Origin of the sequence: Nostoc commune NIES-4072 (genome assembly GCF_003113895.1) — a bacterium.
In the GTDB taxonomy this organism is placed as follows: Bacteria; Cyanobacteriota; Cyanobacteriia; order Cyanobacteriales; family Nostocaceae; genus Nostoc; species Nostoc commune.
Genome location: NZ_BDUD01000001.1, coordinates 2,696,217 through 2,753,161, shown reverse-complemented (window position 1 = coordinate 2,753,161; position 56,945 = coordinate 2,696,217). Strand labels below are relative to the sequence as shown.

Annotated in this window: 58 protein-coding genes and 5 pseudogenes (1 of these 63 only partly in view); 38 read left to right on the top strand and 25 right to left on the bottom strand. The window is 40.5% G+C overall.

Annotated features, from left to right (window positions below; translation table 11 throughout):
• Window positions 1-965 carry the 5' portion of a glutamate-cysteine ligase family protein gene (locus CDC33_RS12160; RefSeq protein WP_181373982.1) on the bottom strand. The gene continues 136 nt to the left of window position 1, outside the view, so the window shows 965 of its 1,101 coding nt (coding positions 1-965); the start codon lies at window positions 963-965; the stop codon falls past the left edge of the window.
• Window positions 966-1,146: 181 nt separating this feature from the next.
• Between CDC33_RS12160 and CDC33_RS12155 the strand changes: the two genes are divergently transcribed.
• The 6 genes from CDC33_RS12155 to CDC33_RS12130 all read left to right on the top strand — a co-directional run bounded on the left by CDC33_RS12155 (window position 1,147) and on the right by CDC33_RS12130 (window position 5,767).
• Window positions 1,147-1,527, top strand: a complete 381-nt coding sequence (locus CDC33_RS12155) for a hypothetical protein (RefSeq protein WP_244919206.1) — start codon at window positions 1,147-1,149, stop codon at window positions 1,525-1,527.
• 380 nt (window positions 1,528-1,907) lie between these two features.
• A complete protein-coding gene (locus CDC33_RS12150) occupies window positions 1,908-2,585 on the top strand; it encodes a Mo-dependent nitrogenase C-terminal domain-containing protein (protein ID WP_109008697.1) in 678 nt (225 codons plus the stop codon).
• A 67-nt stretch (window positions 2,586-2,652) separates the two neighbouring features.
• Entirely contained in the window at window positions 2,653-3,681 is a 1,029-nt protein-coding gene (gene obgE, locus CDC33_RS12145) for a GTPase ObgE (RefSeq protein ID WP_109008696.1), read from the top strand.
• A 268-nt stretch (window positions 3,682-3,949) separates the two neighbouring features.
• Entirely contained in the window at window positions 3,950-4,555 is a 606-nt protein-coding gene (locus CDC33_RS12140) for a vWA domain-containing protein (protein ID WP_109008695.1), read from the top strand.
• Between the two features lie 186 nt (window positions 4,556-4,741).
• A complete protein-coding gene (locus tag CDC33_RS12135) occupies window positions 4,742-5,347 on the top strand; it encodes a vWA domain-containing protein (protein WP_109008694.1) in 606 nt (201 codons plus the stop codon).
• A gap of 27 nt (window positions 5,348-5,374) precedes the next feature.
• Window positions 5,375-5,767, top strand: coding sequence for a salt stress protein, Slr1339 family (locus CDC33_RS12130; RefSeq protein WP_109008693.1), 393 nt, complete (start codon window positions 5,375-5,377; stop codon window positions 5,765-5,767).
• 219 nt (window positions 5,768-5,986) lie between these two features.
• On the opposite strand, the gene CDC33_RS12125 is transcribed toward CDC33_RS12130, so the two are convergent.
• From CDC33_RS12125 to CDC33_RS12110, 4 genes and pseudogenes are all read right to left on the bottom strand, one after another.
• Window positions 5,987-6,334, bottom strand: a complete 348-nt coding sequence (locus CDC33_RS12125) for a winged helix-turn-helix transcriptional regulator (protein WP_109008692.1) — start codon at window positions 6,332-6,334, stop codon at window positions 5,987-5,989.
• A gap of 108 nt (window positions 6,335-6,442) precedes the next feature.
• Window positions 6,443-6,891, bottom strand: a pseudogene (locus tag CDC33_RS12120) (class I SAM-dependent methyltransferase).
• 388 nt (window positions 6,892-7,279) lie between these two features.
• Entirely contained in the window at window positions 7,280-8,023 is a 744-nt protein-coding gene (locus CDC33_RS12115; RefSeq protein WP_109008691.1) for a rubrerythrin family protein, read from the bottom strand.
• A 258-nt stretch (window positions 8,024-8,281) separates the two neighbouring features.
• Window positions 8,282-9,127, bottom strand: a complete 846-nt coding sequence (locus CDC33_RS12110) for a hypothetical protein (RefSeq protein ID WP_109008690.1) — start codon at window positions 9,125-9,127, stop codon at window positions 8,282-8,284.
• A 179-nt stretch (window positions 9,128-9,306) separates the two neighbouring features.
• On the opposite strand from CDC33_RS12110, the gene CDC33_RS12105 reads away from it, so the two are divergent.
• Complete coding sequence (locus tag CDC33_RS12105; protein WP_109008689.1) at window positions 9,307-9,876, top strand: thermonuclease family protein; 570 nt, start codon at window positions 9,307-9,309, stop codon at window positions 9,874-9,876.
• A 108-nt stretch (window positions 9,877-9,984) separates the two neighbouring features.
• Here the strand turns inward: CDC33_RS12105 and CDC33_RS12100 are convergent, their stop codons facing one another.
• Window positions 9,985-10,866 (bottom strand): carbohydrate ABC transporter permease, encoded by an 882-nt coding sequence (locus CDC33_RS12100; RefSeq protein WP_109008688.1) that lies wholly within the window; start codon window positions 10,864-10,866, stop codon window positions 9,985-9,987.
• 25 nt (window positions 10,867-10,891) lie between these two features.
• Between CDC33_RS12100 and purN the strand changes: the two genes are divergently transcribed.
• Entirely contained in the window at window positions 10,892-11,563 is a 672-nt protein-coding gene (gene purN / locus CDC33_RS12095) for a phosphoribosylglycinamide formyltransferase (RefSeq protein ID WP_109008687.1), read from the top strand.
• Window positions 11,564-11,681: 118 nt separating this feature from the next.
• Here purN and CDC33_RS12090 read toward each other — a convergent pair whose 3' ends face one another.
• From CDC33_RS12090 to CDC33_RS12065, 6 genes are all read right to left on the bottom strand, one after another.
• Entirely contained in the window at window positions 11,682-14,264 is a 2,583-nt protein-coding gene (locus CDC33_RS12090; protein WP_109008686.1) for a GAF domain-containing protein, read from the bottom strand.
• Window positions 14,265-15,112: 848 nt separating this feature from the next.
• Entirely contained in the window at window positions 15,113-15,697 is a 585-nt protein-coding gene (locus tag CDC33_RS12085) for a CPBP family intramembrane glutamic endopeptidase (protein ID WP_109008685.1), read from the bottom strand.
• Between the two features lie 113 nt (window positions 15,698-15,810).
• Window positions 15,811-16,878 (bottom strand): DUF3326 domain-containing protein, encoded by a 1,068-nt coding sequence (locus tag CDC33_RS12080; protein ID WP_109008684.1) that lies wholly within the window; start codon window positions 16,876-16,878, stop codon window positions 15,811-15,813.
• Window positions 16,879-17,070: 192 nt separating this feature from the next.
• The gene (locus CDC33_RS12075) at window positions 17,071-18,681 is read right to left on the bottom strand and encodes a glycosyltransferase family 39 protein (protein ID WP_181373981.1); all 1,611 of its coding nucleotides are present in this window, start codon (window positions 18,679-18,681) and stop codon (window positions 17,071-17,073) included.
• Between the two features lie 152 nt (window positions 18,682-18,833).
• Complete coding sequence (locus CDC33_RS12070) at window positions 18,834-19,013, bottom strand: DUF8621 family protein (RefSeq protein WP_109012552.1); 180 nt, start codon at window positions 19,011-19,013, stop codon at window positions 18,834-18,836.
• A gap of 147 nt (window positions 19,014-19,160) precedes the next feature.
• Window positions 19,161-19,481: a 2Fe-2S iron-sulfur cluster-binding protein gene (locus CDC33_RS12065; protein ID WP_109008682.1), complete on the bottom strand. Its 321-nt coding sequence runs from the start codon at window positions 19,479-19,481 to the stop codon at window positions 19,161-19,163.
• Between the two features lie 193 nt (window positions 19,482-19,674).
• On the opposite strand from CDC33_RS12065, the gene CDC33_RS41215 reads away from it, so the two are divergent.
• Entirely contained in the window at window positions 19,675-19,809 is a 135-nt protein-coding gene (locus CDC33_RS41215) for a hypothetical protein (RefSeq protein ID WP_280524465.1), read from the top strand.
• Between the two features lie 9 nt (window positions 19,810-19,818).
• On the opposite strand, the gene CDC33_RS12060 is transcribed toward CDC33_RS41215, so the two are convergent.
• The 3 genes from CDC33_RS12060 to CDC33_RS12050 form a co-directional block, all read right to left on the bottom strand.
• Window positions 19,819-20,508, bottom strand: a complete 690-nt coding sequence (locus CDC33_RS12060; protein ID WP_109008681.1) for a Uma2 family endonuclease — start codon at window positions 20,506-20,508, stop codon at window positions 19,819-19,821.
• 113 nt (window positions 20,509-20,621) lie between these two features.
• Window positions 20,622-20,915, bottom strand: coding sequence for a helix-turn-helix domain-containing transcriptional regulator (locus tag CDC33_RS12055; protein WP_109012551.1), 294 nt, complete (start codon window positions 20,913-20,915; stop codon window positions 20,622-20,624).
• Window positions 20,908-21,246 (bottom strand): type II toxin-antitoxin system RelE/ParE family toxin, encoded by a 339-nt coding sequence (locus CDC33_RS12050; RefSeq protein ID WP_109008680.1) that lies wholly within the window; start codon window positions 21,244-21,246, stop codon window positions 20,908-20,910. Before CDC33_RS12050 ends, CDC33_RS12055 begins: the two co-directional genes overlap by 8 nt.
• Window positions 21,247-21,407: 161 nt before the next feature.
• On the opposite strand from CDC33_RS12050, the gene CDC33_RS12045 reads away from it, so the two are divergent.
• From CDC33_RS12045 to CDC33_RS11990, 12 genes and pseudogenes are all read left to right on the top strand, one after another.
• Complete coding sequence (locus CDC33_RS12045; RefSeq protein ID WP_109008679.1) at window positions 21,408-21,899, top strand: hypothetical protein; 492 nt, start codon at window positions 21,408-21,410, stop codon at window positions 21,897-21,899.
• Window positions 21,900-21,918: 19 nt separating this feature from the next.
• Window positions 21,919-22,938 (top strand): GUN4 domain-containing protein, encoded by a 1,020-nt coding sequence (locus CDC33_RS12040; RefSeq protein ID WP_219930017.1) that lies wholly within the window; start codon window positions 21,919-21,921, stop codon window positions 22,936-22,938.
• A 586-nt stretch (window positions 22,939-23,524) separates the two neighbouring features.
• Window positions 23,525-23,926, top strand: a complete 402-nt coding sequence (locus CDC33_RS12030; protein WP_109008678.1) for a hypothetical protein — start codon at window positions 23,525-23,527, stop codon at window positions 23,924-23,926.
• 179 nt (window positions 23,927-24,105) lie between these two features.
• A complete protein-coding gene (locus tag CDC33_RS12025; protein ID WP_109008677.1) occupies window positions 24,106-24,990 on the top strand; it encodes a DUF4351 domain-containing protein in 885 nt (294 codons plus the stop codon).
• A gap of 12 nt (window positions 24,991-25,002) precedes the next feature.
• A pseudogene (locus CDC33_RS40340) lies at window positions 25,003-25,257 on the top strand (DUF4351 domain-containing protein); the annotation flags it as partial.
• A gap of 288 nt (window positions 25,258-25,545) precedes the next feature.
• Window positions 25,546-28,176, top strand: coding sequence for a bifunctional aconitate hydratase 2/2-methylisocitrate dehydratase (gene acnB, locus CDC33_RS12015; protein ID WP_109008676.1), 2,631 nt, complete (start codon window positions 25,546-25,548; stop codon window positions 28,174-28,176).
• Between the two features lie 57 nt (window positions 28,177-28,233).
• Window positions 28,234-28,680 carry a DUF29 domain-containing protein gene (locus tag CDC33_RS12010; protein WP_109008675.1) on the top strand — a complete coding sequence of 149 codons (447 nt, stop codon included), beginning with the start codon at window positions 28,234-28,236 and terminating at the stop codon, window positions 28,678-28,680.
• A 326-nt stretch (window positions 28,681-29,006) separates the two neighbouring features.
• Window positions 29,007-29,426 carry an endonuclease domain-containing protein gene (locus CDC33_RS12005; protein WP_109008674.1) on the top strand — a complete coding sequence of 140 codons (420 nt, stop codon included), beginning with the start codon at window positions 29,007-29,009 and terminating at the stop codon, window positions 29,424-29,426.
• A 163-nt stretch (window positions 29,427-29,589) separates the two neighbouring features.
• Entirely contained in the window at window positions 29,590-29,871 is a 282-nt protein-coding gene (locus tag CDC33_RS12000; RefSeq protein ID WP_219930016.1) for a DUF4258 domain-containing protein, read from the top strand.
• Between the two features lie 17 nt (window positions 29,872-29,888).
• Window positions 29,889-30,116, top strand: a complete 228-nt coding sequence (locus tag CDC33_RS11995) for a type II toxin-antitoxin system MqsA family antitoxin (RefSeq protein ID WP_109008672.1) — start codon at window positions 29,889-29,891, stop codon at window positions 30,114-30,116.
• Between the two features lie 52 nt (window positions 30,117-30,168).
• Window positions 30,169-30,333 (top strand): hypothetical protein, encoded by a 165-nt coding sequence (locus CDC33_RS37765; RefSeq protein ID WP_219930015.1) that lies wholly within the window; start codon window positions 30,169-30,171, stop codon window positions 30,331-30,333.
• Between the two features lie 271 nt (window positions 30,334-30,604).
• Complete coding sequence (locus CDC33_RS11990; protein WP_109008671.1) at window positions 30,605-32,101, top strand: peroxidase family protein; 1,497 nt, start codon at window positions 30,605-30,607, stop codon at window positions 32,099-32,101.
• 263 nt (window positions 32,102-32,364) lie between these two features.
• Here the strand turns inward: CDC33_RS11990 and CDC33_RS11985 are convergent.
• Together CDC33_RS11985 and CDC33_RS11980 are read right to left on the bottom strand one after the other, a co-directional pair.
• Window positions 32,365-33,027, bottom strand: a pseudogene (locus tag CDC33_RS11985) (tetratricopeptide repeat protein); the annotation flags it as partial.
• A 14-nt stretch (window positions 33,028-33,041) separates the two neighbouring features.
• Entirely contained in the window at window positions 33,042-33,314 is a 273-nt protein-coding gene (locus CDC33_RS11980; RefSeq protein ID WP_109008669.1) for a zinc metalloprotease, read from the bottom strand.
• A 941-nt stretch (window positions 33,315-34,255) separates the two neighbouring features.
• Between CDC33_RS11980 and CDC33_RS11975 the strand changes: the two genes are divergently transcribed.
• Genes CDC33_RS11975 through CDC33_RS11965 form a run of 4 tightly spaced genes read left to right on the top strand, consistent with a single transcriptional unit; the run spans window position 34,256 to window position 36,000 of the window.
• Window positions 34,256-34,651, top strand: coding sequence for a four helix bundle protein (locus CDC33_RS11975; RefSeq protein ID WP_109007605.1), 396 nt, complete (start codon window positions 34,256-34,258; stop codon window positions 34,649-34,651).
• A 3-nt stretch (window positions 34,652-34,654) separates the two neighbouring features.
• Window positions 34,655-35,536 (top strand): transposase, encoded by an 882-nt coding sequence (locus CDC33_RS40335; protein ID WP_244919205.1) that lies wholly within the window; start codon window positions 34,655-34,657, stop codon window positions 35,534-35,536.
• Entirely contained in the window at window positions 35,520-35,672 is a 153-nt protein-coding gene (locus tag CDC33_RS38635) for a hypothetical protein (protein WP_181373980.1), read from the top strand. The genes CDC33_RS40335 and CDC33_RS38635 overlap by 17 nt, the downstream gene beginning before the upstream one ends.
• Window positions 35,644-36,000 (top strand): hypothetical protein, encoded by a 357-nt coding sequence (locus CDC33_RS11965; protein ID WP_109008668.1) that lies wholly within the window; start codon window positions 35,644-35,646, stop codon window positions 35,998-36,000. Before CDC33_RS38635 ends, CDC33_RS11965 begins: the two co-directional genes overlap by 29 nt.
• 492 nt (window positions 36,001-36,492) lie before the next feature.
• On the opposite strand, the gene CDC33_RS11955 is transcribed toward CDC33_RS11965, so the two are convergent.
• On the bottom strand, window positions 36,493-37,320 hold the full coding sequence (locus tag CDC33_RS11955) for an IS982 family transposase (RefSeq protein ID WP_109006873.1): 828 nt from the start codon (window positions 37,318-37,320) through the stop codon (window positions 36,493-36,495).
• Window positions 37,321-37,564: 244 nt separating this feature from the next.
• Between CDC33_RS11955 and CDC33_RS11950 the strand changes: the two genes are divergently transcribed.
• The 5 genes and pseudogenes from CDC33_RS11950 to CDC33_RS11930 all read left to right on the top strand — a co-directional run bounded on the left by CDC33_RS11950 (window position 37,565) and on the right by CDC33_RS11930 (window position 40,552).
• A complete protein-coding gene (locus tag CDC33_RS11950) occupies window positions 37,565-38,221 on the top strand; it encodes a class I SAM-dependent methyltransferase family protein (protein WP_109008666.1) in 657 nt (218 codons plus the stop codon).
• Between the two features lie 3 nt (window positions 38,222-38,224).
• Window positions 38,225-39,106 (top strand): annotated as a pseudogene (locus CDC33_RS11945) (glutathione S-transferase family protein); the annotation flags it as partial.
• A gap of 23 nt (window positions 39,107-39,129) precedes the next feature.
• Entirely contained in the window at window positions 39,130-39,603 is a 474-nt protein-coding gene (locus tag CDC33_RS11940; RefSeq protein ID WP_244919204.1) for a globin family protein, read from the top strand.
• Window positions 39,604-39,757: 154 nt separating this feature from the next.
• On the top strand, window positions 39,758-40,198 hold the full coding sequence (locus CDC33_RS11935) for an FAD-binding protein (protein WP_244919203.1): 441 nt from the start codon (window positions 39,758-39,760) through the stop codon (window positions 40,196-40,198).
• 12 nt (window positions 40,199-40,210) lie between these two features.
• Window positions 40,211-40,552 (top strand): 4Fe-4S dicluster domain-containing protein, encoded by a 342-nt coding sequence (locus tag CDC33_RS11930; RefSeq protein ID WP_109008665.1) that lies wholly within the window; start codon window positions 40,211-40,213, stop codon window positions 40,550-40,552.
• A 10-nt stretch (window positions 40,553-40,562) separates the two neighbouring features.
• On the opposite strand, the gene CDC33_RS11925 is transcribed toward CDC33_RS11930, so the two are convergent.
• Window positions 40,563-41,582: an isopenicillin N synthase family dioxygenase gene (locus tag CDC33_RS11925; protein WP_109008664.1), complete on the bottom strand. Its 1,020-nt coding sequence runs from the start codon at window positions 41,580-41,582 to the stop codon at window positions 40,563-40,565.
• Between the two features lie 274 nt (window positions 41,583-41,856).
• Here CDC33_RS11925 and CDC33_RS11920 point away from each other — a divergent pair, with 274 nt between their 5' ends.
• The 3 genes from CDC33_RS11920 to CDC33_RS11905 all read left to right on the top strand — a co-directional run bounded on the left by CDC33_RS11920 (window position 41,857) and on the right by CDC33_RS11905 (window position 44,617).
• Complete coding sequence (locus tag CDC33_RS11920; protein ID WP_109008663.1) at window positions 41,857-42,894, top strand: NADP(H)-dependent aldo-keto reductase; 1,038 nt, start codon at window positions 41,857-41,859, stop codon at window positions 42,892-42,894.
• Window positions 42,895-43,150: 256 nt separating this feature from the next.
• The gene (locus CDC33_RS11915) at window positions 43,151-43,468 is read left to right on the top strand and encodes a hypothetical protein (protein ID WP_219930014.1); all 318 of its coding nucleotides are present in this window, start codon (window positions 43,151-43,153) and stop codon (window positions 43,466-43,468) included.
• A gap of 318 nt (window positions 43,469-43,786) precedes the next feature.
• Entirely contained in the window at window positions 43,787-44,617 is an 831-nt protein-coding gene (locus tag CDC33_RS11905; protein ID WP_109008662.1) for a phosphate/phosphite/phosphonate ABC transporter substrate-binding protein, read from the top strand.
• A gap of 131 nt (window positions 44,618-44,748) precedes the next feature.
• Here CDC33_RS11905 and CDC33_RS11900 read toward each other — a convergent pair whose 3' ends face one another.
• Window positions 44,749-45,996, bottom strand: coding sequence for a tetratricopeptide repeat protein (locus tag CDC33_RS11900; RefSeq protein ID WP_109008661.1), 1,248 nt, complete (start codon window positions 45,994-45,996; stop codon window positions 44,749-44,751).
• 469 nt (window positions 45,997-46,465) lie between these two features.
• Here CDC33_RS11900 and CDC33_RS11895 point away from each other — a divergent pair, with 469 nt between their 5' ends.
• Window positions 46,466-48,805, top strand: coding sequence for a monovalent cation:proton antiporter family protein (locus tag CDC33_RS11895; RefSeq protein WP_109008660.1), 2,340 nt, complete (start codon window positions 46,466-46,468; stop codon window positions 48,803-48,805).
• Window positions 48,806-48,961: 156 nt separating this feature from the next.
• Window positions 48,962-50,746 carry a diguanylate cyclase domain-containing protein gene (locus CDC33_RS11890; protein WP_109008659.1) on the top strand — a complete coding sequence of 595 codons (1,785 nt, stop codon included), beginning with the start codon at window positions 48,962-48,964 and terminating at the stop codon, window positions 50,744-50,746.
• A 150-nt stretch (window positions 50,747-50,896) separates the two neighbouring features.
• Here the strand turns inward: CDC33_RS11890 and CDC33_RS11885 are convergent, their stop codons facing one another.
• The gene (locus CDC33_RS11885) at window positions 50,897-51,112 is read right to left on the bottom strand and encodes an Hfq-related RNA-binding protein (protein WP_109012548.1); all 216 of its coding nucleotides are present in this window, start codon (window positions 51,110-51,112) and stop codon (window positions 50,897-50,899) included.
• 69 nt (window positions 51,113-51,181) lie between these two features.
• Between CDC33_RS11885 and dapF the strand changes: the two genes are divergently transcribed.
• Both dapF and CDC33_RS11875 read left to right on the top strand, forming a co-directional pair.
• Window positions 51,182-52,021 (top strand): diaminopimelate epimerase, encoded by an 840-nt coding sequence (dapF, locus tag CDC33_RS11880; protein WP_109008658.1) that lies wholly within the window; start codon window positions 51,182-51,184, stop codon window positions 52,019-52,021.
• A gap of 208 nt (window positions 52,022-52,229) precedes the next feature.
• Window positions 52,230-52,613 carry a helix-turn-helix domain-containing protein gene (locus tag CDC33_RS11875; protein ID WP_219930013.1) on the top strand — a complete coding sequence of 128 codons (384 nt, stop codon included), beginning with the start codon at window positions 52,230-52,232 and terminating at the stop codon, window positions 52,611-52,613.
• Between the two features lie 205 nt (window positions 52,614-52,818).
• Here the strand turns inward: CDC33_RS11875 and CDC33_RS11870 are convergent, their stop codons facing one another.
• The 3 genes from CDC33_RS11870 to ada all read right to left on the bottom strand — a co-directional run bounded on the left by CDC33_RS11870 (window position 52,819) and on the right by ada (window position 55,790).
• Complete coding sequence (locus CDC33_RS11870; protein WP_109008656.1) at window positions 52,819-53,835, bottom strand: DMT family transporter; 1,017 nt, start codon at window positions 53,833-53,835, stop codon at window positions 52,819-52,821.
• Between the two features lie 97 nt (window positions 53,836-53,932).
• A complete protein-coding gene (locus tag CDC33_RS11865) occupies window positions 53,933-54,562 on the bottom strand; it encodes a DNA-3-methyladenine glycosylase family protein (RefSeq protein WP_109008655.1) in 630 nt (209 codons plus the stop codon).
• A gap of 142 nt (window positions 54,563-54,704) precedes the next feature.
• On the bottom strand, window positions 54,705-55,790 hold the full coding sequence (gene ada, locus CDC33_RS11860; protein ID WP_109008654.1) for a bifunctional DNA-binding transcriptional regulator/O6-methylguanine-DNA methyltransferase Ada: 1,086 nt from the start codon (window positions 55,788-55,790) through the stop codon (window positions 54,705-54,707).
• 175 nt (window positions 55,791-55,965) lie between these two features.
• Between ada and CDC33_RS11855 the strand changes: the two genes are divergently transcribed.
• The gene (locus tag CDC33_RS11855) at window positions 55,966-56,199 is read left to right on the top strand and encodes a hypothetical protein (RefSeq protein WP_109008653.1); all 234 of its coding nucleotides are present in this window, start codon (window positions 55,966-55,968) and stop codon (window positions 56,197-56,199) included.
• Window positions 56,200-56,365: 166 nt separating this feature from the next.
• On the opposite strand, the pseudogene CDC33_RS11850 reads toward CDC33_RS11855, so the two are convergent.
• Window positions 56,366-56,710: pseudogene (locus CDC33_RS11850) on the bottom strand (Uma2 family endonuclease); the annotation flags it as partial.
• Between the last annotated feature and the right edge of the window lie 235 nt (window positions 56,711-56,945).

Below are 56,945 nucleotides of genomic sequence, written 5' to 3'. Positions count from 1 at the left end.
TCTCCTAAAGCAACTTGGGCTGCTTGCAATACTTTTGCCGCATTCCCAAAAATATCCTCATTGTCAAACCCTTCTTTTGCAGAAACTTGGTGTAACATTGCATCGGGTACAGTTGCTCTACCCAGCAAAGTTTCATCTAACACCAAACCTTTCAATAATGTTAGCAAAGCTGCATAGAGCGAAAAGTCATCACAGCTATCACAAGCCTTAAATTCAATGCGTCCCACTTCCGCCGGAATGCGGGCAATTTTTGTTAAGGAAGGTATGCTATTAATCAGTTGTTCTTGTTTCTCAATAAAAACTAGGGCTGCTGCTCTTTTTCCGGTTCTGATAAATGTTCGTACCGATAAACCATCCCATAAACCTCCCTTATAAAAAGGGGAACTATAACTAAAAGGAACGATATAAGGACTGTAATAATTTAACTTTCTGCCAATATCAATCACATCTTCAGTAGGCAGATTTGTCACTGAAATATTTAAATCTGGCCCATAAGATACCATGTGAATATTAGCAGTTTGTTCCTCAGGATAAGCCTGTAGCTCTTTAATTTCGTAATCGTTTAATGGGGGATGAGGCTCAAAAACCGGATTGTATGGATTAAAGCTGACTAAAACTGGTGAGAAACCAAAGTTCGCAGCAACCTCGCGTAGTAAGTGAAAACTTTCTGATAATTCAGTAATAGCACCTTGAATATTAGAATGTATAGTCGTTCTAATTTCAATACCTTTAGCATGACAGTCTATCACCTTGTCGGAATCTGCAAATCTTTCAAATCCCTCAATATACCATCTCTTCATCTTAATACCCGCATCCCCGACGCGTAGTTGAGGATAGTCGCTGGGGTATATAGGTAGCTTTTCAATAATCTGATTGAAATCAGCAAATTTGGTGTGGGAAAAATCAGCAAACTTTCCTTCTTTATTTAGAAAAGCGACTTCATGCTCAATGCCAAATAAAAACATTATGTATACCTTAATTAGAATGATTGTTTTAGTTTTTAGTAATAGTCAATTGACTCCTATCAGCATCAAAACAAGTGATTCGTCGCTACCCTTGTGCGTGTATATTTATCTGCATAAATCTTAACATTTAGTCGAAAGAGAGAAAGGTATATTTCATTTAACCTCATCTTATAAATAGGTATTGGTCTTACTCCCACCTTCCCAAGGTGAGCATGATTTTCCAGCCGCAGAATCTTTTAAAGTAGAGAGCCTCTCTTGTTTGTGCTTACCGTCGTGGCCTCATTTTCCCCACTCCCCTTCGCTCCCTTGTCAGACACCACCATCTTCCTTGGAGTGTCGTTCGTCGATGCCCAGACAGGTTGGGTGGTCGGAACCGAGGACACCATCCTGGCAACCACCAACGGCGGCCTCACCTGGGCGGCCCAACCGCATCCAGGAGGTAGTCCAGCCACTACCAACCTCACCGGAGTGGCCTTTCCCGACCACTGCTACGGTTACGCCGTCAGCGCCAATCTTATCCTCAAATTCTCCTACCCCTAAGCCTAAATCCACTGAAGGTTAGGCGTTTTGGGGATTAGTCTATCCTGATTTGTCGTCAAAATAAAAAACTCCATTACCCCAAGAAACTGTATTTAGTTGTACATCAGTAGGACTTACGCAAAAATTGCTAAAAAGCTTAATTTCTCGAACCGCCAAGACGCCAAGAGCGCCGAGAATTCGTAGAGTGTGCGTAAGTCCTAATCAGGTTGGAAATATTCCATCTTTGGAAACTATTATTCTCGAAAAATCTTCTTTTCTCTCCTTGGGCTTGTCCTGGCAGCTAGAATAACTGCTCCCCCTACTTATTGAGCCGATACGATTTTTCTATATTGTCTTACTATCTTCCGAGTCGCTGGGTAGGGTAGCTTAGTAGTGACTGAGGAAAGCTTGAGACGTGAGTTTATGACAAGTACCGTTCAATCCCCCTACAGCAACAAACAGATTGCCGCTTGGTTGCGTGGGCTGCTCACTATTGCTTGGGCAGATGGTAATTTTGATGCCCAAGAACAGGAATTAATTGCCAGCATCACCAAAAATGAATTAGCTCCTAAGATTAAATTCGACTCACTAGAGGTAATTACGCCAGAAGAATTAGCCGCAGTGTTGGGTAAAGGTACAACACCAGCTGCGGAAAATTTTTTAAGGACAGCGATAATGGTAGCGATCGCAGATGGTACTTATTCTCCCAGTGAAGATCAAATTCTGCATCAGTTTTGCCAAGCCTTAGAACAGCCAGAGAATTTACTAGAAGCGCTGCGCCACACCCTAGAACATCCACAGCTTACCCCCACTATTGCCAGCACTGAGCTTACAAAGCATCAAATTGATGCACTACACCCCTTGCGCGACTGGCTTGATAAGCTAGATATCCAAGACCCAAGAGTAGCCCGCTTTTTGTGTAAAATGATTCCCTCCCAGTGTCCATTTGAGCGGGATGTCACTTTATTTGGACGAAAGATTGTCCACATACCGCCGATGTGTAAAATCAACCCTTTGTATGAGCAACTGGTGGGTTTACGTTTCCGCGCCCTTTCTTATTTGGCAGATAAATGTGGTGAAGATGTTTCACCATATATTTAGTTAAAGTGGAGAGTGAGGAGTTATAATTTTTAACTCCTAATTCCTAACTCCTCACTATTACTTAAATATGCAATTTATCGACCAAGCAAAAATTGAAGTTGAAGCTGGTAAGGGCGGCGATGGTATTGTCGCCTTCCGGCGAGAAAAATACGTGCCAACTGGTGGCCCCTCTGGTGGTAATGGGGGAAAAGGCGGTTCGGTATTTTTCGTTGCCGATGAAAACCTGCAAACCTTGCTGGACTTCAGATATAACCATCGCTTTCAGGCAGAAAAAGGTGTTCGTGGTGGGCCAAATAACTGCACTGGAGCAGGAGGAAAGGATTTAATCATCGAAGTTCCCTGTGGTACAAGCATTTATGATGCTGAAACTGGCGAATTGCTAGGCGATTTAACTGAGCCTAAGCAGACTTTGCTGATTGCCCAAGGTGGTAAAGGCGGACTGGGAAATCAGCATTTCTTGAGTAACCGTAACCGCGCCCCAGAATACGCTCTCCCAGGATTACCAGGGGAAATAAAGCAGCTGCGCCTAGAGTTGAAGCTTTTGGCAGAAGTGGGGATTATTGGCTTACCAAATGCTGGTAAATCCACTCTAATTTCATCTTTATCAGCAGCACGTCCAAAAATCGCAGACTACCCTTTTACTACCCTCATCCCAAATTTGGGTGTAGTGCAAAAACCTACTGGCGATGGTACTGTTTTCGCCGACATTCCCGGATTAATTGAGGGAGCGGCTCACGGTGCAGGGCTGGGACACGATTTCTTACGACATATTGAGCGTACACGAGTACTACTTCACTTGATTGATGCCACTAGTGATGATGTAGTTAGAGACTACAACACAATTAAAGAAGAATTAAAAGCTTATGGACGGGGTTTAGCAGAACGCCCGCAAATTTTGGCGCTGAACAAAATTGATGCAGTTGATCGGGAAACTGTGGATTTGCAGGCGTTAGCCACCCAGCTTAATCATCTCTCCTACGCGCCGGTATTTGTGATTTCAGCAGTTACCCGCACCGGCTTAGAGCCGATGTTACAAGAAATTTGGGGAATTCTCGACCAAATGAAGGTTCCTCAAGAAGTGGAGGTATTTAGCTGACAAAATAATTACAAAACTAGGAAGATTTTGTTCAAAGATGCGGCGGTCACTGAGCGCAACCGTACCACTTCCCTACGGGATGCTACGCGAACGTGGAAGCAAGCTACGCGCAGCGTCTCGTAGAGAAGTGTGGGCTACGCCAACGCATTTATCAACTGTGACACGGCTTTATTGAGTAGCAAAATTGATACGAAACCTTAAAATGCTTACGGTATCGTCAAATTCGTACACTAGACTAGAACTACAGGGTAACAATTAGAGGAATATTATGATGAGCGATCGCGATTACACATTAATTATTGACAAAAGCGGTAGTATGTCCACACCCGATCAAGTGGGTGGTAGAAGTAGATGGGATATAGCCCAAGAGTCTACTCTAGCTTTGGCAAGAAAGGCCGAACAGTTTGACCCCGATGGCATTACGGTATACTTGTTTTCCGGTAGATTTAAACGCTACGATGATGTCACTTCAGCCAAAGTCGCACAAATATTTCTTGAAAATGACCCTTCTGGAACAACAAACTTAGCAGCTGTACTCCAGGATGCCCTCAATAACTACTTTCAACGCAAAGCTGCCGGTAAAAGCAAGGCAAACGGAGAGACAATTTTAGTCATTACCGATGGTGAACCAGACGATCGCAAAGCTGTATTTGAAACGATCATTCATGCAACTCGCCAGATGGAACGTGATGAAGAATTAGGAATTTCGATCATTCAAGTCGGTTCAGATGTCCAAGCAACTAAATTCCTCAAAGCTTTGGACGAACAGTTGCAAAGTGTCGGCGCTAAATTTGATATTTGTGACACGGTTACTTTAGACGATTTAGAAGATATGAGCCTTGTAGATGTATTGACGAACGCAATAACTGACTAATGTGTTGATCGCCCATAGTCCACTAACCAATTTTAGATTTTAAATTGAAGGATTTAAAATTTAAATCTAGTTTCAACTATGAAAATTCCAATATCAAAATTATTTTCAACACCCTACTTTTAGGTTAACGGTTAATCTAAAATCTAAAATCCAAAATCGATTGACTCTTAATTGGAGAATTAAATAATGCTAGAAAATCGTGATTATACCTTGATTATCGATAAAAGTGGCAGCATGGCAACCAAAGATCAAAAGGGTGGTAGAACTAGATGGTTTGCAGCACAGGAATCTACTTTAGCTTTAGCTAGTAAGTGTGAGCAATTTGACTCAGACGGCATTACTATTTATGTATTTTCTGGTAAATTTAAGCGATACGAAAATGTCACATCTGGCAAGGTAGCGCAAATTTTTCAAGAAAATGACCCCTCTGGTACAACTGACTTAGCAGGTGTGTTAAAACATGCAACTGATGATTACCTTCAACGCAAAGCAGCTGGTCAAACCAAGCCAAGTGGTGAAACAATTTTAGTGGTTACTGATGGTGAACCGGACGATCGCAAAGCGGTAATGAAGGTAATTATTGAAACTTCTCGCCGCATCGAGCGAGATGAAGAATTAGCTATTTCTTTCATTCAAGTCGGCACAGATCCCCAAGCTACCCGTTTTCTCAAAGTCTTAGACGATGAACTCCAAAGTGCTGGAGCTAAGTTTGATATCTGTGACACCATTACTATGGAAGATATGGAAGATTTGAGTCTATCGGAAGTGTTACTCAATGCCATTAATGACTAGGTATATTATTTATTAGGAATTGCAAAAATGGATTCCATTGATAAGCTATTAGCTGAACTCCAAACCGAATACAAAGAAGTACAACCACAGCAGCAGTCAAAATCAGCCACAGCCAAATCCTTTATTCCATCATTGCCAAAGTCGGCATCTTTCATAGATAACCTTTTGGCAGAAGTTCAAGCTGATTTTGCCCAAGAGGATGCTGCTATTGAGTTAAAAAGACAGCAAGAACTAGAACAAGAACGAATTCGACAAGAACAACTCAAAGCCAAACAACTAGAGGCTTTGAAAGTAGAAGCAAAAGAATGGTTAGCCAAAGTAGATCCATTTTCTTCAGAAGGACTTTGGTTTGAAAGGTTTGCTGAAAGTTACCCCTCGAAATTAGAGGCAGCGATTGAATATTTAAGAAGCAACGAATAAAATAATTCGTAATTTGAGAAAGCTGCTAGCTAAAATTATAAGTTAGCAATTGTTATTTATTAACTATAGGAATCATATTTAATTTTTGAACAAAATTAGGTATTGTAGGGTGTGTTAGAACGCAGTTCGTAACGCACCAAACCCTTGATGATGGTGCGTTACGCTGTCGCTAACACACCCTACGTATCTTTTCATAAATCAAATACTAGTCCTATATGCTCAATATTGATGGTGATTTTTTAGAGCTAACCGTTGCACAGCCCATTCATGCATAGCATAGAGAATTGGTTGTAAAGTTTCTCCTAAAGGCGTCAGAGAATATTCCACCTTGGGCGGAATTTGGGGATAGACTTCTCGATGAATAATACCGTCTTCTTCCATTTCTCTGAGTTGCTGGGTAAGCATCTTTTGCGTAACTCCAGGTAAAGCTCGTTGCAACTCACCAAATCGTTTGACGCCAGTCATTAATTCTCTAATAATCAAAACTTTCCAGCGTCCACCAATTACTTTTAAAGTAGTTTCTACTTCACAAGTCAGCCTGCGATTATTTTCTGCTTCAGCTTTCATAGTTAGTTTTTAGGAAGAACCTTACTCAGGTTTGCTGGATAGTACTGATATTTCCAACTATGGATATATCTACAACACTCCACAAGATTAACTGCTTTGTTTGATGGACTAAATTTTTTTGGAAATGTGAAAAGCTGAAATATATGAGAGATGAAGACTGCCTCCAAAGTCATCTTCTATTGTGTGCCTTAATCCTGCAAATAATGCTTCTTTACTGTGTGAATCTAACTTTAGGTAAGGTGAGTAAGTGTTTAAAAGCATTAGATATTCATCAACATTATATGTTACTTCCGAGAAAAATCTGGGTTGGGTTCTAAGCAAATCATTGAGCAACCCAATTGAGCGAATGCTACCGTTGCAGTTGCAGGGCCACATCCCACTTCTAGAATTTTTGAGTCAGTCGAGAGTTGAGCAACTTCCATAACTTGGTGAATTAAATCCTCAGGATAGCGGGGTCGTGCCTTGTTGTAAGCCTCTGCTGCCGGAGAATACCAATTTTTGCGTTGTTCGAGTTCTTTACTGGAGTAGCTGATTATTGTTTGTTTTAGGTTTTCCATAATCTACTTGGAGATAGCGCATCATATTAATTCACGAAAACCTTGATACATATAGATTTATTGTAGGTGGATAGCATTGTTCCTACCAACATATTTGTATCATTATTAAAGCGGAATAATATCAAGGAAAAAAGTAGAAATTAGCTTGAAAGGTAAAAGACAAACCTCGTGCCTTTCAAGCTAAATGTTTAATTTTCAGAAATTTTTGAACATTAGATACTCAAGAATATCTATAGGATTACTATTTGATTTTTGAACGGAATTAGGTATTGTAGAGTGTGTTAGAACGGAGTTCGTAACGCACTATTATCAAGGGTTTGATGCCGTACTCTCCGTGCTAACACATCCTACAGATATTTTCTCCAAATCAAACCGGATTCCTATATAATTACGTAGCTACCAACTCAGAATCGATTTCTGAGGGCGCACTATCCTGGACTAGCGATCGCGTTTCACCATTACGCTGGAGGATACCACCAACCATTGCTAACAAGGCGTTTACCTTGCGGGTTCGCCACATATCTACAAGTTTTTGCACTTCAGTCGCAGACATCCGTCGCATCATCGCTTCGTAGAGATAAGCAGCATGTCCAGTTTCATCTTGAGCAATACTTAGCATTCCTAACTTCAAATTACGAGCGGTTGACTCGTTATCAGGTAATGCTTTCGCCATTCGCGCAAAGTCTTTACTAGCATCTAACTCCAAAATGTATGTGCTAGCCATAAACACATCCCAGTCAATGACAGCAGGTTTTAGCTGTTCTTGGGTGTAGCCTTCAAAGAATGCTGCGAAAAAGGGACTACGCTGTTGTGATTTTTTTGTGGATGTAGTTTGGGGTTGAGCCTTGAAATCTATAACTTGTTTATTCAACTGTTGTAAGGCGTGGGCAAAAATTTTACCATGCCTAGTTTCATCTGATGCATGTTTTGCTAGTTTTTCGGCTAGCCATGTATCACCTTCGGCTGCGGCGCGATCGCTAAGTGCAGATAAAAACGGCACAGAACCAGATTCCGCCAACTGAAACCCCGCAAGGATGTTAGGGCGGGTTTTAGAATCACGAATTTGAGCAGCAGAGTAATAGGCAAAAGCACCTGAACCAGCTAAATGCAGAACGTGAGTCAAAAAGTTCATCAGAAATTCCCACTGATTGTTAGAAGGTTACAATTCTTATACTAATGTGTATTTTCTATTCGGTTGCCGTCTGAGGGTTTTACTGATTGGAATTTTTAATTGCCTGGGGCGGTCACATTATTCTTCAAAAACGGCCACTTTATCCTAATTCAAAAAGCTAACGCAGCAAGAAATTAAAATCCTATTCCAAATGTCTAGACGCAGACAATAAGGGTCGCTTGGGTTTATGCCAGTTTAATAGTTGAGAGTTTTTTGAGTTTACGGATCAGATAAAAGCTGAGAAATTGAGTCAAAGTCTTCTTTAGGTATATCACTTAACTCCATCAAATTGTAAAGTTGTAATCCTATTTCTTTGATTGTTAAGTTTTGAGGAGTGATATACTCTAAATCAGCAATTGGTTTCCCAAAAATTAGTCCGGACATATTAATTTCTAAAATTCTCTTTATATATAGATCGTATATTTCCTGTAATGCAAATGTCTGCTCAAGTTTTATATTTAAAACTTGAATTTTACCTTGTTCATCCTTAGATATATAATTTTGCTGCCGCAATTTGTACTTATCTTTATTCACAATCAGCCCTAACAAGCACATCTGAGTATAGGAAAGACTTGATCCTAATCTAAGAAGAACATTAGCCTGCGCTCTATTAATTTCTGGATGAAAAGCTATGTTGGCAACTAAATTTCCGTAAAACCTGAGCTTTTTTTCTTCATGTTCCCTCTGCGAAGCAATTAAAACACCTTCAAAAACTTCTTCTGCTGCTGAACGGTTTTGTACTCCTTTTTTAAAAAAGTCGTCTTGTCGAATCTGTTTTCCATTATCCAAATTTTCCTGAATTTTAGAAATTGCAAATGTTAAAGTCGCTCCAACTCTTACTTCTTCTCGATGACTAAGGAAGCGATTTTTAACCTCTGCGCCTAGTTTTTTCAAAAAATATACTATTGTAGGAGTGGCAACACTGGTTAAAATAGCTCCATGAGGCCCAGCAGCAGCCCCACCTAAAGCAAGAATAATTGCGGTGACTAAAGTACCTCCAGTAATTTCTGAACCGACTGCAATCAATTCATTAATAGGTTCATTTTTATTATCTTGCTCAGACATGAGATGATTCAACCTAATACTTGCTGTAGTCTAAAAAAATTGGAAGCATAATATTTCCGAGGTGTATTGTAAGCATAAGCTTTCCGTAACGGAAAAGTTATGCTTCCAGTGACAGGTTAGCAAATATATCTCGTCGTTTTGCTAATATCATTCCACAGAGGTAATGCAGGTGAGTTTGGATGGAGAAATTAACTAAACCAGTACGATTTTGGCTTTGTGCAACTATCATGATTTTGGCTTTGATAGGCTGCGATCGCTTCATCGCTACTTCTGGAGAACCAGTTGAGCGAGTCAGTGATGGCGATACTTTAGTAGTGAAAGATGCTGATGGCAAAAATATTACAGTCCGCTTTGCCTGTGTAGATGCGCCAGAAATAGCTCATACTAACAAAGAAAAGCAGAGTAAAAGCAGTAGCGATCGCAACCAATTTACTTGGGGTGTGAAAGCCCAAGAACGGGTGCAAGAACTGGTACAACAAGGAGGCGATCGCGTGACTTTGAATATCACCGATAGCGATCGCTATGGACGTAAAATTGCCGAAGTTCGTTTAAAAAATGGCACTTTTGTGCAACAGGTATTATTGCAAGAAGGTTTAGCAAAAGTGTATCGTCCCTATTTAAACAAGTGTCCTAGCAAAGACTTAGTTCAACAAGCCGAAGCTAAAGCCAAGGAACAACGGCTTGGCATTTGGAGTGATACTAAATTTGTGAATCCTTGGGAATATCGCAGTTTATATAAAAAAAAGTAAAAACTCTAGACATCTCCATAAATTAAATATGCCTTACCCAGAACCCTTGTAGAGACGGCGATTTATCGCGTCTTTGTGATCTAGGGCAAAACCGTATTAGTGCCTCCCCTACTCCTCTCCCCAAGTTTGCAGTTGCAAATACACGAGTACCAGCGTCACTGCTAGTAACACCGTCGCGGCGGCGGCGGCATAACCAAAATCAAATTGCCCAAAAGCCTCTTGATAGATGTAGTAAACCAGCAAATTAGTCGAATTCAGTGGGCCACCGCCAGTCATCACAAAAACTTGCTCAAAACTCCGCAATGTAAAAATCGCGGTGGTGATAACTGCAAATATCACAGTTGGGCGCAATCCAGGGAGAGTAATATACCAAAATTGTTGCCAAGCATTTGCTCCATCCAAATCTGCTGCTTCATAACGACTGGGAGGAATTGCTTGCAACCCTGCTAAAAAAACTACCATATTGAAACCGAGTTGTTTCCAAATACTCATTAAAATAATTACCGGCATTGCCCAAAATGTATCTCCTAGCCAGGCTATGTTTGGAATACCGAAAAAATCTAAAAGTCCGTTCACTGGCCCTGATGTTTGAAACAGCCAGCGAAATCCCAATCCGGCTGCCACAAGTGAGATAATTGAAGGTAGAAAATAGGCACTTCGCAAGATGCCCCGCAAGGGAATGGAGCGGTTTAATAACACTGCCAATCCCAAAGAGATAACTAAGCTGGGAATGATGGTGGCAACAGTAAAATAAAACGTGTTACCCAGAACTTGCCAGAAGTCGGGGTTGAGTAGCAAGCGCCAATAGTTTTTTAAGCCTATCCAATAAATGCCTTTTAAAGTGAAACTACCAGCAGTGAAACTGAGGTAGAACAAATAAGCGATCGGCCAAATGATAAAAACGCCCAGTAAAATTAGTGCTGGTGTGAGAAAAATCCAGGCAGCTACTGTATCATTATCCAACCACGACTTAGTATATTTTTTTTGCATCTATTAATTAACCCTCTTAGCTGTTATGACCTTCCGCCCTGATTCTACCCTGAGCTTGGTTTCCCCCAGCATTAGCGATGTCTGCCGACAAGTCGCCCCTTTAAAACTGGGAATTATGGCTTCTGGGAATGGCAGCAATTTTGATGTAGTTGCCCAAGCTATCCAAGATGGGCAGCTAAATGCCCAAATTCAAGTTTTAATTTACAATAACCCCTCAGCAAAAGCAGCCGTAAGAGCAGCTAATCGAGGTGTAGAAGCTGTTTTATTGAATCACCGCAACTATAAAAATCGAGAAGATTTTGATGATCAAATTGTGCAGACATTGCAGCACTACGATGTGGAATGGGTAATTTTGGCAGGTTGGATGCGATTGTTAACATCAGTTTTCATTGATGCCTTTCCTGATAAAATTATCAATATCCATCCTAGTTTGTTACCTAGTTTCAAGGGAATCCATGCTGTAGAACAAGCCTTAGCATCTGGGGTAAAAATCACTGGTTGTACAGCGCATATAGCTTGTTTAGAAATGGACAGTGGCCCAATATTAATCCAAGCCGCAGTACCAGTATTGCCGAATGATACAGCAGAAACGCTCCACGCTAGGATTCAAATACAAGAACATCGAATTTTACCATTAGCGATCGCTCTAGCAGCTTCTTCGTCAAAAACTACACTCAGCCCAATACACTTGGGTTAAAAGAGGACAAAGGGCAGTTATTGCTGGGAGAAAAGGGGAAAAAGAACCTGCATCAAGCTTTTGACTTTCCCCCTGCTCCCTGCTCCCTGCTCCCTGCCCCCTTGCTTCTTCCACAAAGCTATACAGCAGAGTTCGCTTCAGTAGCTTGATACGCTTGTAGGAGCCTAGCATGATCGAGAGTAAATCCTACTTGCATCGCTATCTGGGTAAATAAATCAATCTCAGGCTGTTGCCAATCACGGGGGCCAGAACACTGATGTGCAATTAACAAGCCAAATAGCTGGTCATCTTTGATAATGGGTGCTACTAAATTTGCTTTTACACCGAAGGATTCAAGCAGGTTAATGTGACAATCAGCCAAACCGGCCTCGTAAATGTTGTTTGTTGCTAGAACACGACCAGACTGGTACTTTTCTATATAGTTTTCAGTGAAACAAGGATCGTAAATTTTAGACCGCAAAACTTTGGGATAACCTGGAACTACTGATTCAGCAATTATAATTCCGAACCAATTAGCGTAAAAGCTATAAACTAATACTCGGTCAACACTCAATGCTTTGCGAACCTCTTCCACTGTGGTTTTGATGACATCCTCTTCGTTAAGAGATTGGCGAATGCTGCGGGTAATATCCACCAGTAATTGACTGCGCCTACTTTCAGCTTCGATTCGTTGCAAGAGTCTGGCATGGTCGAGAGCAAATCCCACTTGCATCGCTATTTGGCCAAATAAATCAATCTCAGATTGTTGCCAATCACGAGGTTTGGAACACTGATGTGCAATTAATAAACCAAATAGCTGTTCATCTTTAAGAATGGGGGCTACCAAATTTGCTTTGACAGCAAAGGATTCAAGTAGGTTAATTTGATAATCAGCCAAATTGGCTTCATAAATGTTGTTTATTGCTAAAACGCGACCAGACTGATAATCTTCTACATAGCCTTGACCAAAATATAAGTCTTGGATTTCAGATCGCAGAACTTTTGGATATGTGAGAACAACTGATTCGGCAATCACAGTTCCAGAGTAATTAGCATTAAAGCTATAAACCATCACTCGGTCAGTACTTAGTACTTTCCGAACCTCTTCTACAGTGGTTTTTAGGACATCCTCTTCATTGAGTGATTGGCGAATGCTGCCGATAGTATCCGCCAGCAACTGACTTTGCACACTCTCAGCCTCGATTCGTTGCACGAGTCTTGCATGGTCGAGAGCAAATCCCACTTCCATCGCTATTTGGGCACATAAATCAATCTCAGACTGTTGCCAATCACGGGGTCTGGAGCATTGATGTGCAATTAATAAGCCAAACAACTGTTCATCTTTGAGAATGGGTGCGACCAAATTTGCTTTCACACCAAAGGATTCCAGCAGGTTGATATGACAATCAAGCAAACCGGCTTCATAAATGTTATTCGTAGCTTGAACGCGACCAGACTGATACTTTTCTACATAGTCCTGAGCGAAACATGGGTCTTGGATTTCAGACCGCAAAACTTTGGGATAACCTGGAACCACTGATTCTGCAATCACTGTTCCAGACCAATTAGCGTTAAAGCTATAAACCAGCACGCGGTCAGTACTCAGTGCTTTACGAACCTCTTCCACGGTTGTTTTAATAACATCCTCTTCGTTCAGTGATTGGCGAATGCTGCGGGTAATTTCGATAAATACCTGAGCTTTATCTGCCTTCGTATCAACCTGTTCTAGAAGTTTGGTGTAGTCAAGGGCGAATCCTACTTGTATCGCTATCTGAGCGAACAAATCAATCTCAGACTGCTGCCAAAAGCGAATTCTAGAACACTGATGTGCAATCAATAAACCGAATAGCTGTTTACCTTTGAGAATAGGAGCTACTAAATTAGATTTGACAGCAAATTGCTCTAGCAACTCAATATCATTATCACTGAGATCGGCTTGATAGATATTATCAATAGCACGGATGGAACCACTCTGGTATTTTTCTATATACCCTGCCTCGAACCCAGGCTCAGGGACTGTAACCCCTAATACTCTTGGTAAACCAGGTGCTACTGACTCAGCGATAAAGGTTCCATTACAACCAGAGTTGAAGCAAAAAATGCTTACACGGTCAATGCTTAAAGCTTTACGAATTTCTTCTGAGGTAATTTTTAGAACATCTTCCTCATTGAATGATTCTCGAACCCATCGCGTAACTTTCCTCAATAGTTGGGAGTAATCAGCTTCGGTTTCTTTTTCCTTTACCAGAACTGAAAGCAACTCTGTGAATAAGTTTATGTTTCTCTCTAACATCACTAATTCATCTTCGTTAGCGATGAAATATTGAGTAAACTCACTGTCTGGACGCAGCTTGTTTTTGATGCTATTAGAAATTGCCGCAGCTTTACTGACTCGACTAATAGCTCGATTAGTGACAAAAACAGCGATCGCACCTGTTAAAATTGCTGTTACTCCCATACCAGTTAACAAGAGTGACAATTGTCTTTGTAGAGCTAGTTCAGTTTCTGTTGAACTTGCTGCACTCTCTTGTCTTACTTGCGGAATTTGTTTGGTAATTAAATTAATACCGTAGTAGTAAGTAGCTGTTCCAATTGCAACCACAGGAAGGATACTAATGCTTAGTGCCCAAACAATCGCTTTAGTTTTTAAACTCCATTTTTGTTGCCACAGCCTTTGTTCACGATTTCGTCTTGCTTGGTTTTGAGAAAAAGACTGATTCATAAATGAAACCTGGATTGCTGCAATTGAGAATCAAGTAAATAACCTCTCCACCAAATTCTACACAAAACTTATTAAACAAGGATTGGCTTTCAGGAGTATTTTAAGGCACTAACCTTTTACGTTGTACCCCATAAAGCTTTTATTGCCTTTGACCTCAAAAAAATCAGGTCTGATTTAGGGGCTTGTTAACAATAAAATGGCGTAGGCGTAGCCCATCGTAAATATCGCTTTGTTTAATGTCTTATTTTCTCATTAGGTGTTGTAGTTTTCTGGCAAAACAGCCAAAAAATCTTTCTTTTTCAACAAGAAGTATAAAAACTTATTATAAATTAGCCTTACCCCTCAGAAAGAGATAGAACAACGCGATAATGAGCCTTTAAACTTATTGACAGAGAGAGACTTACTACTCACTTTCCTTAGATTTGCATAGCGGCACGATGTGCAGGAAGGAGTTTAGGTTTAAATATATTTATTGTAGTCTACTTGACTAAATAGCTCTGTACCTGCGAACACACAAACACACTTTACAAAAAAATTATAATATATAATTAAATCTGAATTTATATTTAATACAACTTAATCATAACTTATAAATATTAAAGCTCTAGTTACAATCGCTTTTAAAGAAGAATTCAGGAGCGGAGCCGGAGACGCTCCGCCTCCGTCAGAATCAAGACGCGACGCTCGAATACTCGCTACTGCTTTGGCGGACTCGCTTTCCGCATCGCTATCCGCAATTTATGTCAAAATACCCAACTGAATTCTGACTCCTGAATTCTATTCGAGCGGTGCTTGGCTTGGGCTACGCCTTGGCACTAATTCCTAGAAGCTTAATATTTATTTTTTAATTACCGTAATTGCGACATTTTCCAGAAATAGCTAGAAATCCAATTGGTAATAATGTGAGCAACAATCGGCACTAATAAGTTGCCGGTGAGCAGGGCACTATAGGCGAATATCATCCCGACAATTGTTGCCCAAATTACATAAGGCCATTGTTGGGAACCACTAAGATGCAAGATGCCAAAGCAAAGACTAGATACAATGACAGCCAGATGATCTAAGCCTAAAGCAGGCAGCATTACACCTCTAAATAATAATTCTTCACTCAATCCCGGTAGCAACCCCAGCCAAATTAAGTCTGGTAACGCTAAGGGTCTTAATACCACTTCTAGATAATAATCTGCACTTTTACGATAGGCAGTCCAAACGCGATAAGCTACGCCACTTAATGCGGTGATGACAAATCCTAACCCTACACCCAACAGCAACTCTCTTTGGTTCAAGTCCCAAGAAAATATGGAAAAGTTGCCAAGGTATAACGAGAGTTTAGCGACTATCAACAAAATAATTGCAGTCGCTCCCATCGCCCCAAGTACTTGGATGCGCGTCAGGTATGGAATTTCTGGCTTTTGCTTTTGTTGTTCAATCACGGGTTTTTAAGAAAGAGGGGGCATTGGGCATTGGGCATTGGGCATGGGGCATGGGGCATTGGGCATGGGGAGCAGGGGAAGAGTAAAAACTTCTAACTCCTAACTCCTAACTCCTAACTTTTAATTACTGGCTGCAAAGGTAATAATTTGGGACGCAGAGCGTCGGGATTAATACCTGCTTTGTGTGCTACTAATACACCTACTGCTTCTAAATATGAGTTTACCTGTATAGATTTGATCCCCAACGGTTGGGGAGGAACTTTTATAAGAGTTTTATTTTCTTCTACTGTAATTATTTGGCATTGTTTTTGGCTTAAACTCAGTAAGGCACTACTACCACAAGCATTTGCTGGTACGATCGCAGCATCTACTTCATTTACCCAAATATCTGCTTGCTGCGATTCGATTGCTCCTCTCTCTACTATAAATTGTGGCGCACGGCTTAATCCGACAAGGACGCACGGCAAAAAGGTATAGCCCAATTCTTCGGCGGCGGAACGGGGAGATAAATCAGGTTGTGGAGGTTCGCTCAAAAGGGCGGGAGAATGGGCGCAAGGAATTTGAAAGGTTCGCACTAGCAAATGGCTAATTACCGCTTCTGCACCCGCTAAAGAATCAACCCCTTCACCTTGGCGATATTTCTGTACTGCCTCCTCATCCATATCATCGGGGAAACGGGCTACAACTGCGATCGCTTCTGCCCCCGCTTTTTTAATTAATATCTCAGCTGCTCGTAATAAACTATCTGGGTTGCCAATTGTTCCCCAACTAGCTCCCGATTCTGTAGACCGTAATTCTACATTTAATGGAGCATCTGTAATTACATAATCTGTTAAAGTTAATCCCAGAGTTGCTCTGACTGCATCGGCTGCTTGTATATGTCGTAGCCGTAACTCTGGCTCAATGGCTTGGTCTAAAAGCAAACCTACTTTGTTACTGCGGACTGGACGCAAACCCCAGCATCCAGAAGCAAATTTGTCAAGCCCGTAACCTTCAACATAGAAAGCATTGGGGAGATTCCAGTATAAACTTGCGCCATTCAAGACATTGGGGTGAGTAATTAGGCGATCGCAAATCTGTGCTATAACTTTGGCAACAGGTAAAGCATCTCCTGCATAACCGCCAATGGCAGCCCCAACGCCAGTTGGTACGATTAAGATAGCGGTATACGGACGTTGCATATAGAGTTATTTATCAGAAAAAGTTAGGTTCAAAACCTCGCCCGCAAGTGGCGCGAAAAAATCCAAGTTTTCTCAAGGTAGGTAAAAACCCCACCCCGGAGTGTCTGTCTGAATTAATTGCGAATTGCGTTAGCGGAGCGGGGCGTTAGCCCATTGCGAATTGCGAATTGCGAATTGTTTTTATTCCCTGTACTAGCTTTGCTGCTCTAATTTTTTTAAAATCGAAGTAACTCTCCAAAGCACAGGTCGGTCTTGTGACCGTTTAGCAAATCCAAATACAACAGGTTCAAATTTATAATTTTGCTGTTTTGCTAATTCTTCAAGCCAGACCTGACTAGGATTATTGCGGTATACAAAAACATCGCTAAACTGCTTTAATTCTTCTACTGTTGGCAGATAAACTTTAAATGTCTTAGAAGGTTGAAGGAGAATTTGTACATTTGGGTTAAGGGAATGGCTTAAAGATAAAAGATAACCCACTTCTGCATCGCTAATTAAAAGAGGATGAGTTGTCTGATTAATAATTTTTGCAATAGTGATATTTTCCCCATTCAGCCCTTTGTTACAGCAAGCTGTTGCTTGAGCATTGACAGCACAGGAAAAAATACTTCCCGAAACTAGGATAACTAAGAATAATTGCCAAAACTTTTGATGCCAAAATTTTAACGAAGGATTAGCTAAATTTCTTCCTAGCAAGTAAGTAATAGCTAATTGCACTCCTAAGAAACTAGGAATTAGGTATCGTGCTATTGCCGAGCGCATTCCTCCGAAAATAAAATCTGATAATATTAAAGGTATTGTGCTAACGCCAGCCAGAAGGATAATCAATAACCAAACTGATATGGGTGTTTGACGACAGAGGCAATAAAAAGCACATACTAGCAAGACTAACAACACTTGATGTACATGAAAATCCCAAGGTTCTTGATTAACATCGAAAAAGAGCCGACCAATGTGCTGAATCCAGATATCCCTTAGTTCTGAGTTTTTAATAACAGAAATAAATACCCAATTGAGAGTTTTCTTGACTTGAGATTGATTAATAATCACAAACCAAGCCCAAGGAAGAAAAACTATAAAACCTAGCAAAGATGCTATAAGGTAACTTTTAAGAATATTTAGATAACGAAACCCATAGATAATAATGACATAAATACCATGAGCGATCGCCACCAATCCACTTAAAAGAAATGTATAAAGGTTTATTACTAAAGTAAGTGCATAAATACCCCAGCTAATTCTATTTTTTAGTCGTATTGCCCGCAGTAAAGCTGCGGTTGAAAGTAAAGTAGTTACAGTCCATAGGCTGTATTCTCTCGACTCCTGAGAGTAAAGCACATGAAATGGTGAGACAGCAATTAAACCTATTGTTAACCATGTAGGTAAGTTTGAAGCGAAAATACCTCTTTCAACAAATAGCTCTTGACACAACCAATAAGTGCATGGGAATACTAGCAAACTAAGAAGTGCAGGTAACAACCTAGCTAATGCTACTGAACTACCAATACTATGGAACCAAAAATTTGCCAAAACGTAATATAATGGCGGATGCTGTGCATCTTCCTTGGCTAGGCTTTCGACTACATCAATAACACTTTTTGTTCCATCAGGGTGCTGATATCGCTGGAGTTCCGTTACACTAACTACTGACTTTGCAAAAAAGTGTTGAGCAACATCTTCTTCGGTATAACCAGAAGCTCGCAGAGATGTGATGGCCTCATCATACCAGTACACTTTATTGTCAAGGTGAGTAAAACGGAAAAATATGCCCAATACTAGCACAATAACGAAGAAAAAACGCACAAAAACCTCCTCTTTTATCCTCAAGGAATTATGTTTATCTTATTGACTAAGTAACCGTTATTTGTTTAGCGGATGTTAAAAGGAATGTAGAGACGTAGCACTGCTATGTCTCTACAAGGGTTTCAGTCAACGAATAATTGATTGAATGACTTCTAACTCTTGACTGTAGTCACCACAGCTTCGACTGTAGCTTTTTGTTCGTCAGTATCCACAGAGGTAATTGCCCAACGCAGAGGTTCGCCTTGTTTCTTCAACTCTGTTTCAATTACTTCTAGTAACTCTGCGGGAGTTTCTTGTAAATCAATTTCTGCGGTAATAAAATGAGTTGTCATTTTGGTAAATCCTGTTGATTTGTAGTTCCTAGAATAGCTGATTTCATCTGCAATCAAATACTTGCGTAATTTATCAGATTTGGTAATTTCAGGGAATAGTTATTCACTTATGAATAATCATCCAATATACTGATAAATGTTCGCTGATTATTTGCCTTTGCCAAATTGTAACTGATAAAGTATATCTTCTTTTTCCGTCTGAATTTTCAAATCAGAAAGGGGTTTGGCAATACAAAGCAATACGTAACCTTGTTTTTGCAAATCTGGACTAACGCCCATACCATCAGTTTGATCCACAGTTCCCTCGCTTATTTGACCGGCGCAAGTTGTGCAAACACCTGCATTGCAAGAACTAGGCAGTTCTAAACCAGCAGCATCGGCAACTGATAAGATCGTTTCATTTTCAGGAACTTGCAAGGTATGAATTTTGCCTTGGTGATCAATTTCTACGGTGTAAGTTTTGGGCATATACAAAAGAAGCGTGATGCAACGGACAAATGTATTAGTTTATCTGAATTAGTTAAAAATATCCAGATGTTACTATAAAAATTTAGGTAAAAGATTGATAATTATAGCAACTAATTCTGAACACTTTATAGATTAGTAACATTATTTACTATACAATACACAAATAAATTAGCTAAATTTGCTTACTATAAATATGCGCGTAGGCGTAGCCCGCCGTAGGCATCGCGTTTCTTTAGAGACTGTATCAGTAAGTCTGCCTTTTGGCATTGGTTCGATGTCTTGGAAAGTTGACACCACACAACGCAAAGCGGCTTGGTCGCTTTATTAGGAATTGTTTTTATAGATCATCAGGGTCAATATTTAATTCTCGCAACTTAGCAGCTAGGCGTTCTGCACGTTGCTTTTCCTGTTCTGCGCGTTGCTTTTCCTGTTCTGCCAATTCTTGCGGTGTCGGCACTAACTGCCCTTGTGCTGTAAAATAGCGTAATTGATTGTCTTGCACACCCAGATATAAATCTAACTGCTGACTCCATAACCAACCTTGGGAATTTGCTTCTATTGGTTGGTAATGAGCGTCTACTAAATGAAACCCTACAAATTCCAAATTATTGGGGTCAAACCAAAAATACTCTGGGGTGCGAAAGATATCTTGATAGATTTGTTTTTTTAAACCTTTGTCTGTGGCTTTTGTAGAATACGAAAGCAACTCGACAATGATATTGGGATATTTACCGTCTTCTTGCCAAATCACCCAACTTTTGCGCGGTTTCTTTTCGCATCCTAGCACAACAAAAAAGTCTGGGCCGCGAAATTCTTCTGATTTAAGTTGACGTTGGCTATAGTAAATTGTCAAATTTCCTGCCGCATAAAAGTCATTGCGATTTTGCCACCACAATTCTAAGCATTGTAATAACAGAATAATTTGGCGTAGATGTAAATCGCTTTCCAATGGTGGTTCGTCACTGTAGATATCTCCTGGCGGAAATATTATATCTTCTCCTGGTTCTAATTCTTGGGCAACTGACATGACTTTCTTGGGGCTAAGAGTGAGACGATGGGATGAACACCTGCGGGTGGATGCACAGATGTAATTACTATCATAGGGGTTGTTAATTTATAGTTATGTGCCATCGCCCTGTATTAAGACTTCACTGTTACTGCTAACTGTAACCCCAAAGCATCCAACAAAGAATTTAAATTATAAAATTCAATTTCGCCTTTCTCTGATAGCATTTGGTCAAGTTGATTGTAAAGTTCTTTTACTTGTGTAGAAAATTGATCAATTCCCCCCTGCGCTTCTATGATATTTTTTAGTGCCTTACTTAACATTTTCGGGTCGCCTTCTTCTAAAACAACTTCAATATAAGCTGCTGCTTCTAGGGGATCTTGAATGTCTTGAATCAGTTTTTCATGATAGCTTGTACTTTTACGCATCATCTCTACTCCTGTAGTCTTCCCAATATTCTTTGGCTTTAGCAATATCTTTATCTTGAGTGCTTTTATCGCCACCACACAAAAGAATAATAATTGTTGACCCTTCCTGCCCAAAGTATATGCGGTAGCCAGAACTATAGTCTATTCTGAGTTCAAAAACACCATCACCAACTGATTTACAATCACCTAAATTACCATCCTCTACTCGGTCAAGCCTTGCTCTGATTTTAGCCTTTGCTTTTCTATCCCGCAGAGAGTCAAACCACTCAGAAAAAATATCTATACCATCAAATCTTAAATAATTCCTGATTTCTTTTGGTTGAACTTCCATGTTGAAATTTTCCCAAACGCGCGATCGCATTATCATTGCTCAATGCAGAATGCGATCGCCCATTAGCTACGACAATATGATTTTAGGCTGTATTTTGCAGCTATAATGAGCTATTTTACTATTAAAACCAAATAAATTAGTTAAATTTGCTGACTATGAATATGCGCGATCGCGTTTCTTTAGAGACTGTATCTGTAAGTCTGCCTTTTGGCATTGGTTCGATGTCTTGGAAGGTTGACACCACACAAAAGAAGGCGGCTTGGTCGCTTTATGTGGAATTGGTGACGCGCATTGCTGTACAACCTTTGGAAGTTGACCAGGGTTTGGTACGAGAAGCGATGAACTCTCTTTATAGTTTATTTGGTACAACCCGCGAAGTTCTCAAAGCCGCCGGGCCGGATGTGGGTGCTTCTCGTGATTCAGTGGGGGGAATTGCCATTGCGGTGTTGAATAATGGGTTAAGGCCGTTTTTGGCTAAATGGCATCCGTTGTTGCAAGCGTGGGAAGCTAGACGACCTGTTGGGGTAAGCCCCAAGGAACATGAGCAGAGTTGGTCGGAGGAACCCAAGTTGCGAAGTGAGTTGGAGGCTTTGCGCGGTGGGTTGGAAGATTACGCCAAGGCGTTGGCGATTATTGCCGGCGTGAACGAATAACAAAAGGAACCTTTGAAGAATGAATCAACAGCAATTTGAATTTGATGTTTTCCTAGCTCACAATAGTCAGGATAAACCAAAAGTTAAAATTATCGCTAATAAACTAAAGCAGCGTGGACTAAAACCGTGGTTAGATGAGGAGCAAATGTATGGAGGAGATACGCCGTACAGAGAAATTCAAACAGCGCTTTACAAGTCTAAATCTGTAGTCTTTTTTCTTGGTTTATCTGGGTCAGGAAAATGGCAGGGAAATTTAGAATTACCCATAACCGTGGACTTAGTTATACAATCAAATCTTAGATTAATTCCTGTCTTGTTACCAGGTGTCAAAGAAATACCACCATTACCGGATTATGGTTTTCTCAGAACAAAATTATGGATAAATTTTGAAACAATTGATGATATAAATGCACAAGAAAATCTATACAAGAGCATTCGTAGAAACGTAAAAAATGAAATAAAACAAGTAGAAACAGATAACCTGGACTCAGAAAAAGGCATAAACTACACCAGACTGAGAGACTTACTAGCAGAAGCAGCAAAAAACGACCTACTCGCAGCAAAAAACTGGGAGGAAGCCGACAAAGAAACCTATCGGGTGATGATTCAGGCTGTAGGTAAAGAAGAAGGCGACTACTTCACCTCATACGAACTCTTAAATTTTCCTTGCACTGACTTACGCACAATTGACCACTTATGGGTAAGACACAGCAATAAACACTTTGGCTTCAGCGTCCAGAAGGAAATTTACTTGAGCGTTGGCGGTAAAGCTGACGGCAAGTATGATGAAAAAGCCTGGGAGAAATTTGGCGATCGCGTAGGATGGAGAGGAGAAATAATAGGATTTAAAAAAGGGATATCATACACCGAAGTTACTTTTAATATCTCATCTCCTAGAGGACACCTCCCGTCTGCCGGGGGTTCTATGGGGCTGTTTTGTTTAAAGGGGTGGTTGGGTGGTTGGGTAACTGTATGGTCTCTTTTCTCGCATCGAGACTTGCTTGCTGTCGATATTTCTTACAGAACTGGCGATATCTAGCGGCGCATTCTTCCAACATCCTCCTCAACTGCAACTAAATCAAACTTTAGTCATCAATGTTATAACTTTGACCCTTAAGGTTACATCATTAAGCCTTAAAGCTATAATATGAAGGCTTAAGGTTACAACATAAAGCCTTAAAGTTAAAGCATTAAGCCTTAAAGTTACAACATTAAGCCAAAGAGCTAGAACATTAAGCCTTAAGGTTACAACATTAAGCCTTAAAGTTATAGCATTAAGCCAAAGAGCTAGAACATTAAGCCTTAAGGTTACAACATTAAGCCAAAGAGCTAGAACATTAAGCCTTAAGGTTACAACATTAAGCCTTAAAGTTAAAGCGATCGCTGATAGCGGTTCTCAATTGCATGGAATACAGACCATTCGTAGGGGCACAGCAATGCTGTGCCCTATTGTCTATTGCTTAAACATAATATTATTTTGTTGAAAATCAACCTTTAAGGATTAAATTCCGAGAAATCACGGACATAAATAAAAAATTTTACTAAAAAAATGCGCTTTTTGCTGAACCAAAACCCAGGTTAATTGAGACAAAATAGCTCTGTAAAGCTTTTAAAAGTGTAAAATTATGACTCGAAGAAAACGTAGTTCCCGGATTTTAGAAAAAGCTGAGTTTAGAGTTGCCGGACTGAAAGCTATCAATCCAAATATCAATTTTGATGATACTCACAACTTGCAAAACCTGACTCAATTAATAGACAATTTTCACACTGTCCTTGATGATTATAACGCTGCTATAGCTATGATTGACTCTTCTAGAAATAAGCTGGATGAGATGGAAAAAACCTTAAGTCAGGTTTCAGACAAAATGCTGACGTGGGTTGGTTGCAAGTACGGCAAAAACAGCAATGAATATGAACTTGCAGGTGGCGTTCGAGACAGCGAACGTATCCGTAAAAGCAGATTGACACGCTTAAAATCTAACACAGATAAAATATCAGATGAAAATACAATAACCGCCACGCCCTAACGGGAAGTCAAAAGTTAAAAGTAGAGACGCGATTAATCGCGTCTGTATCTGTAAAAATTCCAGGTGTTCAGATCCCCGATTTTTAAAGAAGTCGGGGATCTATTTCATCACGAATGATTCATGAATGCTATATAATAAGACTTTGCATTAACCCAGAACTTCCGAAATCTTAAAATTGAATGACCAGGTTTATCCATGATAAATTCGCCAAAGACTATCTAGAAGAACTACTAAAAGATTACGGTGAAGTGAAGGCATCAGAAAAAGTCTCAGGAGAAATTAAAGAAATAGATGTTTTATTCACTCCTGCCAAACAACAAAACTCTAATATACAAATACTAGGTTTATTAGGAAGATTTGCCCAACAGCCTGCAATTATAGAACCATACCGCAATCCAGCTTCCACCGATGAAATCTGCGACTGTATTCTCAAACTATTAGAAATAAAGGCTCTCCTGCGACGAGAAACTAAAGCCAATAAAACCAAACTTCAGGACTCCGAAATTCCCAAATTGTGGGTTCTCACACCAACCATATCTGAAACTAGATTGTCTAGCTTTGGAACTATGCAAAAAGCAGGCTGGTTATCAGGAGTGCATTTTTTGCCAGATGCCTTGCGAACAGCAATTGTAGCAATACACCAACTACCCCAAACACCGGAAACTTTATGGTTAAGGCTTTTAGGAAGGGGAAGCGTGCAGTCACAAGCGATTATCGAGTTGCAAGCGTTACCATTAGATCATCCATACCAAAAAGCAACTCTTGAATTAGTTTACAACTTGCGCGAAAACTTGAGAGTAAACCAAGAATTAGAAGCAGATGATAGGGAGTTAATTATGCGATTAGAACCACTTTATCAAAGAGACAGAGAACAAGCTATACAGTCAGGAGAACAACGTCTAGTTCTACGCTTACTCAATCGCCGTATTGGTGAGATTGATTCGTCATTAATTGAGCAAATTAAAAGTTTATCGATTGAACAATTAGAGAATTTAGGAGAGGCATTGCTAGATTTCTCTAATGTTGCTGATTTAGAAACTTGGTTAAACCAACAATCAATCTAATTCATTTCGGTTGATAAAGAATTAATTATGCGACTATAACCACTTTATCTAAGAGACAGAGAACAATCTGTACAAGAAGGAAAGAAACAAGGAGGACAACGTTTAGTTATACGTCAACTCAATCGCCGTATTGGTGAGATTGATACGTCATTAATCGAGCTAATTCAAAGCTTATCGCTTGAACAATTAGAGAATTTAGGAGAAGCATTGCTAGACTTTTCTAGTGTTGCTGATTTAGAAACTTGGTTAAACCAACAATCAATCTAGTTTATTATTACTACACTTAGCGACTAGAAATCGCGGCTATACAGACAAAACCCACCTCCGTGGGTTAAAAATTCTTGCTTTACTCTTAGTCCACGGAGGTGGACTTTCTTTGTGTAGTAGCAAATTCTATTCGCCTCATAGTTTTCAAACTTTCAGTATAAAAAAAGTTCCTAAGAACCGATTACCAGTAAGGCTTTCATTATAAAAGTAAGCTAAACTTTTATAGCCAAGGATTGACTAAAAATATTTCATAATTAAAGATAGAACATCCCAATGGAGAACATAAAAATGCTAGAACAATATCGTAAACACGTTGCCGAAAGAGCAGCACTCGGTATTCCCCCTTTACCATTGGATGCGAAGCAAACCTCAGAATTATGTGAATTACTGAAAAATCCGCCAAAGGGTCAAGAGGAGATATTATTACATTTATTGCGCGATCGCGTTTCTCCTGGTGTTGATCCAGCAGCTTATGTCAAAGCTGGATTTCTCACCGCGATCGCCAAAAAGGAAATCAGCAGTCCTTTGGTTTCGCGCATAGAAGCAGTGCAATTGCTGGGTACAATGGTAGGTGGTTACAATGTGCAAGCTTTAATCGATTTGCTGCAATGGCCCACCGTATCCGTCTCCGACTCATCTGAAACACCTTTGGTAATGGGTGGACAAGGAAAGGAACCCATCGCCGCTTACGCCGCCAACGCCTTAAGCAAAATCCTCTTGGTATATGACGCTTACCACGATGTTTTAGAGTTGTCTAAAACCAATCCTTTCGCCAAGCGAGTAGTTGACTCTTGGGCGGAAGCTGAATGGTTTACCAGTCGCCCCACAGTTCCAGAAGCGATTACTGTCACCGTTTTTAAAGTTCCTGGCGAAACCAATACCGACGACTTATCACCCGCCCAAAGCGCCACGACTCGCCCCGATATTCCCTTACACGCCTTGGTGATGTTAGAGTCACGGCAACCGGGAAGCTTACAAACCATTGCCGAACTGAAGAAAAAAGGGCATCCTGTAGCTTACGTGGGAGATGTAGTTGGTACAGGTTCCTCGCGTAAATCTGCCATCAACTCAGTATTGTGGCATTTGGGAAATGATATACCTTTTGTGCCAAACAAACGCGCTGGGGGTTATGTTTTAGGTGGTGCGATCGCGCCAATTTTCTTTAACACAGCAGAAGATGCCGGTGCTTTGCCTATTCAGTGCGATGTCACCAAACTCGAAACCGGCATGGTAATTACCATTCATCCCTACAAAGGCGAAATCACCAACGAAGCAGGCGAAATTATTTCCACCTTTGCCCTCAAACCTGACACCATCCTTGATGAAGTTCGCGCAGGTGGACGCATCCCCCTACTTATCGGACGTACCCTCACCGACAAAACCCGTCTTGCACTCGGTTTAGAACACAGCACAGTTTTCACCCGTCCTCAGCAAGCCTTTGATACAGGCAAAGGCTACAGCCTAGCACAGAAAATGGTAGGTAAAGCTTGCGGATTACCTGGTGTGCGTCCCGGCACATCTTGCGAACCCATCATTACTACCGTTGGTTCTCAAGATACCACAGGCCCCATGACCCGCGACGAATTAAAAGAACTCGCCTGTCTTGGTTTTAGTGCAGACTTAGTGATACAAAGTTTCTGCCACACAGCAGCTTATCCCAAACCAGTAGACATCCAAACCCATCACGAACTCCCCGATTTCTTTGCTTCTCGTGGCGGTGTCGCCCTCCGCCCCGGTGATGGTATCATCCACTCTTGGTTAAACCGGATGCTACTACCCGACACCGTAGGAACTGGCGGCGACTCTCACACCCGCTTCCCCTTGGGTATTTCCTTCCCCGCCGGTTCTGGATTAGTCGCCTTTGCAGCCGCCTTGGGTGTTATGCCTTTAGATATGCCAGAGTCAGTTTTGGTAAGATTCAAAGGAGAATTGCAACCAGGTATCACCCTGCGCGATGTCGTGAATGCCATACCCTACGTAGCAATTCAAAAAGGTTTGCTGACAGCAGAGAAACAGAACAAGAAAAATATCTTTTCCGGGCGAATTTTAGAAATCGAAGGTTTGCCAGATTTAAAAGTTGAACAAGCCTTTGAACTTACCGATGCTAGCGCCGAACGTTCTTGTGCCGGATGCACAATTAAGCTGAGTGTAGAGACAATTTCTGAATATCTGCGTTCTAACATAGCATTGCTGAAAAATATGATTGCACGGGGCTATCAAGATGCACGTACCATGCTGCGCCGTGTGGCAAAGATGGAAGAATGGTTAGCAAATCCCGTGTTATTAGAAGGCGATGCCGATGCGGAGTATGCCGAAATAATTGAAATTGATTTAAACGAAATCAAAGAACCAATTGTTGCTGCTCCCAATGACCCCGATAATGTTAAGTTATTATCGGAAGTTGCTAACGATCCAGTGCAAGAAGTGTTCGTCGGTTCTTGTATGACAAATATTGGTCATTATCGAGCAACAGCGAAAGTTTTGGAAGGTGCAGGTGAAGTAAAAACTCGTCTGTGGATAGCACCACCAACCCGCATGGATGAACACCAATTAAAAGAAGAAGGTGTATACAGCGTTTTTGGGGCTGCGGGTGCTAGAACAGAAATGCCAGGATGCAGTTTGTGTATGGGAAATCAGGCGCGAGTTGCTGATGGCACAACAGTATTTTCTACCTCTACCCGCAACTTCAATAATCGCATGGGTAAAGATGCGCGAGTGTATCTTGGTTCAGCAGAATTAGCCGCAGTTTGCGCGCTGCTAGGACGGTTGCCGACAGTGCAGGAATATTTGGATATTGTGGCGAGTCGAATTCATCCTTTTGCCGATGATTTGTATCGGTATTTGAACTTTGATCAAATTGCCGGTTTTGAGGATGAAGGGCGCGTGATTTCTAAAGAGGAGCAGGCTTTGTTAGTATAGTTTAATTAGGTGGGTGTTATGCCCACCTAATTTTTAGCATTTCCAAGAGGAATATTAATGACCAGTCCATCTTTTATAAATGAAAAAAACCTTTATGAACAAGACTTTTACTTGTGGACACAAACAATTGCCCAACAGTTAAAAGAAAATAATTTTAATGAAACAGATATAGCTAATTTAATTGAAGAAATTGAAAGCATGGGGAGGAGTGAAAAACGCGAGTTAAAAAATCGATTAATTGTGCTGTTGATGCACTTGCTGAAATGGCAATATCAACCAGAAAAACGTAGTGAAAGTTGGCGCAGTACCATTTCTGAACAACGTATCTGTATTGAAACATTATTAGAAGATAGTCCAAGTTTGCAACCTCTACTTGCAGAAGTATTTGAAAATTGTTATCAAAAAGCTCGTCTCAATGCATCTGATGAAACAGGTATTAAATTAAATTTCTTTCCTAAAGAATCTCCGTTTACACTAGAAGAAACGTTAAAAAATAGTTATTAGGTTGCATTAAGTAATTTTGAATTGTAATTAAACAAAGTTTTGGATATTGGCTAGCTTAATGTTTAAATAGATGATATTTCAGTATTTTTGCTGTTAAAGCTATTGTATAAATACACTAATTTGTATATAGACTATTGTATTTAAAAACATTCTATCAGCGCGATCGCACCTTCGCATGCTCGCACTTCGCACACAGACCTAACCCCCCAACCCCCTTCCCTGCAAGGCAAGGGGGAGAAATCCGGCTCCCCTCTCCGCTTCGGAGAGGGGTTGGGGGAGAGGTCAATCATCATCTAAAAATAAACATCTATTTTCATACTTTATAAATGAATAATCCAACACCTGAAGAACCCTATCCACTGACAAAAGAGGGAACTCGCAATATTGTAATCGGATACAAAGTAGACTTAGTTAAAGTGCAACGTGCCAAAGAACTCCGTCAGCAAATGACACCAGAAGAAAAAATTCTTTGGCAACATCTTCGTGCTAATCGCCTGAATGGTTTTCACTTTCGCCGTCAGCAGATTATCAATGGTTTTATTGCAGATTTCTACTGTCACGCAACTGCATTAGTGATAGAAGTAGATGGCAAAATTCATGAACAACAAGCCGAATATGATGCAGAACGGGACAAAGTTTTGTTAGCTAGGGGACTGCGTTTGTTGCGAATTAAAAATGAAGAAGTGAGACATGAACTTGATAAAGTCTTGATGCGTATTTCCACAGCTTGTTCTCAACAGACCTAACCCCCCAACTCTCTTCCCTGCAAAGGAAGGGGGAGAAATCTAGCTCCCCTCTCCGCTTCGGAGAGGAGCTGGGGGAGAGGTCAATCTATGCGATCGCACCTGGTAAATTAGGGATGCGATCGCTGTAAACTATTAAAGTCTAACTTCGTCTGAGATTACCACCTTGTTCGATGAAATTTTGCAACGAATGCGGGATAAAGTTTCTTCTCGTCAGTATTTAATGACGCTACACGCTGAAGAAGAAATGAGCGATGACAATCTAACAATCTATGACATTGAAGAAGGCATCTTTACAGGCGAAATACTCGAACGTCAAAAAGATAAAGTGACAGCAGAATCTAAATATCGTATCAGAGGTTTAACTCTTGATGCAGGGGAAGTCGAAATAATTGCCAAGCTAAGTCCAACTGGAAAACTTGTTATCATTACAGTATACATACCCTAATAACAGGAAAGCGGCAAATGCTGTGTGATATTTGTGGAAGCGAAGGTGTAAAAGTCCGCCAAATTACTAGAACTTACGGCAATGGTAAAGACCTGTTAGTAATAGAAAACATTCCAGTAATAACTTGTACTCATTGCGGCGAAACTTATTTAACTGCTGAAACTCTTCACAAAATTGAACAAATCAAAACTAACCGTAAAAAATTAGCTGTTGAACGTCCTGTAGAAGTGGCTAGTTTTGGATGATGAATAATTGCCAAAATTAAATATTGCTTCAGCTATCCACTAATACACATTTATGGACTTCTACACAACAGTTTTGCGAAAGAGTGCGGGTTATTGGGTTGCTTTATGCTTAGAAAATGGACTGGTAGGACAGGGGATAAATCAAAAAGGAGCAATCAAGGAACTTCATGAAGCGATCGCTCTTGATATGGGACGACTATCTCGATTCAAGAGATGAGGTTTTCATCGCCAGAATAATCTTCCCCACTGCTTCAGAGATGAGAAGCACTGATAATCGATTTCCTGGTCTTATCACTATTAAGGCAATCAGAGTAACTACCAAGCCATCCACGGCAAAGCGTGACTTTGATACTTACACTCTGTTTTTATTAACAGATGATAAGAGAAATAGTACCCTAAGGGGTAATATTAAAACTTATTTTTCCACACTATAGTACAAGTATTCTTTGATCAAAACAATAATTAATTTTTTATCCAAAGGAGCTACTATGGTTAGACAGCATGGATTTACTCCTCGTACAGGTGAACAGCAACCACCAAGTGAATTTGCCCAAACAGGTAAGTTCGGCAGATTGTTTCCAAAACTTCGTTCTTTTATTCCATCTGAGGAAAGTTTAAAAGAACTGGGTAATGCACTAAGCGATCCTGACCCCAACACACCGGAAGGAGACAATACAAGTGTCCCAGCAGGCTTTACCTATTTCGGTCAATTTATCGATCATGATATTACTTTAGACACCACTACTCTTAAAGAGATCATTGTTGATCCTTTGGCTGTGACAAACTTCCGAACACCAGCACTTGATCTTGATAGTATTTATGGTTCTGGGCCTGATGTACAACCTTATTTATACCAACTACCTGACCAGGATTTATTTTTAATTGGCACAACTAATCAAAAGCCTGGAGCAGGAGATTCTACCGTTCCCACAGGATTGCCTAATGATCTTCCTCGCGCTTCAAGTGGTCTGGGGCTACTTGGAGATTCGCGCAACGATGAAAACTTAATCGTTGCACAGCTTCACCTGGCTTTTCTAAAATTTCACAACAAAGTAGTTACAGGTATCAAGAATAAAACCATTGAATCAACACGAGCTACAGATAAATCGGATTTTGTAAAAGCCAGAGAATTAGTAATTTGGCACTATCAATGGATAGTACTTCATGACTTTTTGACTCGCATTATTGACAAGGAACAGCTAGAACTAGTGCTTAAAGAGGGCAGACGCTTTTTTATATTGAAAGAGAATCAGGAGCCATTTATCCCTGTAGAGTTCTCTGTAGCTGCCTATCGTCTTGGTCATAGTATGGTGCGTTCAGTTTATGACTACAACCGTGTTTTTACTCCTCTTCCTGGTGGAGTCACACCCGCGACTTTAAAACTTTTGTTTGATTTCACTGCCAAATCAGGTCAGTTAGGGGACTTCGCCGATATTCCAATTCCCAGTGATTGGATTATTGACTGGAGAAGATTTTTTGAAATTGACCCTAATGTGCTGGTTAATCCCAGTCGCAAGATAGATCCTTTTCTTGTTGAACCTTTAAAGAATTTACCCAATGTTCCAGGGGAAAAATCATTGGCTGTAAGAAATTTACTTCGCGGTCGCAGTGTAGGCTTGCCATCCGGTCAAAGAGTAGCTCGGTTCCTGAAATTAAAACCTTTGACTAGGGATGAAATCTCGACTGGCCCTGATGGAGAAGTTGCAGCCAAGCATAAATTTGATATTGAGACACCGTTGTGGTATTACATTCTTAAAGAAGCTCAAATTCAGAATCAAGGCCAACGTTTGGGTCAAGTAGGAAGCCGGATTTTGGCTGAAGTTTTTGTTGGTTTACTAGAAGAAGATAGCAACTCATTTTTGGCGACTGACCCCAATTGGAAACCAACATTGCCTGCCGAAAAGCCTGGTACATTTACCATCGTGGATTTGTTGAAGTTTGTTGGAGACATTAATCCTATTGGCGATGTGAAACAAGAATCGTAATTATACTTATGAGGGTTTCAGGCTGCAAAATTTAGGGGAGTTTAAAAAGATTACCCCATTTTAGTTTCAGCCAGACGATCGCCTCTTGTGACCATGCTGGCTGAAATTTCCTAAAATAGAAAAATCTGTACAGTGACTTTTTATTTGTCACTATGCCAAATTAATATCATCAAGGGTATGAAGTTTGAAGTTCTAGCGTTAAACCCAGAAGCACACAGCAAGCTTATAGGCTATATAGTCCCTCTTCAGAAACGGTAAATTCCTTAACTATCCTCTTTAGAAATATTCTGTGTTTTAAATCTTTCGCCAAAAACATTATCAACTAAACTTTTGAAAAGTGGGTGTTCCCGAATTTCATCAAAGTCTGGGTCAGTTTTAGCAAGTTCCCAGAATCTATCTGGTTCACATTTTATTGATTGTTGTAAATTTTGAGTTGCCAAAACTACATTACTTTGCAGCGCATAACAACAAGCTTTGTTGTACCAGTAATCAGGATAGTCCGACTTGATTTCAATTGCTTTATTGTAGACAACTAACGCTTCTTCATATCTTTGTAATTCCATTAAAGCAACACCTTTATAATTCCAAGCGTCGGTATTATCTGATTTGAGTTCAATAACTTTGTCATAAGAGGCGATCGCATCTTCATACCGATGTAAGTAATAAAGTGCATTGCCACGATCTAGCCAAAAACCATAAAAGTCAGAATAGATAGCGATTGCTCGTTCATAAGAGTCTACAGCTCCTTGATAATCTTGCTGTATTACTAAGGCTTTTCCTCGTAACCACCAAGTATTGCTGTCATCTGGTCTAATTGCAATCACTTTGTCATAAACAGCGATCGCTCTATCATAACGCTGTAGTTTTGCCAGAATTTCGGCTTGATTAGACCAAGCTTGGTAGAAATCTGACTGGATGGCGATCGCTTGGTCGTATGCTGCTAAAGCTTCTTCGTATTTTTGCGAAGAAAATAGGCGATCGCCTTGGCGCTGTAAATCTTGGTAGGCAAAGCAATACTACCAATGAGGAGAAAAAATAGTGGTAGCACTAAACTCAAACTTGGCTCGGTATATTTGAGTGGGTTTAAGGTTAAATATCCCTTATCTTTAACGGAAGTATCGCCACCCCAATATGCTATTAGTGCATGACCGAATTCATGCAAACATAAAGACAATATCCAACCCAAACAGATAAAAACAGCTACTAACCACATGATTTTAATTAGTCATTCATAATTAATATAAATTGTACATTGACAAATACTAACACCCCTCATAGTGCCACCCGTCCTCATTTTTGGGTTACAGAGAAAACATTAGCTATAGCGCAGTTAGTGAACTTTTGTAAATATTGCGTCTCGTCTGCGAAAAACTTATGAGATGGAAATGAAAACTCAACAGACACTACGCTGTAAAATTATCGGGCAGGATTATTTATGAGCTTTTGTAAATAATTGACTGGTTCTGCATAAAATTTTTCCTTAATCTAAATGTTATGTACAAGCTCAAACTTCAACAAACCACTTACACAAAGACTCAAGAGAGCAATTGTGTAACTCATAATAAAAATATTAGTCAATCAGGAGTTTACGTTCTTAACCTTAAAGGGTCTAAATCTCCTTCTAAATAAAACATAAAAGTCTTCTGCCTCTTACCTCTTCAACAAAAGCAGATTTGCGTTAAAGGTAATACAAAGTGTTCTTGCTTGAATCCCACGTTTTCTAACGTGGGTTTTTTTACCTTCTGAATTAAATTTTAGTTTTTTTAATAAAAATCAATAATTTTAAGTATGACAATTTTTGGGAGCATCTCACTTTTGCAAATATAAGCATAAGTGAGGAAAGATAGTTACATTATTTGACACTCCTTAGCAAGTGCAACTACCATGACCAGAAGAGGCAGGGGAGCAAAGAGCAAGGGAGGGAAAGATTTCAAGTTCCCCTGCCACAAGGGATTCAGAGCAAGTAAATTTATCTATGCCCAAAAAAATATTTATTTCGAGATGCACAGCACGAGAAATAATACGTCCTTAGTTCAGAGCCAATACATTTATGTATGGGGTTCTCCCCCTGCTCCCTGCCCCCCCCCTCACAAGTGTAGGTTTTTTACAAAAAACATCTAGAATGAGGTAAGACTAGGTAGACAAGGAGGGAAAGTGGACAAGGAGGAAGAACGCAGAAAAATTATAACCCACGAAGATTTAATCATCTACCAAAAAGCATTTCAGGCAGCTATAACTATTTTTGAGATATCAAAACGGTTCCCAGAGGAAGAAAGATACTCTCTTACAGACCAAATTCGTCGTTCATCTCGCTCAGTTTGTGCCAACTTAGCAGAGGCTTGGCGAAAAAGAAGATATAAAGCCTCATTTATCGCTAAATTAAACGAATGTGAAGCAGAAGCAGCAGAAACCCAGGTTTGGCTGAAGTTTGCTCTCAGATATCAGTATTTATCGATAGAAGAGGAAAAAAATTTATCTGGTGCATATAATCAAGTATTAAGCGGATTAGTCAAGATGATTAATCAACCAGAAGATTGGTTAATTGGTTGAAGAATGCTAAAGAATAAGTATCTCAAAGAATGGGCGAAAATTGTTAGTTATCATTTCCCTGATCTATCTTTGCCAGAAGTAGCAGGTTTAGCTACTTGGAGCTTTGGGATAGTAATGACAGGCTCAAGTAGTCTAACCAGAGTCTCAGAATTTATCGGCAGGCTTAATCAAGAGAACACTAATGCAGTTCGACAAAGACTAAAAGAATGGTATCAAGAAGCAGATGCCAAAACAGGAAAAAAAAGAACTGCTATAGATGTAACTAAGTGCTTTGCTCCCCTACTCCAATGGATTTTGAGTATGTGGAACAGTGAAGAAAAATGGCTTCCTCTTGCGGTAGATAGCACTAATATTGGACAACACTTCACGGTTCTTTCTGTTCATGTTCTCTATCGGGGTTGCGGCATTCCTGTAGCTTGGAAAATTGTCAAAGGAACAGAAAAAGGAGCTTGGAAACCTCATTGGCAGCAATTATTCCAATCATTGAAAGATGTTGTTCCTCCGGAAATGCAAGTCGTTGTTTCAGCAGATAGAGGACTCTATGCTGACTGGTTGTTTGACGCAATTTGCGCTTTGAATTGGCATCCTTTTTTACGAATTAATTATACTGGAACATATCAAATTAGAGGAGAGACCGAATGGCAGTTTTTAGATAAACTAGTACAAAAAACAGGGACGAGTTGGTCTGGAATAGTCACCTGTTTTAAAACTAATCCACTCAATTGCACAATACTTGCCCGTTGGGATGAAGGTTACAAAGATCCTTGGTTAATTGTCACGGATTTACTACCCCAACAAGGGGATGCTCTCTGGTATTCTTTACGTTCTTGGATTGAGTGTAGTTATCGGGAGGGAGCAACGCGAAAAAGTGAGATCGGGGTTTAGTTCTCAATTACACCCCTATATTCTCAACAAAATCTGGTTTTTTAGTTGCGATCGCATCCTGAAACAAGCTATATACGTCCCAGATTTTAGCACCTCACAAAATCGCGTTGCTCCCTTATCGGGATATCAAAAGTGATGGTTGGCAGTGGCATAAAACTCGTTTACGAGAACCAAATAGAGCCGAAAGGGTATGGTTAGCTATGGCTGTAGCTACCCTTTGGACTATAACAATTGGCACTGATATAGAGCCACATTACCTAAATAATTTATCGAAAGAACTTTCTCCAAATCATCTGGACAAAAAACAAGATATTCCCAAAAAAACTGTTTGTAAGATTTCTTGTTTTCTTCAAGGTTTAATTCATATTCTTGCTGACTTACTTAACGGCAAGGCTATTTCTTTAACTGGTTTGTTTCCACAACCCTACCACAGTACATCTGCTGCTGCTGCCAATACTTCCTAATCTCAATGAATGGTTCTGGCGTAAAAAAGCTTCCTTGTCTACTTTCCCCCCAAGTCTTCCAAGTCTTACCTCTTTCTAGATCTGATTGTAAAAAACCTACACTTGTGAGCCCCCCCCGCCCCTTGTCCTCTTCTTTGACCCCTGAAGACTCCCAACGTCTGGAAGCAGCAGAGATTCTTTATCGGAACACCAAGGCTGAACAGCTAAGAAGCTTTGAGAGTTTAGAAAAAACAGTGGACGCTTGGCTGCGTAGGCGTAGCCCGCCATAGGCATCGCTATTTTTGTAGGGACTGTGAAATGGAAGCGGTAACGGTGGAGGCTTCCCCAAAAAGTTTTCATAATAACCCAAGTTGCTGGTTATCGACTGATATGCACTTGTTATCACTCAATTCATGCGATCGCGTACAACAAAGTTGGTGCCTAGCGCCAACGTGCCGATGCCATTGTTGCCAGCATTCAGCTACTTAAATGCCTATTAGTTGTATAAATTACTTATTCAATAAAAGCTTGTTGAAGAGTAAAAGAAAAAATGAATGCTTGTAGCTTAAGTAAAAACCCTTGATAAGTGACTGCATGTATTGATTTTGGAAAAACACAAGTGATACTACTAAACACAGTTTCGATATAATGCCGAGTATGTTGTTTAATATATTGATTCCAAGGCTGGTCTTGACGCTTGGAGTTCTTTTTCCTCATGACTTTTAAAGAAATGTGACTTGTTTGTTCCAAGTCATCCTCAATCGTGTAGTCGGTGTAAGCTGAATCACCATAAATTTCACTACCAGGTGGTAGATTCAAGGGTAAGGCATTTAAAGCACGTACATCGTTGGCACTACCAGGCATAAACACAAATTCGACAGGAATACCATTTTTGGTTGTTAATAACTGAACTCGAACCCCGTAAAAATATCGTTTTTTCGATGCGATGTAACCTCTATACTGCGCCGACTGTATTATTTTTACATTAAAGATACGGATGTTATCGCAGATGGGCACTGGGAACGAGTCTAAAAGATATTCAGTGGAATCACTAATTTCCTTCAGTGCCATTCCCACTTGATGAAACAAGTCGTTGATTAACATTGAGACACTGTGTAATCTCCGGTTAAATCGTGACTTTTCTAACATATTAGATATCAACTTATGTTCTTTCATATAGGTACAAGCCTTACTATGATTACCATTAAAGAACATCGCCGATGTTATTGCCGTTGTAATAATTTCTGCGTCATTCATCTCTCGACGACAATCTTCATTATGCCCAATCGCCTTTAACAGGTCGTCTATGATAGCATATATGGAAATTATTTCGTTTAGCATTTAGCCCTCCTAATTTTCTCTTCTTGGAGGGCATTTTATTGCTTTACTGTCCCAAAGCGATCGCCCATAAGAGTAACTAGCAACTTGGGTTAATAATTACTGTCCTGAACACATTCATAGAAAATCAGGCTTGATTTTCTATGAATGTGTATGATACTCTGCCTTCATCTGTAAACTACGGTTAACCTATCAAATAACTGTAGCTTGCAATTATACAGTGTGCATCAAATGGGAATCACTCCTTATGCCAAAAGATTGGTATGAATGGCACGACCTATACGACACTGAGCCAAAATTGCAGCAGCGTCTAGAAATCGTGCAGGAATATATTGCTTACAGCTTGAATGCGTCGCCATCTGGAACTATCCGTGTGGTAAGTGTTTGCGCGGGTGATGGACGAGATTTACTAGGAACTTTAAAAAATCACTCTCGTGCAAAGGATGTTTCTGCACGGCTGGTTGAAATAAATTCAAATTTAGTTGAGCGTGGACGAGCAACCATAGAGTCTTTGGGTTTAGCCAAGCAAATTGAGTTTATCAATGGTGATGCAACTCTTGCCACTAACTATGTAGGAGCAATACCAGTAGATATCGTGATTGTGTGTGGTGTCTTTGGCAATCTGGCTGATGAGGCTGAACTCAATCGCTTACTAGATAACCTGAGTTTTCTGAGTAAACCAGGTGCTTTTGTCATTTGGACTCGTGGAGACTCCAACGGTATTACTTACTCTGACAATGTGCGGAAAATTTTAAGTGCATCTGGATTTGAAGAAGTAAACTTCAAGCTTACCGCCACGGGAGATATGGGTGTTGGTCTTAATCGATACAGGGGTGAAAACTTGGCTGCACCTAAAGAGCAACAGTTATTTGTGTTTTCCGGCATTCCTAGTAAAGCGAGGTAAAAAATGTCTATTCAAAACACAGTGTCAACTTGGGAAGAAGTTTTAGAGACTGCTAGAAAAAATACCTCTGCGCGTAGGGTAAAGAGGCCGGGACAATCTCCTTCTACTGCACCAATACCCAGCAGTTTACATAAACTTCCTCCAAACACAGAACCGCCAGTCTTGCTTTATCGAGATACTAATTCCTGGTGTCCTTTCTGCGAAAGAGTTTGGTTTGCTCTGGAAGAAAAGGAAATTCCCTTTGCAACTGAGTTTATTGATTTAAGTAATAAACCTAAATGGTACACTGACCTAGTTCCCACAACCCTTGTCCCAGCAGCAAAAATTGAGGGAAAGTTAGTATATGAATCTAAAGATATTCTCTTAGCTTTAGAAGAAAGGTTTCCACATCCAGCATTATTGCCGGAAAATCCAGAGGAAAATACTGTTGCTAGGCAGTTGGTTGAAGAAGCCGAGACTAACGGTTTTAAGGAGATTGCTTACAAATTCCTGAGAGAAACAGCTGTAGATGCTGATGAATTGGCATTACAAGCAGCATTTGAGGCGAAGTTAGATGAATTTGAGCAAGCTTTAGCTAAATATCCTGGCCCCTACTTTGTCAGTACATTTAGCTTAGTAGATATTGTGTATAGCCCCCATCTAGATAGATTGGCGGCTAATTTACCTGTTTATCGGGGATATCACCTCAAAGGAAATCCTCGCTTTCCTCGCATTAATGCTTGGTTTGACGCACTTAATCAGCGTCCTGCTTATCACAGGGTGAAGTCGGATAATATTACTAATAATTTATTGTTGCGTCGCAGATGGGGTGTAGAACCGATTGGAAATCCTTTACCTCTGGATGTGGCAGATAGTGAGAAAATTCAATATCGAGCTGAAGCAGCTGAAAGAGGGAGCAACGCGAAAAAGTGAGATCGGGGTTTAGTTCTCAATTACACCCCTATATTCTCAACAAAATCTGGTTTTTTAGTTGCGATCGCATCCTGAAACAAGCTATATACGTCCCAGATTTTAGCACCTCACAAAATCGCGTTGCTCCCGCTGAAAGATTGAGCGATAATCGGGAAGTTGCGATCGCAGATGTTATCAAAAATTCTGGAGTCCAAGCAATAGCAGCAGATGGTGATTTTACCACAGTTAAAGACGCTGTTGATTTTCACCTGCGACAACTGGCTGATTATCTGATTCATGGCAATGGCGAAACCTTACCTGGTGGTCGGACTGGTGGTAAAAATAGTAGTGTTGATCCCCTATTCGCTGCTGTCGGGGCTATTACTTTTGCATATTTGAGAAATCGCATCTGCGCCCCCCGTGATATGAGTGCTGGTGCAGCAACGGCGTTTCGCGCTGCGATCGATAAATTGTTAACTTCTGTTTATTAATTTTGTATACGTTGCTGAATGAATGAATTTGCCTTATGTACAGACGCAGCAAAAAGTTTGAGCGTTTCTGACTCCTGAATTCTGCTGTACTTTAGAGACTTTATTGAGGAAAAGGAATTGCTAACAGTCCATACGTCCTGCTGGTAAAGTGGGATTGCGATCGCAATCCCCCACTTCCAAAACATTCGATAGTCAAGCGATCGTGCGCGGTGTACAAGCCCAGATGTTCCCGTTGGAGAAGAATTACTTGCGTTCTGAGCAGGGACTTTTGGATTCTCTCGCCAAATTAGAAACGCTGTGGCAGCAAGTACAAGAAAACCCGAAACAAGATACAGTGCGCGATGTGGAATTTTCCCGCCGAGCGGCTGCTTTAACAGCTGTAGCACGATGGGCATATTTTAGCGCCTTACATCGCAAGGAAACGCGCAGTGAACATATTCGCATAGACTATCCCGAAACCGATCCAAATCAGCGTTATTACCAAGCAACAGGTGGCTTAGATAAGCTTTGGGTGAGGCGGGATTGGATTACGGATGCTCCTGCTACACCACCAATACAAACCACTCAAATCATACCTACTGTATCAAAGTTGTAGCAGGAGCATGTCATGATCGAGCTTGTCAGCCATAAACTCTGTATCAATTGCAATTTGTGCGTCCAAGTTTGCCCTACCAATGTCTTTGACTCGGTACCTGATCAACCACCTGCGATCGCCCGCCAGGAAGACTGTCAAACTTGTTTTTTATGTGAGGCATATTGCCCTGCGGATGCACTCTATGTTGCGCCTGAATCTCATACCAATGTTACAGTCAATGAGGATGATTTAATTGAAAGTGGCATCATGGGTGAATATCGTCGCCTCTTGGGTTGGGGATATGGCAGAAAAAACAATAGCGAATTAGATACGGCTCATAAACTGCGCCAACTGCCGCGTCCTTATCAAAGTTAATTTAAACTCTCTAAAGCACTTTTTGTTGTAGTTCTGGAAATACTTTAGAGACTTTATTCAAAAGATAATCGCCATAAGTCCCGCGAAATTCGTGGACACTAGCTTTATCCCAGCGATCGCTTTTATCATCATTCACTACTATGTCGTTCAGTTCAATGGGTTTGACTTCAACGTTAAAATTGGGATCAAAGAAGAACGGGAACGAAAGGCGATGACTTGTTGATAAGTTCTGAACGCGGTGGGGTGTTGAACGATACAGTCCTCGTGTCATGCGATCAAGCATATCCCCAATATTGCATACGAATGAACCAGGAATAGGAGGTGCATCTATCCAACCAGACTTTGATTTGACTTGTAATCCACCAACATTATCTTGTTTGAGTATAGTTAATACTCCATAATCTGTATGTTCACCAACGCCCCATTCAGATTTAGATAATGATGGATTGGGAGGGTAATTGAAAATCCGAAATAATATTAATGGATCTTTTGTATAACGTTCAGCAAAATAGGATTTTTCTAACCCCAAACTTAGAGCAATACCAGCCATTAAGGTGTGTCCAAGTTTGGTCATTGAGTCTATATAATCTAGAACTGTTTCCCTAAATTGGGGAATATTGGATGGAAAAAGATTTTGACCGTGCATTGGTACAGCAGCTTTCACCAATGGATGGTCTTCTTCTAGTTCTGCACCGAAGTAAATACCTTCTTTTAAGTCGGGTTTACCTGATGTCAACTCGTTACCCACAGGGAAATATCCTCGCCATGCTCTACCACCAAGAGCCATACGAATCTTCAGTTTAGTTTCTATATCCTGCGCGAAAAATTGGTGACTGAGATGTTCTAGTCGCTCTTGTAGTTGTTCATCAACTCCATGTCCGACAATATAGAAGAAACCGTAATCTTGGCAGGCTTGTCTAATTTGGTCTGCAATTACATCAGAATAGCTGCTAGTTTGAGAAACTAATGTACTAATATCAATGACGGGAACTTTTGAAAACTCTTTGTTTACAACTTGTAAGATTGTCATACTCTACTTTTATAGTCGTTTTTAGACTAATTATAATGTTGATGTTGGGTATGGCGATCGCTAACCCTAATAAAATATTTAGACAAACTATTCTGAGTAGAAATTTGTAAACTTATTTGTTATTCCTGTAATCCGGTAGAGATAACGTAGTATTATTTAAATAATTCTCAATTATTTCTGCAAACAGCAATAATCTACTGAACAAGGAGTAATTTATTGTCTAATAGAAATTACGTAAAAACTCTTGTTGAATTTAAAAAAATAATCCCAAAATATGCTATACAATCAGCTAGGTAATAGTGATCTAAAAGTTTCCGAAATTTGCCTTGGGACAATGACTTATGGGCAGCAAAATACTATTGAAGAAGCCCATCAGCAGCTAGATTATGCCATTAAACAGGGAATTAACTTCATTGATGCGGCTGAGATGTATCCAGTACCAACTAGTGCTGAAACCTATGGTTTAACCGAAACTTACATTGGAGAATGGTTAAAACATCAGCAGCGAGATCAACTAATAGTCGCTACTAAAATTGCAGGGCCTGGCCGTGGCTTTAAATGGCTACGTGATGGAGCTAAAGCCGTTGATAGAGACAATATCAAACAAGCTGTAGATGATAGTCTAAAAAGATTGCAGACAGACTATATTGATTTATATCAAATCCATTGGCCAGACCGTTATGTACCACGATTTGGACAAACAGTTTTCGACCCTAATCAAGTCGGAGAAACAGTTCCCATCACTGAACAGCTAGAAGTTTTTGCCGATGTCATAAATGCAGGTAAAATTCGCTATATCGGCTTAAGTAATGAAACTCCTTGGGGCATTGCACAATTTAGCCATGCAGCTAAACAATTAGGATTACCTAAAGTTGTTTCTATTCAAAATGCTTACAATTTACTCAATCGAGTTTTTGATGGCGCTCTTGCAGAAGCAGTTTATTACGAAAACGTTCCTTTACTAGCTTATAGCCCTTTGGGATTTGGCTATTTAACTGGTAAATACCTCAACGGTAAACCAGAAAAAGCAAGAGTTACTTTATTTGAAAACTTTGGTCAGCGATATTTAAAACCAAATGTTAGCAAAGCAGTAGCCGCTTATGTAGAAATTGCCAAACGCCATCAACTAAGTCCTGCACAATTAGCGATCGCATTTGTGCGGAGTCGTTGGTTTGTCGCCAGTACGATTATTGGTGCTACCACACTCGAACAACTTAAAGAGAATATAGAAAGCATCAATGTAGTTCTTGATAAAGATATCTTGGCTGAATTGGATTCAGTTCATACTCAATATCCGAACCCAGCACCCTAACAATTCGCAATTCGCAATTTGCAATTCGCAATTCGCAATGACGCTTCTACGTCGCTAACACAATTACGTTTTGTGATGGGGATTTAGATTTAGGCATCAAAACGCACTGCTTGATAGAAACAGGGGATTTAAACCCCTACCACTTGTTAAAAGTGTTGAGTTTTGAGTGCATCAAAGTAGGTTGGGTTAAGCTAGCGCAACCCAACAAAACAATACAAATTTGGGTTTAAAAATAGTCTCTAGTACCCTTAAATTTATGATGATCACAACAGCATCAGTTGACCAAAATACTATTCGTCGCCGTGGTACTGGTTTAAGAGCTTATAATCCTGACAAAGTATTCAAAGGTTATACCCTTTTTACACCACTTACAGGTAACGGAGAAGTATATCTTCTAAATCTAGAAGGAGAAGTAGTACATCAATGGAATCTGCCATATTCACCGGGTTTATATGCTTATCTTTTACCCAATGGCAACCTTTTTTATAATGGGAAAACGCTAGATATTCCGGCACATTTTCCTTTATGGGCTGCCTTTAAAGGTGGCGTTGTCTTAGAAGCAGATCCCAGTTGATTTCACCTTTTACCCTTGGTTTGAGCGTTGGGCTGCACTGAAGCACCATCGAGGCTTTGCACTACCAGAAGAATTCACTCGTCTACGTCAATGGAAAAAGGCTTTAAAACAACGTGATTCTGTGGTGGCGTTCGCTAACAGTAAGGAATTCTACATAGAGCGCTATGCTAGATTTACTACTCCTGTTGCTGCCTAGCATTACTTTTTGGTAGTCAAAATAATTTTCTCCCTAAGTTTTCGCTGCTCAAAAAGAATTTGAGCGGCGAAAAACTAAAGATTCTGGAGAATTTTCAGCCTGAAACTGCTATATAATAAAAAATGCCTAGATTTTATAAAAAGTTGCAAATTACATCTTATCTGGCTCCCAATTGGTTCGGATTCTATCAGGCGATCGCAGCTTATTTAGGTCGTGTTTTAAAAGTAGAATTCCAACTACAGCCAGGTGAATGTGATCCCTTAGAAGATCTCCAGTTATTTGAAGACCAAATAGACCTAGCTTTTATTTGTGGATTACCACTAATTCGGTATAGTCAAATAATTTCAAATCAATTCCAGACATTAGTTGCGCCAGTAATGCAATCATCACGATATAGCAACCGCCCTATTTACTATGCAGATATAATTGTCAATGCTAATAGTAATATCCAAAAGTTTGAAGATTTAGCAAAAAAAACATTTTGTTATAATGACCTTGGCTCTAACAGTGGTTATAATTTACTTTGTCATAAATTAATTGAAGAAAAATATCCTGAAAGTTTTTTTGGCAAAATGCTACAATCAGGTTCGCATCAACATTCAATTCGCTGGGTAGTTGAGGGATTGGCAGATTGTGCATCGATTGATAGTGTAGTGCTAGAACAGGAATTAAAAGATTTTCCCGAATTATTAAAGCATTTGCGTGTGGTGGAAGTGTTGGGTCCTTCCCCGATGCCACCTTTAGTAGTAGCACAGCGTCTAGGCATATCTTTAATTCAGCAAATGCAGTTAGCACTACTCCAACCAGATGCAGAGTTGCAAACAGTGATGGAACAGTTTGGAGTCAGACGTTTTGCTGTAGTGGAATTAAAAGACTATCAGATATTAAATCAGATTTATAGCGTAAGCGTAGCCCGTCGTAGATATCACTCTTGTGTTAGCTTGTCTAGGTAATATCATGTTCGCATAATTAGTTATGATTTCCAAAGTCATTGTACCCCACCCCTTAATCCCCTCCCCGCAAGCGGGCAGGGGAGACAAAGCGTAGCTTTGGTAGGGTGGGGTTCTTCGGATTTAATCAGTTTTTAAGACATGGCATAATCCCAACTCTGCTTTTGTGCTGACAAAACCACATCTTGATAAACTTGCTCAAATAATACTCGCTGTGCATGACTCCCTCCAATCTCATGCAAGCGTGGTAAAACAGGTTTCAATTCCGTAACAGTTGTGTGGAAATCGCCTTTGGCATGAGCTACCATTCCTCTAGCTGCGGGAATTGCTACTTCTATCCAACTCCGTCGCAGAAAGGGATTAATATTTAAGGTGTGATACTGCATATTCTGAAGCATTTGGTTCACCCAATCATGGTGTCCAGCTTTGGTAAGGGCATAGACATAATGCAAATCTTGGAATGGTAATGCGTGTTCATCAATCCGGCTGTAAAGATAAGGACTGATGCTTTGCCAACGGTTCTCGACATTTACACCGCACAATTCTAGGCGCAATAATAATGAAATTGCTCCTACTTGGTCTTTAGGAGATTGTTTGTTGGCACGTTCCCAAATATGCGTATCATAGAGTTTGAGAACTTTCTGGTAGTTTTCTAACTGCAAATAATATAGTGCAATGTGCCACCAGTTGTGAGTGTAGAGCATAGAGTTGCAGTTTTCCCAGGTGTCTGCAAAACTCTCCATCCAAGCTATCCCCTCATCGACTCTTCCCTGAGTTTCCATGACATGAGCGATCGCATGATGCGCCCAAGGATCATATCTATTTAAGGCGATCGCTTGACGTGCCATCTTTTCTGCTGCTTGGAGTTGATGACACTGTTCTAAACCAAATGCCACCATACCGGATAAATAATGATTTTCAGGATTGCTTAGTAAAACTTTTTGGGCAATTTCCAGTAATTTATCTTTATTGCCTGTATAAAAATAGTGATACTGTCCCTGCTGAACAGAAATCAAATCACGGGGAAACCTATTGGTAATTTCCTCATGAATAGCGATCGCTACATCAATCTCTTGATTTGTCCAAGCTGAAATTGCTTGCACATATAACTGTTCTCTAGGGGTAATCTTAGTGCAATATTGTTGTGCTGTTTGCAGATATGGTAGAGCTAGCTGCCAAGCTTTGCGGTTTTCTTGGGTGAGATAATAAGCAGCCGCATAAGCATTAGCTAATGCACAAGTGGGATCTGCTGCAATTGCTTGTAAAACTACTGTTTCTGCATCTTTACCATAACCAAGCATCTGATCAATAAAATGGTTAATTCCTGCGATCGCATTGGCTGAATCTGTTGTAACTACTAGTCCTTGTGCATCTTTGAGCATTATTAATTTCTTGCAGCAGATTTGTGAAGCAATTTATAAACTACGGTAAATCTATAGAAATAATGGACTTACAGGCTAGAGTATGTCATAGCTACGATAAAATTGCAAGGATAAAATACTGTAAATCGATAAAATAACCGTATTTTATTGTTATAAAGGTATTTTAGATGGGTTTGCCCTGAAGCGATGGCAGATGCTCAATCATACACTGCGATCGCTTTTCTATGCTTTTAAGTGCAACTCCCTTGTCTCATCCTCTTGACAAAATCCTTAAGAGATTGAATGAAACAGCCCTGCTTGTCCTCAAGTCCTCTTCCCCATACCCAATATGCACATTTTGTCGCACCTTTACTAGCAGCTAATTTATAAATTTAAGATTTCCTTTATGAATAGACTCTAAACAAGCTGTTTGAGATCATAAAACTTTGTATGCTGAATTAATAGGTCTTAAATAGTTCTTTTAAAACTGGTGCAAGAAGATTTTAGGTTAATTGTTGATTTAGTTTTAGTTTTAGGCGTTGCTGCCTGCGGTGGACTGTTGGCGGCACTTTTGCGACAACCTGTGCTGCTAGGGTATCTCATTGGGGGGATGATCATTGGCCCAGCCGGACTGGGATTGATTAAAGAACTTATTCAAGTAGAGACTCTGGCACAGTTCGGTGTCGCCTTTTTGCTATTCGCCTTGGGTGTGGAATTTTCTTTTGCGGAACTCAAGAAGGTAAAAGCGATCGCTCTTGGCGGAGGTGGACTCCAGATTGCTTTGACAATTTTGGTCACAGTTGTAGTATGCGGATTAACCGGAGCCTGGGGAACCTTACCAGCTAAGGGCATGTTCTTAGGGTGTATTCTATCCTTGTCTTCCACAGCAGTTGTCCTCAAGTGCTTGATGGAGCGCAACGAAACAGAAACGCCTCACGGGCAAGTGATGCTAGGGATTTTGGTAGTACAGGACTTAGCACTGGGACTGATGTTAGCAGTCTTACCAGCCCTCAACCAACCCCCAGAAACCATTGGTATCGCCGTACTAACAGCACTGCTGTGGATTGCTTTATTCGCTGCTGGTGCAATAGCTGCGGGGATTTGGCTGATACCGCCTTTGTTGCAATTGTTAGCCCGTACCGAAAGCCGAGAACTATTTTTATTAGGAGTTGTAGCCCTTTGTTTGGGCATTGCTCTGTTGACAGAGTATTTGGGGCTATCGATTGAGATGGGGGCATTTGTCGCCGGTTTGATGATTTCTGAGGTGGAATACGCTGATCAAACCTTGACTTATGTGGAACCATTGCGAGATATCTTTGCCAGTTTATTTTTTGCCGCCATTGGCATGTTAATCGACCCAGTGTTTTTGTGGAACAACCTGGAATTGATTTTAGGACTGGTGGCACTAGTTTTCGTAGGTAAATTTTTGATTATCACGCCCCTAGTAAAGCTGTTTGGCTACCCTTTGAAAACAGCGATAATCGCCGGTTTGGGACTGGCGCAAATTGGGGAATTTTCCTTTGTTCTCGCCAGCGAAGGGCAATCTTTGGGGCTGGTGTCCCGACAGATATACTTATTAATTTTGGGAACTACCGCAGTCACTCTCATGCTGACTCCCTTTGTCCTGCGGTTAGTGCCATTTTTATTTAATTTTGCCGAATCAATGCCCTGGTTGAAACCTTATTTACAAGAAGATCAGGTACGGGATATGTCGGAAGATTTGCCTTTTAAAGACCATCTGGTAGTCTGCGGCTATGGGCGAGTCGGCAAAAATTTAGTCAAGTTATTCCTGCAACACGACCTACCTGTGGTAGTAATCGACCAATCAGAGAGTAGAATTCAGCAGTTGCGTGAGGCTGGGGTGTCTTATGTCTATGGCAATTGCGTAAGTTTACATGTTCTAGAAACTGCCGGAGTGAATCATGCCAAAGGAATGGCGATCGCACTTCCAGACCCCATAAGTACCCGTCTTTGCTTGAAACGCGCTTTGGAATTGCGACCAGAATTAGATTTGGTTGTCCGTGCTACCCAGGATAAAAATATTGAAGTGCTGTATCAATTGGGGGCAAAAGAAGTTGTGCAACCAGAGTTTGAAGCCAGCTTAGAAATGGCAACTCATTTATTAACTAGCTTAGGCTTGTTGTCGCCAGCTGTCGTCCAACGGGAAATGCAGCAAATCCGCAACGATCATTATTTAGATTTTCGCCCAGAGCGTTCTGCTACTGAAGTTGCTCGTGATTTGCGCCAAGCAACTCGCGATCTAAATCAGCGCTGGTATCCTCTACCATCTGATTCGCCCTTAATTGGTATGAGCATAGAAGAAGCAGATATGCGCTACTTAACAGGAGCGAGTTTGATGGCAATTCGCCGCGCTAACGGCGATGAAATCGATTATCCCAATAATCAAACCAAATTGGAAGCAGGCGATCGCTTGCTAGTAGTGGGAGCAGATGAAGAATTGGCGGCCTTGGCAGAATTCGCCAAAGGACAAGCTGCTGTTCCCGGAGAAAATAGTGCTTGCCAGTGGGTTACAGTCAATGCAGATACGCCAACCCTTGGTAAAACCCTTGCAGATTTAGATATCACCAAGCAATATGGAGTACAAGTACAGGCGATCCGGCGTGATGGTAAGTTTATCCGTTATCCTGATGGCAGCATGGACTTGCGAGTTGGCGATCAAGTATTGTTATGCGGTAGCTTGACAGGTTTGAGTCAACTAGAAGGGTTATTTGCGATCGCTACTTCAGTACCCCTTTCCATCCCAATAGTCAAAGCTGCTGAGGCAGAAGCGCTTAAAGAGTTTTTGCCTGCCGATAATGTGAGTGATTGATAATCGACTGGCGTCAATAAGCCGTTCAATCCAGCGATCGCTACTTTGGGGTGGTAGTGATATCAAGTCCGGTTAATCACTTATGATTAACGCATCTGTGCAAAAATCCCAAAGTATATATCTTCATCTTTAATTATTAGTGGAATTATCAGGGTAATGTTATACAAAAGCTTACATATCATCACAAAAGTATCTGCCAATCTGGTCTGTAAGCTTTTAGGACAGCCTAGTATTAGTAATTTAGAAACTCAACTGCATGATAAACACATTCAAATTCAGCAGCTAGAAGAGCAAGAAAGGGCACTTTACCGAGTAATTAGCAAAATCCGAGCTTCTCTTGAGTTAGAAACAATTTTTCGTACAGCCACTAAGGAAACTTGCAAGTTACTCCGCGTCGAGAGGATTGCCGTTTATCGTTTCTATGAAAACTGGGGCGGAGAATTTGTCAGCGACTTTGAGTTTGCAGAAACAGGATGGGATGATGTAGAGAAATTAGGAAAAAATACAGTTTGGAGTGACTCTTATCTACAAGAACATCAAGGTGGACGGTATCGTAATAATGAAACTTTAGTTGCTTCAGATGTCTACGTAGCAGGCTTGTCTCAATGTCATTTAGAAATTTTAGAACAGTTCCATATTCGAGCTTATGCAACTGCACCAATTTTTGTTGGAAAAAAACTGTGGGGAGTGCTTGCTGCTTATCAGCACTCACAGCCACATGAATGGAAACAATTAGAAATTCAGTTTCTGTCTCAGATTGCAATACAATTAGGATTTGCAGTTAAACAAGCAGAATTTTTAGCTCAAGCAGAACAAAAAGCAGCAGAACTGTATAAAGCGAATCAGCAGCAAGATATTCTGTTTAACTTAGTTGCTGAAATTCGTGAATCTCTAAATCTAGACATCTTGTTTAAGACTACTGTACGAGAAATTCGTAAAGCTCTTCGTAGCGATCGCGTCAGTATCTTTCGATTTGACCTAAAATCAAACTATACCTCTGGACAATTTGTCTCCGAGAATGTATTGCCTGACTACGATTCTACGATCGCCATAAAGGTGAAGGATCATTGTTTTGGTGAAAAATATGCAGTTGCTTATCAGCAAGGGCGTATGCAGATATTATCAGATGTTCATCAAGCTGGGCTAAAGGATTGCCACCTTCAACTGTTAGAGCAATTTCAAATCAAGGCGCAAATTATTGCACCTCTAATGAAAGGGAAAATTTTATGGGGATTACTATGTGTTCAGCAGTGCCGTTGTTCACGCGAATGGGAAACCTCTGAAATTCAATTTATCCGACAGTTAGCAGCTCAGTTTAATGTAGCTTTAGAACATTCCGAACTATTAGAGCAATCCCGCTCTCAAGCTAATCAACTTGCTCAAACGAACCATGCTTTAGAACTTGCAAATTCTCAGCTAGAAAAAATTAGTAAGTTAGATGCTCTAACCCAAATTGCAAACCGTCATTGTTTTGATGAATTTTTAGAGCAAGAATGGAATCGATTAAAACTAAGTGAAAATTATTTATCTTTAATTATGTTTGATATCGACTATTTCAAGGATTATAACGATTCTTATGGACATCTAGCTGGGGATGAATGCTTAATACAAGTTGCTCGTGCAGCACAATCTGTATTAAAGCGTCCAACCGATCTACTAGCTCGTTATGGTGGTGAAGAATTTATTGTCATTTTGCCAAATACGAACGAATCAGGTGCGATTAAAGTAACTAAGTTGATTCAAAAATCTATTCAAGAATTAAAGATTGCCCATAAAAAGAAAGATAATTTTCAATATTTTGTGACTGTCAGTTTAGGTGTTGCAATTCAAAGACCAACAGATAAAAGTTCAGCTCAAGACTTGATTAACGCAGCCGACAAAGCTTTGTATAAAGCTAAAGACCAAGGACGCAATAGGTGGGTTTGTGCTGCAAAACTCTAAGTCTAGTGACGAGGAATAGGGATTCAAAAAGAGGCAGGGCAGCAGGGGGAGGTTCAGACGGGGATTGAAACCCTTGCTCCACTTCGTTTTACAGCAGGGCAGAAGGAGCATTCTCCCTGCCCCTGCTCCTGTGATTTTTCTGCCTCACTCCTAACTCACTTTTGGCTTGATGTAGGCGATCGCCTGTTTCCAAACGGTGTGCTGACTGTTTGCATCCGCAATACAGATACACTGTGGATCTTGCCATATAACCTTTCCTGTCAGCACATCACCAGTTAGCAGCTTTAACTCTACTGGCGTTGTTTGTTTAATCAGGTTTTGGACTTGGATAATACTGGGTAAAGTGGTGTCAAATTCGGTAAGCATTTTTAGTAAAGATGAACCTACAAGGCAAAATAAAGAGTAACTAATCCTTGATAATTCATCCTTAAAGAAATGGCAATCGAATTTACTAAGTATCATGGTCTAGGCAACGACTTTATTCTGATTGACAATCGCTCGTCATCAGTGCCTGTAGTGACTCCAGAGCAAGCCATCAAGTTGTGCGATCGCCATTTTGGCATCGGTGCTGATGGTGTAATTTTTGCTCTACCTGGAGAAAATGGCACTGACTATACCATGCGGATTTTTAATTCCGATGGTTCAGAACCAGAAATGTGTGGCAATGGCATTCGCTGTTTAGCTGGCTTTTTAGCAGACTTAGAAGGCGAATCCCGAAATCAAGACTCATATCACATTCATACTTTGGGTGGTGTAATGACTCCCCAACTGTTAGCTGATGGTCAAGTTAAAGTAGACATGGGTTTACCCAGGTTACTCGCTAGCGAAATTCCGACTAATCTTACACCCGCCCAAGAAAAAGTAATTTCTCAGCCGTTAGAGGTGGCGGGGCAAACTTGGGATGTCACTTGTGTAAATATGGGAAATCCTCACTGCATTACCTTTGTGGAAGATGCAGCAGCAATTGAGCTAGAAACCATCGGCCCGAAATTCGAGCATCACCCAGCTTTCCCTCAACGCATAAATACCGAATTTATTCAAGTGGTACGCCGTGACTATTTGAAAATGCGGGTGTGGGAACGGGGTGCTGGAATTACATTAGCTTGCGGGACTGGTGCTTGTGCTTCTTTGGTAGCTGGAGTGTTAACTGGGAAATGCGATCGCACTGCCACTGTAGAATTACCAGGTGGCCCCTTGCAAATTGAATGGTCAGAAATCGACCAACGAGTTTATATGACAGGCCCGGCTGAACGAGTATTCACGGGTATACTGTAACCGACTTACTATTGGCATTACTCAAGTAGTAGTGCCAATGGTAATTCTTGCTGTGATGTCTGCGGTGGGCTGTGCCATCAAGTCGGGCGATCGCCTGTTTTGTCAATTAACAAGCAAAAACCTCACAAGTTCCTCACATTTTATTTTTATATTTAAACTGAAGCAATAAATCAATAAAAAATATTATCTTTTGATGAAAGCATATCCAATGGATCTCCGCGAAAAAATAGTTAAAGCACATATTCAGGAGAAAATATCAATTCGGAAAGTGGCAATAAAATTTGATGTCAGCAAAAGCCTAGTTCAAAAACTGGTAAAACAACAAAAGCTTGATGGAAATTTACAACCGAAGCAGCGAGGAAAACCGCAGTCTAGTCATCTCAGAAATGCTGAAGTAGAGTTAAGAGAACTGGTTGCAGAAAATCATGATGCAACAATAGTAGAGTTATGTGAATTATTTGCAATGAAGACTGGAAATTGGGTGAGTCGAAGTGCAATGTGTCGCTCCTTACAAAAATTGGGATTAAATCGGAAAAAAAAACATTGCAAAGTAGCCAAGCAGCAACTCCAAGAGTCCAAAAGCTTAGAGTAGAATACTGGGAAAAAGTCAGAAATATAGAGCCAGAAAATTTAGTATTTTTAGATGAGACAGGAGTTTTACTTGGTTTGGCAAGAACTCATGCACGTTCACAGATAGGAACAAGAGTATAAGAGCTAAAACCATTTTTAGGTGTTGTTCCTTCTGCCTTCTGCCCTCAGCAAGAACTGCCTTTTTCAAATCAGGTCGAACCCGTTTCTTATTTTGTGGAACTGGCGGATGGATCTATTTCTGCTGGAGATTGGATATGGGTATTAACTTTAGATTGTATAGATTCTTTATTAGAAATTGCTAGATATATACCCCCTACAATTAGAGCCAACCCTAACAAGTTAAAAATACTCAAGTTTTCCGAGAAAAGTATCCAAGCAAGAATCGCAACAATCACTGGATTGAGTAGTAAAAGTAAAGAGATAAATCCTGATGAAAAATTTTTGAGGCTGTATACAATTAGCCCATGACCCAAGGCTTCGCAAATAGCTCCTAGCGCAAATATTACTAACCACCCTGACAAGGTAACTGGAAAAACTTGTTTTTCAAAGATTAGTACTACTGGTATCATCAATGTAGTTGCGATCGCACAGCGCCACACGAGGATGGTGAGAATTGAAAACTTATTGCTGATCTGCTCGATAAGTAAAAAGTTTGCTGCATAAAATATCGATGATATGAGAGCAACAACATCACCTGTAATATTATTATTAGAACGCAATAAATCTTCAAATCCGACTGCGATCGCACCGATTATGGCTAAGATCAGACCAATGATAAATTTACGTCCAAAAATTTGATTAAAAAATAGCCATCCTCCTAAAGTAGTAAATAGCGGATTGAGGCTACCCAAGGCATTAGCATTAGCAGCACCAGTCTGAGTTAGCGCCCAAGTCCAAGATAATCGACCTAATACATGAACTAGACCCACTGCGATTAAAAGCGCTATCTCTTTGATTGGATAAGGCTGCTGTGGTAAGACAGGTTTATCTTCTGTAATTTGAGTCCGTACTTGGTTAATTCCACTCCAGAATCCAAAGATAATAGTCGCTATCCATAATCGATTAAATAATGTAGCAACAGCGCTCATTTCTCTAACAGCGACTTTAATAAATATTGCTGTTGAAGATAAAGCTAATAATGCAATTATTACTGCGATTATTGGCAGGATTTTTGAAGTTTTATCAGAGTTTTCTGGTGTTAGGCTTAATTGATTTTCTGGCATTTAGTTTATATTTATTATACGAACCGCCTTCTCTACGAAAGGCTTCCGCCAACGCGTAGCGTCTCGTTAGAGAAGTGCGCTAAGGGAGAAAGAGTAATTATTTGGGATTACTCAGGTAATAATGCCATAGAAGTCTTGCCGCAACTGCTCGCCACGGTCGCCAGTGCTGTGTTGTGGCTTCTAGTTGTGCTGGCGTTGGACGCGTCGCTAAGTTTTTGAGTTTTTGGAAAGCGATCGCGATCGCTAAATCGCCTTTAGGAAAGACATCAGGACGTTGCAGCGCCATTAACAAATAAATATCAACTGTCCAGTCTCCTATACCTTTAAGACGCTTTAACTCAGTTCTGATAGTAGTTTCATCCATTATTTCCAGCTTAGTTAGCTCAAGCTGACCAGTTGCAATAGCATTCGCCAATCCACGACAGTATAGAATTTTTTGCCGACTGAATCCAATTGCTCTCAATTCAACATCATCCAATATCAGAAAATTTTCTGGCGTCAGAGTTACAACAACCGCACATAGCCGCGTAAATACAGCCCTTGCAGCTGCTACCGAAACTTGCTGTTCCAGAATTATACACAACAGCGTTGCAAAACCCGGTTGTCTTTGCCACATCGGTGGTGGCCCTAGTGTTTCTAAAATCCAAGCCAAATCGCTATCAAGATTGGCAAGCACCATTAAACCACGGGTAAGACTTTCTGGAGTCAACGATTCTATAGGAATCATATTTAATTTTTGAACAAAATTAGGTATTGTAGGGTGTGTTAGAACGCAGTTCGTAACGCACCAAACCCTTGATGATGGTGCGTTACGCTATCGCTAACACACCCTACGTATCTTTTCAGAAATCAAATACTAGTCCTATAGTTCAGGTCTTTGAGCCATCTTTGATAAATTTCGATTCTTGTGTAAGCAGTTTTTGTTTGCGCTCAATTCCCCAGTGATAACCACCAAGACTGCCATCACTCCGCAGCACCCGATGACACGGTACAATTAGCGCGATCGGATTAGCTCCACAAGCATTACCTACAGCGCGGACTGCCTGGGGTTTGGCAATATTATGGGCAATATCAGTGTAAGTGCGGGTTTCGCCATAAGGAATTTTTTGTAATGCTTCCCACACCTGTTTTTGAAATGCTGTCCCACGGACATCAAGTGGTAAATCAAGGTGTATTTCACCTCCTGCAATGAAGTCGAGGATTGCTTGTATCCATTCTTTGTGTGTGTGGTCATCACGCATAATGTGCGCTTGGTGAAATTCCTGGTTCAAGATATGTTCAAGCTTGTCTGCTTCATCACCTAGCTTAACGGCACAGATACCCTTCTCTGTTGTTGCCACAAGTAAATATCCTAGTGGACATGGAGCGATCGCATAAACTATGCTGATTGTCTTTCCAGCTTGTTGGTAAGTCTTTGGTGTCATTCCCAGTTGTTTAGGTGCTTTCTCATACACTTGGCTACTTGAACCATATCCCGTGTCGTAAACTGCATGAGCAATTTCTTCGCCTGACTGAAGACGCTGCTTCAATCGTTGGCTACGCAGCGCATCTGCATATTGAAAAGGGGATACGCCAATTATTTGCTTGAATACCTTTTGCAGATAACTGGGACTCATTCCCACTTGAGAGGATAATTCTGAGAGGGTTGGGATGCGATCGCCTTGTGCTTCAATGTATCGACATGCTGCTAAAACTTTCGCCTTAGCCGGATTTGGAACTGTTTCAAATTGTGGCTGACAGCGCTTACAAGCTCGAAAACCTGCAATTTCAGCCTCTTGTGCCGATTGGAAGAAACAAACTTGATTGCGATTTGGTCTGCGACTAGGGCAAATAGGTCTGCAATAAACGCCTGTAGAGCGAACACCGTAGAAAAACTTGCCGTCAATTGTGGGATCTCGATTGAGAACTGCTTCCCAAAAAGTTTCTTCCAAGACTGGTGTTTGTTGTAATTGCATTAATGCCTCCTTCAATATATTTTTTATTAAGGAATTAATTTGCTTTCATCACCCTATCGTCAATGACAACTAAATCCGCAAAGATGAGCCTGATGCTGGTAAATGTTCACTGAAGATAAACGTAACCGTTCACAATAATGAATAAAGTGATGATAATACGTCGTTGAGTGAGATCATGCACAGTTTAAGTCTACGCAAAACACAAGAAACGGATCTCGATTATGTTCTGCAAGCCGAGTATGATGACGATAATCGACAGTACATCATTCCTTGGTCATATCAACATCATCTTCAAGCGATCGCTGATTCTGATATTGCTCATCTGATTGTGGAAACAGAAACAAAAATTGGCTACGTTATTTTGGCTGGACTGCTTAATTTAATGTTAGTAAATCTATTCATGTTCTAAGTGAGAATAGATTAGCTGTATCGAAAAACTACTTTCTATCTGATTGTTGCGATCAAAGTTGATTATCTCAGTTTTTTAATGTACAAACTCGTGAGCGCAGATCCCCGACTTCATAAAAGTTGTTGGGGTTATGGCTTATTATGAATGATTCAGGGTAGGCAATTACTCACCAAATTTCTACCAAATCTAAAACAAATCCTGGCAAAACATCTTCTCTCGATAAACTTTTAGGACTTTGTAAAATCTCAACTTCTCGATTGGGATGATAAATTTCTACCTGTTGCTGTCCTCTATTAATTAACCAGCCTAATCTGGCGCCATTCTCCATGTATTCCCTCATTTTGGTTCGCGTTTTTTCTAAGGAATCACTTGGAGACATTAACTCAATTACAAAATCAGGACACAAAGGAGCAAATCTTTCTTTTTCTGCTTCGCTTAAAGCATTCCACCGTTCCATTTTCACCCAGGAAGCATCTGGAGAACGCTCTGCACCATTGGGAAGTTTGAAACCCTTCATCTTGTATCTAGCTTCCCTCTCCAATATATCGGCTACGGTGTACACACAAGTCGAATTACCCCCCTTAATCCCCCCGATGTATTGGCTACGGTGTACACACAAGTCGGAAAAACTTCATCTACTAAAGATTTGCAGTTCGTTACGCTGGCGTGACAAAGCTAAATTCTTGCAATCATTGCGTACGCATTTGTTATTTCGGCGTACTCATTTGCTATTTCGGGGTACGCAT

What these genes read in the sequence shown, in the direction of transcription:
- CDC33_RS12150 (WP_109008697.1), top strand. Translation starts at nt 1,908, where the DNA reads ATGACAAGTACCGTTCAATCCCCCTACAGCAACAAACAGATTGCCGCT.
- obgE (WP_109008696.1), top strand. Translation starts at nt 2,653, where the DNA reads ATGCAATTTATCGACCAAGCAAAAATTGAAGTTGAAGCTGGTAAGGGC.
- CDC33_RS12140 (WP_109008695.1), top strand. Translation starts at nt 3,950, where the DNA reads ATGATGAGCGATCGCGATTACACATTAATTATTGACAAAAGCGGTAGT.
- CDC33_RS12135 (WP_109008694.1), top strand. Translation starts at nt 4,742, where the DNA reads ATGCTAGAAAATCGTGATTATACCTTGATTATCGATAAAAGTGGCAGC.
- CDC33_RS12130 (WP_109008693.1), top strand. Translation starts at nt 5,375, where the DNA reads ATGGATTCCATTGATAAGCTATTAGCTGAACTCCAAACCGAATACAAA.
- CDC33_RS12125 (WP_109008692.1), bottom strand. Translation starts at nt 6,334, where the DNA reads ATGAAAGCTGAAGCAGAAAATAATCGCAGGCTGACTTGTGAAGTAGAA.
- CDC33_RS12115 (WP_109008691.1), bottom strand. Translation starts at nt 8,023, where the DNA reads ATGAACTTTTTGACTCACGTTCTGCATTTAGCTGGTTCAGGTGCTTTT.
- CDC33_RS12110 (WP_109008690.1), bottom strand. Translation starts at nt 9,127, where the DNA reads ATGTCTGAGCAAGATAATAAAAATGAACCTATTAATGAATTGATTGCA.
- CDC33_RS12105 (WP_109008689.1), top strand. Translation starts at nt 9,307, where the DNA reads ATGGAGAAATTAACTAAACCAGTACGATTTTGGCTTTGTGCAACTATC.
- CDC33_RS12100 (WP_109008688.1), bottom strand. Translation starts at nt 10,866, where the DNA reads ATGCAAAAAAAATATACTAAGTCGTGGTTGGATAATGATACAGTAGCT.
- purN (WP_109008687.1), top strand. Translation starts at nt 10,892, where the DNA reads ATGACCTTCCGCCCTGATTCTACCCTGAGCTTGGTTTCCCCCAGCATT.
- CDC33_RS12090 (WP_109008686.1), bottom strand. Translation starts at nt 14,264, where the DNA reads ATGAATCAGTCTTTTTCTCAAAACCAAGCAAGACGAAATCGTGAACAA.
- CDC33_RS12080 (WP_109008684.1), bottom strand. Translation starts at nt 16,878, where the DNA reads ATGCAACGTCCGTATACCGCTATCTTAATCGTACCAACTGGCGTTGGG.
- CDC33_RS12070 (WP_109012552.1), bottom strand. Translation starts at nt 19,013, where the DNA reads ATGACAACTCATTTTATTACCGCAGAAATTGATTTACAAGAAACTCCC.
- CDC33_RS12065 (WP_109008682.1), bottom strand. Translation starts at nt 19,481, where the DNA reads ATGCCCAAAACTTACACCGTAGAAATTGATCACCAAGGCAAAATTCAT.
- CDC33_RS41215 (WP_280524465.1), top strand. Translation starts at nt 19,675, where the DNA reads ATGCGCGTAGGCGTAGCCCGCCGTAGGCATCGCGTTTCTTTAGAGACT.
- CDC33_RS12060 (WP_109008681.1), bottom strand. Translation starts at nt 20,508, where the DNA reads ATGTCAGTTGCCCAAGAATTAGAACCAGGAGAAGATATAATATTTCCG.
- CDC33_RS12055 (WP_109012551.1), bottom strand. Translation starts at nt 20,915, where the DNA reads ATGCGTAAAAGTACAAGCTATCATGAAAAACTGATTCAAGACATTCAA.
- CDC33_RS12050 (WP_109008680.1), bottom strand. Translation starts at nt 21,246, where the DNA reads ATGGAAGTTCAACCAAAAGAAATCAGGAATTATTTAAGATTTGATGGT.
- CDC33_RS12045 (WP_109008679.1), top strand. Translation starts at nt 21,408, where the DNA reads ATGCGCGATCGCGTTTCTTTAGAGACTGTATCTGTAAGTCTGCCTTTT.
- CDC33_RS12040 (WP_219930017.1), top strand. Translation starts at nt 21,919, where the DNA reads ATGAATCAACAGCAATTTGAATTTGATGTTTTCCTAGCTCACAATAGT.
- CDC33_RS12030 (WP_109008678.1), top strand. Translation starts at nt 23,525, where the DNA reads ATGACTCGAAGAAAACGTAGTTCCCGGATTTTAGAAAAAGCTGAGTTT.
- CDC33_RS12025 (WP_109008677.1), top strand. Translation starts at nt 24,106, where the DNA reads ATGACCAGGTTTATCCATGATAAATTCGCCAAAGACTATCTAGAAGAA.
- acnB (WP_109008676.1), top strand. Translation starts at nt 25,546, where the DNA reads ATGCTAGAACAATATCGTAAACACGTTGCCGAAAGAGCAGCACTCGGT.
- CDC33_RS12010 (WP_109008675.1), top strand. Translation starts at nt 28,234, where the DNA reads ATGACCAGTCCATCTTTTATAAATGAAAAAAACCTTTATGAACAAGAC.
- CDC33_RS12005 (WP_109008674.1), top strand. Translation starts at nt 29,007, where the DNA reads ATGAATAATCCAACACCTGAAGAACCCTATCCACTGACAAAAGAGGGA.
- CDC33_RS11995 (WP_109008672.1), top strand. Translation starts at nt 29,889, where the DNA reads ATGCTGTGTGATATTTGTGGAAGCGAAGGTGTAAAAGTCCGCCAAATT.
- CDC33_RS37765 (WP_219930015.1), top strand. Translation starts at nt 30,169, where the DNA reads ATGGACTTCTACACAACAGTTTTGCGAAAGAGTGCGGGTTATTGGGTT.
- CDC33_RS11990 (WP_109008671.1), top strand. Translation starts at nt 30,605, where the DNA reads ATGGTTAGACAGCATGGATTTACTCCTCGTACAGGTGAACAGCAACCA.
- CDC33_RS11980 (WP_109008669.1), bottom strand. Translation starts at nt 33,314, where the DNA reads ATGTGGTTAGTAGCTGTTTTTATCTGTTTGGGTTGGATATTGTCTTTA.
- CDC33_RS40335 (WP_244919205.1), top strand. Translation starts at nt 34,655, where the DNA reads ATGCTAAAGAATAAGTATCTCAAAGAATGGGCGAAAATTGTTAGTTAT.
- CDC33_RS11955 (WP_109006873.1), bottom strand. Translation starts at nt 37,320, where the DNA reads ATGCTAAACGAAATAATTTCCATATATGCTATCATAGACGACCTGTTA.
- CDC33_RS11950 (WP_109008666.1), top strand. Translation starts at nt 37,565, where the DNA reads ATGCCAAAAGATTGGTATGAATGGCACGACCTATACGACACTGAGCCA.
- CDC33_RS11930 (WP_109008665.1), top strand. Translation starts at nt 40,211, where the DNA reads ATGATCGAGCTTGTCAGCCATAAACTCTGTATCAATTGCAATTTGTGC.
- CDC33_RS11925 (WP_109008664.1), bottom strand. Translation starts at nt 41,582, where the DNA reads ATGACAATCTTACAAGTTGTAAACAAAGAGTTTTCAAAAGTTCCCGTC.
- CDC33_RS11920 (WP_109008663.1), top strand. Translation starts at nt 41,857, where the DNA reads ATGCTATACAATCAGCTAGGTAATAGTGATCTAAAAGTTTCCGAAATT.
- CDC33_RS11915 (WP_219930014.1), top strand. Translation starts at nt 43,151, where the DNA reads ATGATGATCACAACAGCATCAGTTGACCAAAATACTATTCGTCGCCGT.
- CDC33_RS11905 (WP_109008662.1), top strand. Translation starts at nt 43,787, where the DNA reads ATGCCTAGATTTTATAAAAAGTTGCAAATTACATCTTATCTGGCTCCC.
- CDC33_RS11900 (WP_109008661.1), bottom strand. Translation starts at nt 45,996, where the DNA reads ATGCTCAAAGATGCACAAGGACTAGTAGTTACAACAGATTCAGCCAAT.
- CDC33_RS11890 (WP_109008659.1), top strand. Translation starts at nt 48,962, where the DNA reads ATGTTATACAAAAGCTTACATATCATCACAAAAGTATCTGCCAATCTG.
- CDC33_RS11885 (WP_109012548.1), bottom strand. Translation starts at nt 51,112, where the DNA reads ATGCTTACCGAATTTGACACCACTTTACCCAGTATTATCCAAGTCCAA.
- dapF (WP_109008658.1), top strand. Translation starts at nt 51,182, where the DNA reads ATGGCAATCGAATTTACTAAGTATCATGGTCTAGGCAACGACTTTATT.
- CDC33_RS11875 (WP_219930013.1), top strand. Translation starts at nt 52,230, where the DNA reads ATGGATCTCCGCGAAAAAATAGTTAAAGCACATATTCAGGAGAAAATA.
- CDC33_RS11870 (WP_109008656.1), bottom strand. Translation starts at nt 53,835, where the DNA reads ATGCCAGAAAATCAATTAAGCCTAACACCAGAAAACTCTGATAAAACT.
- CDC33_RS11865 (WP_109008655.1), bottom strand. Translation starts at nt 54,562, where the DNA reads ATGATTCCTATAGAATCGTTGACTCCAGAAAGTCTTACCCGTGGTTTA.
- ada (WP_109008654.1), bottom strand. Translation starts at nt 55,790, where the DNA reads ATGCAATTACAACAAACACCAGTCTTGGAAGAAACTTTTTGGGAAGCA.
- CDC33_RS11855 (WP_109008653.1), top strand. Translation starts at nt 55,966, where the DNA reads ATGCACAGTTTAAGTCTACGCAAAACACAAGAAACGGATCTCGATTAT.